Here is a 57,671-nt window from a genome sequence, read left to right on the forward strand (position 1 = left end):
AGCCGATGACCCGGGCCATCCATGCCCTGCGCAAACTGGTCACCGGGCGGGCGGTGACCACCGACGCCGTCACCACCAAGCAGGTCGAGCGGGAACGCTGGTCCGCCTCGCAGCTGGCCCACGAGGTGCCGCCGGGCCACGCGGTGCTGTCGCTGACCGGGGTGTCCGGCGAGCACGCGCCGCCGCTCCTGGTGGACCTGCGCGGCTGACGCGGCTCGTACGGTGAGGCAGAATCGACAGTGGCCGTTCATACGCGGCGGCCAAAAGGTCATGGGCGACGGCCCCTGGGCCGTCCCGCTCCCGCTCACCGGATCCCCGCAGACCTGAAGGTCGTCCCATGCCTCCCACGCTCGCCTCGCTCGTCCACCACTCCGCGCTCAAGCTGACCGTGCGCGCGGGCGGCGACGGCCTGGACGTGCCCGTCCGCTGGGCGCACGTCAGCGAGCTGGCCGACCCCGTGCCGTACATGGAGGGCGGCGAGCTGCTGCTGATCACCGCGCTCAAGCTGGACGCGGAGAACCCGGAGGCCATGCGCCGCTACGTGAAGCGGCTCGTGCAGGCGGGGGTGGTCGGGCTCGGCTTCGCCGTCGGTGTGAACTACGAGGAGGTCCCCGAGGCGCTCGTGACCGCCGCCGAGGAGGAGGGGCTGCCCCTGCTGGAGGTGCCCCGGCGCACGCCCTTCCTCGCGATCAGCAAGGCGGTCTCCGCGGCCATCGCCGCCGACCAGTACCGCGCGGTCACGGCGGGCTTCGCCGCCCAGCGCGAACTGACGCGGCAGGCGCTCGGCTCCGGGCCCGAGGGGCTGCTCACCGCGCTGGCCGCCCAGGTCGACGGCTGGGCGGCGCTCTACGACGCCTCGGGCGCCGTCGTCGCCGCCGCACCCGAGTGGGCGGTCCGCCGCGCCGCCCGGCTCACCGCCGACGTCGAACGGCTGCGCGACAGACCCGCGCCCGCCTCCGCCGTGGCCGGTGTGCCCGAGACCGAGGACCGCGTGGAACTGCACTCCCTGGGCACCGGCCGCCGCCCGCGCGCCGCCCTCGCCGTGGGCACCGCCGCCACCCTGGGCACCGCCGAGCGCTACGCCGTGCACTCCGCCATCGCTCTGCTGACCCTCACCACGGAACGCTCCCGCTCCCTGCACGCGGCCGAGCAGCGCGTCGGCGCGGCCGTGCTGCGGATGCTGCTCGCCGGGCAGCCCGACCACGCGCGGGCCGTCGCCGGTGACCTGTACGGCGACCTGCTGGACGCGCCGTTCCGGGCGATCGTCGCCGAGGCGGCGTCGGCGTCCGCAGCGCGGGCCCACGCCGACGCGCACGCGCGCGTGCAGGCCGCCAAGCCCGCCCCGGCCGCCGTGCCCGCCGCCGTGGGCACCGGCGGCGACCCGCTCGCGGCCCTCGCCGAGGTGGTGGAGGCCGCCGCCGCGCGCTCCGGCGAGGCGGTGCTCGTGGTGCCCGACGGGGAGCGGCTGGTGGTGCTGGCCGGTGACGGCGGCGCGGCCGTCACCGCCTGCGGGGAGTACGCGGGCGTGCTGGAGGCGGCTCGGGCCGCCGCCGTCCCCGAGCAGCCGGCCGGCGAGGCGACCGAACTGGTCGTGGGCCTGTCCGCCCCCGCCGGACCGATCGCCGCGGCCGCCGCCTTCAAACAGGCCGAGCAGGCCCTGTCCGTCGCGCGGCGGCGCGGCCGGGTCCTGGTCGAGCACGAGCAACTGGCCTCGGGTTCGGTGCTGCCGCTGCTCGCCGACGACGCCGTACGGGCGTTCGCGGACGGACTGCTGCGCGCGCTGTACGAGCACGACGCGACCGGCCGCGGCGACCTGGTGGCCAGCCTGCGCGCCTGGCTCTCCCGGCACGGCCAGTGGGACGCGGCCGCCGCCGACCTCGGCGTCCACCGGCACACCCTGCGCTATCGCATGCGCCGCGTCGAGGAGATCCTCGGCCGCTCCCTGGACGACCCGGACGTCCGCATGGAACTCTGGCTCGCCCTCAAGGCCACAGCCCCGGAATAGCCCCGCCCCGAACCCGCCACCTGCCCGGAGGCCACTGCTCCGGGACCTCGACGGCCCCCGAGCCGGACGCAGGCCCCTGAGCCCGCCGCTCCCCACGGCCCGGTGCGGGTCCTCGAAGACCCCGCCCCGGGACCGGCGCCGAGCCCCGGTCCGCCTTCCGGGCGGCCCGGCCGTATGTGCCTGGGCACGGCGCCTGCCCGTGGCGCGACGTCCGCCCCGAGGCCCCGTACCGGCCTCGGCGCGACCCCCGAGCCCGCATCCCGGCCGCCTCGTCGGTGCGGCGCGGTGCGCCTGCGCGCCCGCAGCGCCTGCCCGAGGCGCTTGCCCGCGGCGCGGCATCCGTCCGAGGACCCCGCCCCGGGCCCGAGCCCTCACCGACCCCTGAGCCCCGCCTGCGGCCCGGTGTCGGCCCGAAGACTCAGCTCAAGGCCCGGCGACAAGCCCCGGCCCGCCTGTCTGGGCGGGACGCGTGCGACTGGACGGGACGCGTGCCCCGGCGCGGTCTCCGCCCTGCACCCCGCCCCGGCACCCGCCCTGCCACGCCCGGGGCCAGGCACCCGGCCTGCCACGCCCGGCGCCCGCTCCTGAGCCCCGCGTCCCGCCCCGCCACCGCCCCGACCCCGCACCCGCCGTGCCTCACCGCCGCCCCGCCCTCACTCCACCCACACCCCGCCCCCACCTGCGCCAAACCGGCGTACACCCCCCGCGCACTGCTCCACCCCGGACAAGCGCCGCCGGGCCGGTGCCGCCCTACCGTTGTCGTCGCAAGCAGTCATCACCACTCACCTCCTACGCGGAAGGGCCGGGATTCGTTCAATGACATCCACCACCGCCTTCTGGCTCGCCGGCCGCCAGGCCACCGGCGAGGACACCTTCGACGTCACCTCCCCGTGGGACGGCCGGACCGTCGGGCAGGTCAGCGTGCCGACCGACGCCCAGGTCGAGGAGGCCGTGGCCGCCGCGCACGCCGTGCTGGAGGAGTTCGCCGGGACCCCGGCCCACGTACGCGCCGCCGCGCTCGACCACGTCGGCAAGCGGCTGACCGAGCGCACCGAGGAGATCGCGCAGCTGATCTCCGCCGAGAACGGCAAGCCGGTCAAGTGGGCGCGCGGCGAGGTCGGGCGCGCGGTGTCGGTGTTCCGGTTCGCCGCGGAGGAGGCCCGCCGGTTCAACGGCGGGGAGGCCCAGCGCCTGGACACCGACGGCGGCGGTCAGGGCCGCCTCGCGCTCACCCGCCGCTTCCCCAAGGGCGTCGTCCTCGGCATCGCGCCGTTCAACTTCCCGCTGAACCTGTGCGCCCACAAGGTCGCCCCCGCGATCGCTGCCGGTGTCCCGATCATCCTCAAGCCGGCCCCGGCCACCCCGCTGTCCGGTCTGATCCTCGGTGAGCTGCTGGCCGAGACCGAGCTGCCCGCCGGTTCCTGGTCCATCCTGCCGGTCTCCAACGACCGGATGCCCGCCCTGGTCCAGGACGAGCGGCTGCCGGTCATCTCCTTCACCGGCTCCGAGAAGGTCGGCTACGCGATCATGGACTCGGTGCCGCGCAAGCACTGCACCCTGGAGCTGGGCGGCAACGGCGCGGCCGTCGTCCTCGCCGACTGGGCGAGCGACGAGGACCTGGACCGGGCGGCGACCCGCATCGCCACCTTCTCCAACTACCAGGGCGGCCAGTCCTGCATCTCGGTGCAGCGCGTGATCGCCGACGCCGCCGTCTACGACCGGCTGCTGCCGCGGGTCGTCGCCGCCGTCGAGGCCCAGGTCACCGGCGACCCGTCCGACCCGAAGACGGACGTCGGCCCGCTGGTCAGCGAGGACGCCGCGCGCCGCGTGGAGTCCTGGGTGCGGGAGGCCGCCGACGCCGGCGCCACCGTGCTCACCGGCGGCAAGCGCGACGGCGCCTCCTACGCGCCGACCGTGCTCACCGACGTGCCCGCCGACACCACCCTCGCCCGCGAGGAGGTCTTCGGCCCGGTCCTGACCGTGCAGAAGGTGAACGGCGAGGCGGAGGCGTTCGCCGCGGTCAACGACTCCAAGTACGGCCTCCAGGCAGGTGTGTTCACGCACGACGTGCAGACCGCCTTCCGCGCCCACCGCGCCCTGGAGGTGGGCGGCGTGGTCGTCGGCGACGTGCCGTCCTACCGCGCCGACCAGATGCCCTACGGCGGCGCCAAGCAGTCCGGCGTCGGCCGCGAGGGCGTGCGCTACGCCATGGACGACTACACCTACGAGCGCGTCCTCGTCCTGACCGGCCTGGCCCTCTAGGACCTGTCAGGAGCGGTCGAACAGATCGAACCGGCCGGACCGGTCACACCGTCCGGGCCGGTCACCGGCGACGACGGCCGGAGCCCACTGTGCGGGGGCTCCGGCCGTCGTCGTCCTGTACCGGGACGCCCGGCACCCCGCCCGCCCCCGCGATCAGCCGCCCGCCCACCCACCCCCGCGAACAGCCGCACGAGGTGGTGGCCTCGCCCGCCATCGGGTAGATACGAACCAGGAGTACCGGTCGGTGGCGAACGCCCCCGAGATCCCTGTTCGCGAGGCCCGTCCTCGCGGTGAGGTGAGCCCCATGACCGCACCAGCGACCAGCAGCCCCACCGTGAGCGAGCGCGAGGCCCGGCAGGTGGCGGAGGCCGCCCGGGAGCAGCACTGGCGCAAGCCCAGCTTCGCCAAGGAACTCTTCCTCGGCCGCCTGCGGCTCGACCTCGTCCACCCGCACCCGCTCCCGGCCGACGACGACGTCCGGCGCGGCGAGGCGTTCCTGGCCCGGCTGCGCGACTTCTGCGAGACCCGGGTCGACTCCGCCCGTATCGAGCGCGAGGCGCGCATCCCCGACGAGGTCGTCACCGGGCTCAAGGAGCTGGGCGCCCTCGGCATGAAGATCGACACCAGGTACGGCGGCCTCGGTCTCACCCAGGTGTACTACAACCGGGCGCTCGCCCTGGCCGGTTCCGCCAGCCCCGCACTCGGCGCGCTGCTGTCCGCGCACCAGTCGATCGGCGTACCGCAGCCGCTGAAACTCTTCGGCACCCAGGAGCAGAAGGACGCCTTCCTGCCGCGCTGCGCCCGCACCGACATCTCCGCCTTCCTGCTCACCGAGCCGGACGTCGGCTCCGACCCGGCCCGGCTGGCGACCACGGCCGTGCCGGACGGGGACGGGTACGTGCTGGACGGCGTGAAACTGTGGACGACCAACGGGGTCGTCGCCGATCTCCTCGTCGTCATGGCGCGGGTGCCCAGGTCCGAGGGGCACCGGGGCGGTATCACCGCCTTCGTCGTCGAGGCCGCCGCCGAGGGCGTCACGGTCGAGCACCGCAACGCGTTCATGGGCCTGCGCGGCATCGAGAACGGCGTCACCCGCTTCCACCGGGTCCGCGTCCCGGCCGCGCACCGCATCGGTGAGGAGGGCCAGGGCCTGAAGATCGCCCTGACCACCCTCAACACCGGGCGGCTCTCCCTGCCCGCGATGTGCGCGGGCGCGGGCAAGTGGTGCCTGAAGATCGCCCGCGAGTGGTCGGGGGTCCGCGAGCAGTGGGGCAAGCCGGTCGCGCTGCACGAGGCGGTCGGCTCCAAGATCTCCTTCATCGCCGCCACCACCTTCGCCCTGGAGGCCGTCCTCGAACTGTCGTCCCAGATGGCCGACGAGGACCGCAACGACATCCGCATCGAGGCCGCCCTCGCCAAGCTCTACGGCTCCGAGATGGCCTGGCGGATGGCCGACGAACTGGTGCAGATCCGCGGCGGCCGCGGCTTCGAGACGGCCGACTCCCTCGCCGCCCGCGGCGAACGCGCCGTCCCCGCCGAGCAGATGCTGCGCGACCTGCGCATCAACCGCATCTTCGAGGGCTCCACCGAGATCATGCACCTGCTGATCGCACGCGAGGCCGTCGACGCGCACCTCGCGGTCGCCGGGGACCTCATCGACCCCGCCAAGTCCCTGCCGGACAAGGCGCGCGCGGGCGGGCGCGCCGGTGTCTTCTACGCCCGGTGGCTGCCGAAGCTCGTCGCGGGCCCCGGTCAACTCCCCGGCTCGTACGCCGAGTTCCACCCGCGCGGACACACCGACCTCTCCGGCCACCTGCGCTACGTCGAACGCCACGCCCGCAAGCTCGCCCGCGCCACCTTCTACGCCATGACCCGCTGGCAGGGCCGGATGGAGAGCAAGCAGGGCTTCCTCGGCCGGGTCGTCGACATCGGCGCCGAACTGTTCGCGATGAGCGCCGCCTGCGTACGCGCCGAACTCCTGCGCACCCGCGGCGAGCACGGCCGTGCGGCGTACCAGCTCGCCGACGCCTTCTGCCGCCAGTCCCGTGTCCGCGTCGGCGAACTCTTCGACCGGCTGTGGACCAACACCGACGACATCGACCGCACGGTCGTCAGGGGCGTCCTCGGCGGCGTCTACACATGGCTGGAGCAGGGCATCGTCGACCCCTCGGACGACGGCCCCTGGATCGCGGAGCCGGAACCCGGCCCCAGCGGACGGGAGAACGTCCACCGGCCGATCCACTAGCCCCACCGGCCGCCGCCCCCTGGCACCCCGCGTCCCCCGCCCACCGAGGCGCTCTCCCGCCCCGCCGGGGGCGTCTCCCCGCCACCCCCGGCCGTGTCCGGGACCGCGCTGTCCTGAGCTGGAGCCGTTGCGGCCACAATGGGGGGATGAGCGACAGTCCAGCCCCTCTCGCCGATCCGCATCTCGTCTTCGACCCCGCAGGCGGCGACGGACCCAGGGACGTGGTCGTCCTCGGGTCCACCGGATCCATCGGTACCCAGGCCATCGACCTCGTGCTGCGCCACCCGGACCGCTTCCGGGTCACCGCCCTGTCCGCCAACGGCGGCCGGGTCGGTCTCCTCGCCGAGCAGGCGTTCCGGCTGCGGGCGCGGACCGTGGCCGTGGCCCGCGAGGACGTCGTACCGGCCCTGCGCGAGGCGCTGGCCGCGCAGTACGGCGGCGGCGAACCGCTTCCCGAGATCCTCGCCGGGCCCGACGCGGCCACCCAGCTCGCCGCCTCCGACTGCCACACCGTCCTCAACGGCATCACCGGCTCCATCGGCCTCGCCCCGACCCTCGCCGCCCTGACGGCGGGCCGCACCCTCGCGCTCGCCAACAAGGAGTCGCTCATCGTCGGCGGCCCGCTGGTCAAGGCGCTCGCCGCACCGGGGCAGATCATCCCGGTGGACTCCGAGCACGCCGCCCTCTTCCAGGCCCTCGCGGCCGGCACCAGGGCCGAGGTGCGCAAGCTCGTGGTCACCGCGTCCGGCGGCCCCTTCCGCGGCCGCACCAAGGAGGACCTGGCCCACGTCACCGTCGAGGACGCCCTCGCCCACCCCACCTGGGCGATGGGCCCGGTGATCACGGTGAACTCCGCCACCCTCGTCAACAAGGGCCTGGAGGTCATCGAGGCCCATCTGCTGTACGACATCCCCTTCGAACACATCGAGGTCGTCGTGCACCCGCAGTCGTACGTCCACTCGATGGTCGAGTTCACCGACGGCTCCACGCTCGCCCAGGCGACGCCCCCCGACATGCGCGGGCCCATCGCCATCGGCCTCGGCTGGCCCGAACGGGTGCCCGACGCGGCGCCCGCCTTCGACTGGAGCAAGGCTTCCACCTGGGAGTTCTTCCCGCTCGACACCGAAGCCTTCCCCTCGGTCGGCCTCGCCCGGCACGTCGGCCGGCTCGCGGGCACCGCCCCGGCCGTGTTCAATGCGGCCAACGAGGAGTGCGTCGACGCGTTCCTGCGCGGCGCGCTGCCGTTCAACGGGATCATGGAGACCGTGACACAGGTGGTCGAGGAACACGGCACACCCGCCACGGGAACTACTCTGACCGTGCCGGACGTCCTCGAAGCGGAGACCTGGGCCCGCTCCCGCGCCCGGGAACTGACAGCGCAATCGGCGACCGCGGAGGCGCGTGCATGACGTCCCTGATGATGATCCTCGGCATAGTCGTCTTCGTGATCGGCCTGCTGGTCTCCATCGCATGGCACGAGCTGGGGCATCTGTCCACGGCCAAGCTCTTCGGCATCCGGGTGCCGCAGTACATGGTCGGCTTCGGACCGACGATCTTCTCGCGCAAGAAGGGCGAGACGGAGTACGGCATCAAGGCCATCCCGTTCGGCGGCTACATCCGCATGATCGGCATGTTCCCGCCGGGCGACGACGGCCGGGTCACCGCCCGCTCGACCTCGCCCTGGCGCGGCATGATCGAGGACGCCCGCTCGGCCGCCTTCGAGGAGCTGGAGCCCGGCGACGAGAAGCGCATGTTCTACACGCGCGCCCCGTGGAAGCGGGTCATCGTCATGTTCGCGGGCCCCTTCATGAACCTCGTCCTGGCGGTCGCGCTGTTCCTCGTCGTGCTGATGGGCTTCGGCATCTCGCAGCAGACCACCGCCGTCAGCTCGGTCTCGCAGTGCGTCATCGCGCAGAGCGAGAACCGCGACACCTGCACCAAGGCCGACGCCCCCTCCCCGGCCGCGGCGGCGGGCCTGCGGGCCGGTGACCGGATCGTCTCCTTCGACGGCGTGAAGACCGACGACTGGGACCGGCTCTCCGACCTGATCCGCGCCACCCCCGGCAAGGACGTGCCGATCGTCGTCCACCGCGACGGCCGGGACCTCACCCTGCACGCGAAGATCGCCAGCAACCAGGTCGCCGAGAAGGACGCGCACGGCCAGATCGTCCAGGGCAAGTACGTCACCGCGGGCTTCCTCGGCTTCAGCGCCGCCACCGGCATCGTCCGCCAGGACTTCGGCGAGTCCGTGAGCTGGATGGGCGACCGGCTCGGCGAGGCCGTCGACTCCATCGCGGGCCTGCCCGGCAAGATCCCCGCCCTGTGGGACGCCGCCTTCGACGGCGCGCCCCGCCAGCCCGACTCCCCGATGGGTGTGGTCGGCGCGGCCCGCGTCGGCGGCGACATCTTCACCCTGGACATCCCGCCCACCCAGCAGCTGGCCATGGCCATGATGCTGGTCGCCGGGTTCAACCTCTCCCTGTTCCTCTTCAACATGCTCCCGCTGCTCCCGCTGGACGGCGGCCATATCGCCGGTGCCCTGTGGGAGTCGCTGCGCCGCAACCTCGCCAGGGTGCTGCGCCGCCCGGATCCGGGCCCGTTCGACGTGGCGAAGCTGATGCCGGTCGCCTACGTGGTGGCCAGCGTCTTCATCTGCTTCACGATCCTGGTGCTGATCGCCGACGTCGTTAACCCCGTCAAAATCACCTAGCCACCGATTGTTCGAGGCGGCCGGACAGGCACCCTGTCCGGCCGCCTTCCATCGAGTGGGTTTGCCGGGTGGGATGTGCCGATGATCGGGGCGGTGCCGTAATCTCGAAGCCTGGAGCCCGCCGCTGAACGGGGCCGGACCTTGATCCACGACTTGGGGTTGCACAGCAGATGACTGCGATTTCTCTCGGCATGCCGTCCGTTCCGACCAAGCTCGCCGAGCGCCGCCGGAGCCGGCAGATCCAGGTCGGGTCCGTGGCGGTCGGCGGAGACGCGCCGGTGTCGGTGCAGTCGATGACGACGACGCGTACGTCGGACATCGGTGCGACGTTGCAGCAGATCGCGGAGTTGACGGCGTCGGGGTGCCAGATCGTGCGGGTGGCGTGTCCGACGCAGGATGACGCGGATGCGTTGGCGGTGATCGCGCGGAAGTCGCAGATCCCGGTGATCGCGGACATTCATTTCCAGCCGAAGTATGTGTTCGCCGCGATCGAGGCGGGGTGTGCGGCGGTACGGGTGAATCCGGGGAACATCAAGAAGTTCGACGATCAGGTGCGGGAGATCGCGCGGGCGGCGAAGGATCATGGCACGCCGATCCGGATCGGGGTGAACGCGGGGTCGCTGGACCGGCGGTTGTTGCAGAAGTACGGGAAGGCGACGCCGGAGGCGCTGGTGGAGTCGGCGCTGTGGGAGGCGTCGCTGTTCGAGGAGCATGGTTTCCGGGACATCAAGATCTCGGTGAAGCACAACGACCCGGTCGTGATGATCGAGGCGTACCGGCAGCTGGCGCAGCAGTGCGACTATCCGCTGCACCTCGGTGTGACGGAGGCGGGTCCGGCGTTCCAGGGGACGGTCAAGTCGGCGGTGGCGTTCGGTGCGCTGCTGTCGCAGGGGATCGGGGACACGATCCGGGTGTCGTTGTCGGCGCCTCCGGTGGAGGAGGTGAAGGTCGGTATCCAGATCCTGGAGTCGCTGAATCTGAGGCAGCGGGGTCTGGAGATCGTGTCGTGTCCGTCGTGCGGGCGGGCGCAGGTGGATGTGTACAAGCTGGCGGAGGAGGTCACGGCGGGTCTGACGGGTATGGAGGTGCCGTTGCGGGTCGCGGTGATGGGCTGTGTCGTCAATGGTCCGGGTGAGGCGCGTGAGGCTGATCTGGGTGTGGCGTCGGGCAATGGGAAGGGGCAGATCTTCGTGAAGGGCGAGGTGATCAAGACGGTGCCCGAGTCGAAGATCGTGGAGACCCTGATCGAGGAGGCCATGAAGCTGGCCGAGCAGATGGAGGCGGACGGCGTCGCCTCCGGCGAACCCGAGATCTCCGTCGCGGGCTGACCCGCCGCCGACGGCACCCGGCCCGGCACGCCGCCGGGCCGCACACCTCCCCGGATCCCACCCCTCCGGATCCCACCACCCCGGATCCCACGTCGCGCAGAGCCTCGCACCCCGCGGTGCCCCGCACCGCGTAGGGCCTCACAGCCCGCAGTGGCTCACTCTTCGCGCAGCCAGTCCGTCGGATCCGCCACCGGTGAGTCCTCCTGGACGGACCCGGGCGCGGCCCGGTTCGGCGCCGCCGGACTGCTGTACGGCGACTGCGGGGGAGGCGCCGGATCCCGGTCACCGGGGGCTCCCGCACCGCGCGGCGGCAGATGCAGCGCGAGCAGCGCGGCGTCGTCACCGCTGGGCCTGATCCGGTCCAGCAGCGCGTCGCAGAAGTCGTCCACCGTCTCCCCGGCCATCCTCCGGGCCAGGACCTGCGCGTGATGGCGGAGTCTGGCCATCCCCAGATCGATCGGCCGGTCCCTGCTCTCCACCAGACCGTCGGTGTAGAGCAGGAGCAGGGACTCGGGCGGCAGTTCCGCGTACGCGTCGGGCCAGTCCAGCCCCAGGTGCAGGACGGCGCTCATCCCGATCAGCGGGCCGTGCCCCGCCGTCAGGAACCGCGCCTCGCCGTCCCGGGTGATCAGCAGCGGCGGCGGATGCCCGGCGTTGACCCAGTTCAGCCGCCACGGCCCGCCCTCCGGCCCCTCGATCCGGGCGAAGATCAGCGTGGCCATCGGCGCGTCACTGGTGTGGGTGACCGCCTCGTCCAGCCGGCACATGATCAGACTGGGCGGCTTCTGATGGTCCCAGGCCAGCGCGCGCAGCATGTTGCGGACCTCGGCCATGTGCGCGGCGGCCTGGAGGTCGTGTCCGACCACGTCCCCGATCACCAGGGCCATCACCCCGTCGGCGAGCAGGAAGGCGTCGTACCAGTCGCCGCCGACCTCCATCGCGCTCTGCGCCGGGAGATAGCGCGCGGCCATCCGCAGATGGTCCACCTGGGGGAGCGGGGCCAGCAACTGGCGCTGCATGGTCTCCGAGACGCTGCGCTGCTCCTGGTAGAGCCGGGCGTTGTCCAGCACCAGCCCCAGCCGGCGGCCGATGTCGGCGAGCAGCCGCACCTCCGCGGCGGTGGGCGCGGGCGCGTCACCGGCGCGGCCCACCGTCAGCATCCCGTAGCGGTTGCGGCGCGCGGCCAGCGGCATCACCACGGCGGTGTGGCCGCCCAGCCGCTCGAAGAGCCGTCCGTGCGTCGCGGCCAGCGGGGCCAGCGGGGAGCCCGGGTCCCGCAGTTCGGCGGCGGTCAGCAGCACCGGCTCGTCGGCGCTCATCACCCGCTCCACCGCCGCCCGCGCGTCCACCGGCAGCGGCGGCAGCGCGCCCTCCAGCCGCCGCGCCCGCCGCGGATGCGCCGGGCACCGCACGGCGACCCGCTCCAGCAGCCCCGACCGCTCCGAGCACAGAGCGACCTCCGCCCAGTCGCCCAGTTCCGGCACCAGCAGGTGCAGCAGCCGCCGTATCCGCCCGGACGCCTCCAGGGCGGACATCAGCACCGAGGAGACGTCCGCCAGCAGGTTCAGCCGGGCGGTCAGCGCCTCCAGCGCGGCGGCGTGCGCGGCCATCCGCTCCTCGGCCGCCCGGTGCGCGCCGAAGTCGTCGAAGCACACCACAAGACCCGCGGGGCGGCCCGCCACCAGCAGTGACGTGGTGGTCCAGATGATCGGCAGGACCGACCCGTCGGCCCGCTGGAAGTACTCCTCACAGCCCTCACCGGCGGGCCGGGCGCCCGCCAGCGGCGTCTGCATCCGGCACTCGCCGCGCGGCATCTCGGTGCCGTCGGCGCGGCGGTGCAGCGCGTCGTGCGCGTCCCGGCCGAGCAGCTCCGCCTCCGAGCGGCCCAGCAGCCGCTCCGCCCACGGGTTGACCGATGTGATGCACCCCGCGGCGTCGATGGTGAAGACGCCGGTGCCCAGGTCGTGCAGGACCGCCCGTGTGAAGTCCGGTTCCAGGGCGATGTCCGCCGTGTTCATGGCCTCAGCCCCTCGCCCTCGCCGCTCCGGACCGTCGTCCGAGGTGGTGCCACCGTGATCACCGCTTTCCGAACCCGGCTCGACATGAGGGGTACCCATAACCGCCCACACTGCCACACACCGGACCACCCGGTGCCCGGCCCTTCCGGGAGGGCGGCGCCGCCAGGATTCGGCAGGTACAGTGCGGAGATCAGCGGAACCCCAGCGTGAGGCCCCGTACGTGTTGACCCAGACCACCTCACGGGTGCTCGAACCGAGCGACCTGGACGCGGCACTCGCCGTCCTCGACCGCGAGCCGGTCGCGAACGCCTTCGTGACCTCCCGGGTGCGGATCGCGGGCCTCGACCCGTGGCGGCTCGGCGGCGAGATGTGGGGCTGGTACGAGGACGGCATGCTCACGTCCCTGTGCTACGCGGGCGCCAACCTGGTCCCGATCTGCGCCACCCCGCGCGCCGTGCGCGCCTTCGCCGACCGCGCCCGGCGGGCCGGCCGCCGCTGCTCCTCCATCGTCGGTCCCAGCGAGCCCACCACCGAGCTGTGGCGGCTCCTCGAACCGAGCTGGGGCCCGGCCCGCGAGGTCCGCGCCCGCCAGCCCCTCATGATCACCGACCGGATGCCGGACGACACCGCCGCCGACCCCTACGTCCGCCGCGTCCGCAAGGACGAGATGGAGACGATCATGCCGGCCTGCGTGGCGATGTTCACCGAGGAGGTCGGCGTCTCCCCGCTGGCCGGTGACGGCGGCCTCCTCTACCAGGCCCGGGTCGCCGAACTCGTCGGCTCCGGCCGCTCCTTCGCCCGCCTCGACGAGCACGGCAAGGTCATGTTCAAGGCCGAGATCGGCGCCGCCACCGACCGGGCCTGCCAGATCCAGGGCGTCTGGGTCGCCCCCGAGTACCGCGGCCGCGGCCTGGCCGCCCCCGGCATGGCCGCGGTGCTGCGCTACGCGCTGGCGGACGTCGCCCCCGTGGTGAGCCTCTACGTCAACGACTTCAACGCCCCGGCCCGGCGCACCTACCGGCGCGTCGGCTTCCAGGAGGTCGGCGCGTTCACCAGCGTGCTCTTCTGAGCCCGCCCGGCCGTCCGCGCGGCTCCGGCGGCGGACGGCGGCCGGGTAGTCTCCCCGGCATGGCGCACTTTCCCGGTCACGGCCCCGGTCACGGCCCCGGCCCCGGCCGCCGAGACGACATCGTGGTCGGCCCCCTCGATCTGGCGGCCCGGGTCGACGAGGCGCTCGCCGTCCAGGCCGTCGCCTTCGGACTCGGCGCCGAGGAGGTCGCCGTACGCCGCCAGATCGTGCTGCGTCACATGACCTGCCCGGGAGCCCGCGCGCTTGGCGCCACCACCGCGGACGGCCGGCTCGCCGGATTCGTCTACGGCATGCCCAACGACCGCACCCACTGGTGGTCCACCGTCGTCGAACCGTATCTGCGCGCCCGCGGGCACGAGGACTGGCTGGACGGCTCCTTCGTCATCACCGAACTGCACGTCCACCCGGCCCACCAGAACCGGGGCGTCGGCCGCGCCCTGATCACCGCCGTCACCGACACCGCCGCCGAGCCCCGCTCCATCCTCTCCGCCATCGACACCGACAGCCCGGCCCGCGGCCTCTACCACTCCCTGGGCTACACCGACCTGGCCCGCCAGGTCCTCTTCCCCAGCGCGCCGCGGCCGTACGCCGTGATGGGCGCCCCGCTGCCGCTGCGCCGCCGCACCCCCCGGGTCCGCTGACCGATTTCCACCGCCGCCGTCCGCCCGGCTAACCTCCTAGCCATCACCGATATCCGGCAGGAGTACGAGAACGATGGCGAACGCACCGGTCCAGCGCATGTCCCAGTTGATGGCCAAGACGCTGCGCGACGACCCGGCCGACGCCGAGGTCCTCAGCCACAAGCTGCTGGTCCGCGCCGGTTACGTCCGCCGCACCGCCGCGGGCGTCTGGAGCTGGCTGCCGCTGGGCAAGAAGGTCCTCGCGAACGTCGAGCGGATCGTCCGTGAGGAGATGGACGCCATCGGCGCCCAGGAGGTGCTGCTGCCCGCGCTGCTGCCGAGGGAGCCGTACGAGGCGACCGGCCGCTGGGACGAGTACGGCGCCGAGCTGTTCCGCCTCCAGGACCGCCGGGGCGGCGACTATCTGCTCGGCCCCACCCACGAGGAGATCTTCACCCTGCTGGTGAAGGACCAGGCGTCCTCCTACAAGGACCTGCCGGTCATCCTCTACCAGATCCAGAGCAAGTACCGCGACGAGGCCCGGCCGCGCGCGGGCATCCTGCGCGGGCGCGAGTTCCTGATGAAGGACTCCTACTCCTTCGACACCGCCGACGAGGGCCTCGCCGAGTCCTACGCCCTGCACCGCCAGGCCTACCAGCGCATCTTCGAGCGCCTCGGCCTGGACTACCGCATCTGCGCGGCCACCGCGGGCGCCATGGGCGGCTCCCGGTCCGAGGAGTTCCTCGCCCCGGCCGAGGCCGGGGAGGACACCTTCGCCGACTGCCCGAACTGCGACTTCGCCGCCAACACCGAGGCGATCACGTACGAGCTGAAGCCGGTGGACGGCTCCGGTGTGCCCGCGCTGGAGGAGATCCCCACCCCGGACACCCCCACCATCGAGACGCTGGCCGCCTCCCTCGGCGTCCCCGCCTCCGCCACCCTGAAGAACCTGCTGGTCAAGGTGGACGGCGAGATCGTCGCCGTCGGCGTGCCCGGCGACCGCGAGGTCGACCTCGGCAAGGTCGAGGCGCACTTCGCCCCGGCCGCCGTCGAACTGGTCACCGCCGAGGACTTCACCGGTCGCCCCGACCTGGTGCGCGGCTATGTCGGTCCGCAGGGCCTGGGCGAGAAGACCACCTACATCGCCGACCCGCGCGTGGCCCCCGGCACCGCCTGGATCACCGGCGCCAACAAGGAGCACACGCACGCGAAGAACGTCGTCGCGGGCCGTGACTTCGAGGTCGACGCCTACGTCGACGTGGTCGTCGTGCAGGAGGGCGACCCCTGCCCCCGGTGCGGCACCGGCCTGAAGCTGGACCGCGCCATCGAGATCGGCCACATCTTCCAGCTCGGCCGCAAGTACACCGACGCCCTCAAGCTCGACGTCCTCGGCCAGAACGGCAAGCCGGTCCGCGTCACCATGGGCTCCTACGGCATCGGCGTCTCCCGCGCCGTCGCCGCCCTCGCCGAGCAGCACGCCGACGAGCACGGCCTGGTCTGGCCCGCCGAGGTGGCCCCGGCCGATGTGCACGTGGTCGCCGCGGGCAAGGCCCTCCAGATCGACCTGGCCCTCGACGTCTCCGCCAAGCTGGCCGCCGCCGGACTGCGCGTCCTCGTCGACGACCGCGCCGGGGTCTCCCCGGGCGTCAAGTTCACCGACGCGGAACTGATCGGCGTCCCCAAGATCCTCGTCGCCGGGCGCCGCTCCGCCGAGGGTGTCGTCGAGCTGAAGGACCGCCGCACCGGCGAACGCGAGGAACTGACCGTCGACGAGGCCCTCGCCCGCCTCACCGCCTGACCCGCGCACGGCCCCGCCCCTGCCCCGGGGCGGGGGCCGTGGACGTGGCGGCGGCGGCAGCCGCGCCCGAAGCGGTGTGCGGCAGGCGTCATCGGGCTGTCATCGGGCTGTCATTGGGCGGGCAGGCGTACGGAGTAGATGGACGGGGTGTCGAGCCGCCGGGAGACGAGCATCGCGCCGGTGACGGCGAAGAGCAGGGGGACCATCAGGGCGTCGACGGTACGGGTGAGTTCCAGCATCAGGACGACGGCGGCGATCGGCGCCTGCATGGCGGCGGCGAGGACCGCGGCCGCGCCGATGACCGCGAATCCGGCCGCCGGGGCGGGCCACGCGTGTGTCCAGCCCTGCCCCGCCAGAGAGCCGAGCAGCGCGCCGGTGGCGATGGTGGGGGTGAACAGCCCGCCGCTCGCACCACTGCCCAGGCTCCCGGCCGTGGCGAGCGGTTTGAGGAACAGCAGGGCCACCAGAAGAGGCGCGGCGACCTGCGCGGAGAGCGTGAGCTGGACGATGTCCTTGCCGTTGCCGAGCAGTTCGGGAAAGGGAACGGCAAGCAGCCCGACCACGGTGAAGACCAGGAGCGGCGCGATGAGCGGTCCCCACCCCGCGGGCCGGTGTTCGTGCCCGATCCGGATCATCCGCACCCAGCCGACCGCGACGAGTCCGGCGAGCGGCCCGATCAGCACGGCGAACACGGCCAGGGACGTGGACAGCCCCACCTCGGGCAACCGGTAGGTGGGCTCCTCGGGCAGCACCGTCCAGGAGACCGCGGTGGCGATGCAGCAGGTGGCCAGGGCGGGCAGGGCCAGGCGCAGCGACAGGACGCCGAGCATCACCTCCAGCGTCAGCAGCGCCCCGCCCAGCGGCACGTCGTACACACACGCCATACCGGCCCCGGCGCCGCAGGCGGCGAGCAGCCGCCGGTGCGCGGTGTCCAGCCGGGCCCAGTCGGACAGCCGGGAGGCCAGCGCCGCACCGGCCAGCCGCGGCGCCCCCTCGCGCCCCAGCGAGGCACCCATGCCGACGGTCACCACGGACAGGACCGCGGTGCCCAGACTCCGCCGCAGCGGCAGCCGCCCCTCGTCCCGCCACAGCGCCGTACTCACCTCCGAGCCGCCGGGGCCCGTCCACCACCGCAGGAGCCACCAGCCGAGCCCGGCCACCGCCCCCGCGGCGGCCAGCGCCACCACCCGACGGAGCGCACCGGCCTCCTCGACCGCGGCCAGGAAACTCCCCGAACGGTAGGAGTACGTGAGATGGGCCGCCGCATGCAGCACCACCATCAGCGCGGCACCCGCGAAGCCCGCGAGCACCCCCGTGGCCACCACCAGGACCCAGAACCGCGCGGACAGCGCGGGAACGTCCGAGGGCGCGACAAGGTTCGGCTGCCCCGCCGCCCCCGCGCCGCCGGACCTGTCCTGTCCCCGGCCACTGCCCCGTCCGCCGTCCATCGCACGCCCTTCCCGGGGAAACCGGCCGCTGCCGGACCCTCGCCGGGCATCGTCTCCCGTCCCGGCGGGCCGAAGGGCCGCCTGGCGCGTGTGTCGCGCCGCCCGCGCGAACCGGCCCCGGCACTCGGGCCGGGGCCCGTACCGCTCCCGGCTGCACCGGGCCGGTGTCGGCGGCGGAGCCGGGCCGTCGTCCCGCGACCGGGGACGGCCGCGGAGCCCGGGGATCAGAGCCAGCCGGCGAATTCCAGCAGGAGTTCGGCGTCCCGGGGGCGGCCGACACGGCGGGCGCGGACGCCGGACTCCACGGCGCGGAACAGGGTCCAGCCGGTGAGCCGTTCGCGGTCCACCTCCAGGGACTCCGCCAGGCGTTTGATCCGGCGCCGGGTGATGGCCGGTCCGGACGGGGAGGCGATCAGGTCCTCCACCCGGTCGCGGACGAGGCGCGCGAGGTCGAAGGCGGGCTCGCCGACCACCGGGTCGGGCCCCACGGCCAGCCACGGCACCCGGTCCCCGGCGAGCACCTTGCTCTGCCGGAACGTGCCGTGCAGCAGCCGCGGTCCGGGCGGCGCGGCCAGCAGCTCCGTACGGGCCGTGAGCGCGCTCTCGACCAGCGGCGCCACGTCCGGGTCGCGCTCCGCGCTCGCCCGCATCGCGTCCGCCTGCCGCCCGGTCCGCGCGGCGACCGTCTCGAAGGGATGCCCCCGCGGCGGCTCCACCCACAGCCGCCGCAGCGTGCCCGCCGCCTCCAGCAGCGCCCGCGCCTCCGGCAGCGACCGCACCGACACCTCCGGGTGCAGCCGTTCCAGCAGCAGCACACCGGCCTCCTCGTCCGCCCCGGCCGACTCCGGCTCCAGCAGCCGTACCGCGCCCCGGCCGTCCCAGTGCGCGAGCGCGGCCCGCTCGGCGCCGGGCCGGGCCCGGGGCGGGGCCAGCTTCAGCACGGCGGGCGTCCCGTCCGCCAGCCGCACCAGCACGACCAGGCTGCTGCGCCCGCCGGGCACCTGCACCCGCTCGACGGTCGACCCGCGTAGAGCGGCGGCCCGCTCGGCCAGTACGGGCAGCCGCTCCAGCCAGTCGTCACCGTCCGGCGACGTCTCGCCGAGCGCCCGGACCAGACGCCGAGGCGGTTCGAAAGCCATGCGCGAGTGTTCCCTTCCTGGAGACCTGGACGCCCGGGTGCCGGGGCCGGACGGGGTCGCCCCGCTCATGCACCGCGTGCACCTCGTGCACCGCGTACCCCGGGCGGACGCCGCCGTCCGCCGCTCGCCGCGCTACGGCGTCGCTGCCGGTGCCGGTGTCGCCGACGTACCGTCGGCACCGGCGCGTTCGGCGAGACCAGGGAAGGCTACGCTGCCCCCGCGCCAGCCCACCGCCCGGACCGCCGCCTCGCGCAGCGCCCCGGCGGCCTCCCGCCGCCGCTGCCCGGTGGCGGCCCGCACGGCATCGGCGTAGACCCCGGCCACCCGGTCCTCCAGCTCGGCCGCGAAACGCAGCGCGGTGGCCGCGTCGGGCACCGGGAACGGCAGCGCGTAGGCGGCCGCCGCGGCCACCGGCTGCCCGCCCAGGGAGCGAACCTCGCGCACCAGCGCGTCCCGGCGCGCCCGATGGGCGTCGTACGCCGCCCGCGCCGCCGCCCGCCGCTCCTTGCCGACCCGGCCGCCGACCACGCCGTACCCGTACACGGCGGCGTGCTCCGCGGCCAGCGCCGCCTGGAGCGCCCGCAGTTCCCGCTCGGTCGCCTCGCTCACTTGCCCCCCTCGGTCAGCAGATACGCGTGCGCGGCCCCGGCCGCCGCCACCGAGGCCAGCAGCCGGGCCAGCTCGCCGGGCACCTGGAGCAGCGCGTCCGTCCGGCGGTCGGCGAGCGAGCGCTCCGCCGCGGCGAGCGAGGCGAGCGCGTCCCCGGGCCGGGCCGGAACCCCCGCCGACGCGGAGGCCGCCGCACCACCGGAGGCCGCCGCACCGCCGGAACCGGAAGGCCCCGCCGTACCCGCCGCGCCGCCCCCGCCCACCGCTGCCCGGACCGCGTCCGTCGCGGCCGGTGACGCGGGCGGTGTTCCGCCGTCGCCGGAACCCGCCGTCGCCGTCGCGGAGGGGGAGGGGGCCGCCGCGGACGCTCCCGCGCCGCCGAACGCGGCGGCGTGGCGCGCCACTTCGGCCCGCAGCGGCGCCAGCCGCCCGGCCAGCGCCGGATGCGCGGCGAGCACGGCGTCGTAGCGCCGCGCCAGGTCCTCGCTGTCCCGGACCGCGCCCGCGCGCACCCGGTCGGCGAGCGACGGACCGCCGCCGCTGTCACCGGAGGAGTCGCCTCCGGCGGAGCAGCCCGCGAGCAGGGCGACCCCCGCCGCCGAGGCGAGCAGGCTCCTTCTGCGCGGGCCCGAGGGGGCCTGCGAGGGTGAGGGGAACGGCACGGCAGACGTCCTCGGGTGCGTACGTACGGAGCGGGAAGGGCGAACAGACGGACAGGCGGACGGACAGGCCCTGCCCGTGATCACCGTACCCGCGCGCGTCCCGGGCGCGGCTCAGCGCCACCACCCTCGCCCAGGTGGACGGCAACACCCCCTGGGACCGGATACCCTTTGACCAGACACGCGAACCGTCCCACAACAGCACACGCGGCCGAGGAGTCACCCGGATGAGCACCACCCAGAGCGAGAGGCTGCGGGAGCTGCTGGAACCGCTCGTCACCTCCCAGGGGCTGGACCTCGAAGAGATCGCCGTGGACTCCGTGGGACGCAAGCGGGTGCTGCGCGTCGTCGTCGACTCCGAGACCGGTGCCGATCTGGACGCGATCGCCGATGTGAGCCGCGCGCTCTCGGCGAAGCTCGACGAGAGCGACGCGATGGGCGAGGGGGAGTACACCCTTGAGGTCGGCACCCCCGGCGCGGAGCGCCTCCTCACCCAGCCTCGTCACTATGTGCGCGCCACGGGCCGGCTGGTGAAGTTCCAGCTGGCCGAGGGCGGCGAGCTGGTGGCCCGGATCGTCGCCGTCGACGACGAAGGACTCGACCTCGAGGTGCCCGGAGTCAAGGGCCGCAGGCCCACGGCCCGCCGGGTCGCCCTGGCGGACGTGGCCAGGGCCCGTGTGCAGGTCGAGTTCAACCGCAAGGACAGCACCGACAGCACGGGCAGTACGGACGACAGCAGGACCGAGAAGGACATGAAGGAAGAGGAGGAGGCGTAGCCGTGGACATCGACATGAGCGCCCTGCGGGGCTTGGTGCGGGAGAAGGAGATCTCCTTCGACCTGCTGGTCGAGGCGATCGAGTCGGCCCTCCTCATCGCCTACCACCGCACCGAGGGAAGCCGCCGCCACGCGCGCGTGGAGCTCAACCGGGAGACCGGGCATGTGACCGTGTGGGCGAAGGAGGACCCGGAGGACCTCGAAGAGGGCCAGCGGGCCCGCGAGTTCGACGACACCCCGTCCGGCTTCGGCCGGATCGCCGCCACCACCGCGAAGCAGGTCATCCTCCAGCGGCTGCGCGACGCCGAGGACGACGCGACGCTCGGTGAGTACGCCGGACGCGAGGGCGACATCGTCACCGGCGTCGTCCAGCAGGGCCGCGACCCGAAGAACGTGCTCGTGGACATCGGCAAGCTGGAGGCCATCCTGCCGGTGCAGGAGCAGGTCCCCGGCGAGACGTACCCGCACGGCATGCGGCTGCGCTCGTACGTCGTCCGGGTGGCCAAGGGGGTGCGCGGCCCGTCCGTCACCCTCTCGCGCACGCATCCCAATCTGGTGAAGAAGCTCTTCGCCCTGGAGGTGCCGGAGATCGCGGACGGCTCGGTCGAGATCTCGGCGATCGCCCGCGAGGCCGGCCACCGTACGAAGATCGCGGTGCGGTCCACCCGTTCGGGCCTGAACGCCAAGGGTGCCTGCATCGGCCCCATGGGCGGCCGGGTGCGCAATGTGATGGGCGAGCTGAACGGCGAGAAGATCGACATCGTCGACTGGTCGGACGACCCGGCCGAGATGGTGGCGAACGCGCTCTCCCCGGCCCGGGTCTCCAAGGTGGAGGTCGTCGACCTGGCGGCCCGCTCCGCCCGGGTGACCGTGCCGGACTACCAGCTGTCCCTGGCGATCGGCAAGGAGGGGCAGAACGCCCGGCTGGCCGCCCGCCTCACCGGCTGGCGCATCGACATCCGCCCGGACACCGAACAGGCCGGGGAATAGACCGGGAACAGATCGCCGGGGAACAGATCGCCGGGGAATGGATCCAGGCCGCACAGCGCTGGGATCACGACAACAACCGTTCGAATCCTCCCCCCGAGGGGTGAGGTGTGTGCGGGGAGGTAGACTTAGCGGTGTCTGGCCGGACGCAGGCCCGAGCATGCCCTGAACGCACCTGTGTGGGGTGCCGGGAGCGAGCGGCCAAGACGGATCTGCTGCGCATCGTGGCGATCGAGGACGAGTGCGTCCCCGATCCTCGCGGTACGCTGCCCGGCCGGGGTGCGTACGTACACCCCGCCCCGGTCTGTCTCGACCAGGCGGTACGCCGCCGGGCGTTCACGCGGGCGTTGCGTGCCCCGGGAGCGCTCGACACAAAGGCGTTGCGCCACCACGTCGAGCGGACAACAGTTGCCGAGCAGGCAACACGGTAGGAAGACGAGTCGCACGGAACCCGCCGTGCGGCCTGGTACCTCGCGAGTCGAAAGCAGGTCGAGATTGCGATGAGCACTCGATGAGTACGCGATGAGTACGCCCATGAACTAGCGACGGTCCGGCCGCAACCCGGACCTCAAAGGAGCGAAGTGGCTAAGGTCCGGGTATACGAACTCGCCAAGGAGTTCGGTGTGGAGAGCAAGGTCGTCATGGCCAAGCTCCAGGAACTCGGTGAATTCGTCCGATCGGCATCCTCGACGATCGAGGCGCCCGTAGTACGCAAACTGACCGACGCCTTCCAGCAGGGCAGCGGCGGCGGCAGGTCCGCCAAGCCGGGTGCCCCGAAGAAGGCCGCCCCCAGGCCCGCAGCGCCCTCGCCGGCGCCGGCAGGGGGCACCTCCCAGGGCGCCAGGCCCGCGGGAGAGCGCCCGGCCGCCCCCAGGCCGCCGGCCGCGCCCAAGCCCGCCGCGGCGCAGACGCCCGCGGCCCCCTCGGCTCCCGCGCCGGCCCCCGGCCCGCGTCCGGTGCCGGGTCCCAAGCCCGCCCCGCGTCCGGCCCCGGCCGCGCCCGCCGCTCCGGAGTTCACCGCTCCGCCGTCGGCTCCGGCGCCGTCCCCGGCCGCCGCGCAGGGCCCGCGCCCCGGTGGCGCGCGTCCCGGTGCTCCCAAGCCCGGTGGCGGCCGTCCTGGCGGTGCCGGCCAGGGCCAGGGTCAGGCCCGTCCGGGCCAGGGCGCCCCGCGCCCCGGTGGCCAGGGCGCACGCCCCGGTGCCCGTCCGGCCGGTCCGCGTCCGGGCAACAACCCCTTCACCTCCGGTGGCTCCACCGGCATGGCGCGCCCGCAGGCGCCCCGGCCGCAGGGCCAGCGTCCCGGCGGCCCCGGTGCTCCCGGCGGCGGCCCCCGTCCGCAGGCGCCCGGCGCCCAGGGCGGCGGTCCGCGTCCGCAGTCCCCGGGCGGTCCGCGTCCGACCCCGGGCGCGATGCCGCGTCCGCAGGGCGGTCCCGGCGGTCCCCGTCCCGGCGGCCCGCGTCCCAACCCCGGCATGATGCCGCAGCGTCCCGCTGCCGGCCCGCGTCCCGGCGGTGGCCCCGGCGGCCGCGGTCCGGGCGGTGCGGGTCGTCCCGGCGGCGCCGGCCGTCCCGGTGGCGGCGGCTTCGCCGGCCGTCCCGGCGGTGGCGGCGGCGGTCGTCCCGGTGGCGGCGGCGGCTTCGCCGGTCGTCCCGGTGGCGGTGGCCCCGGTGGTGGCGGCGGCTTCGGCGGCGGCGGTGGCCGTCCCGGCTTCGGTGGCCGTCCCGGCGGTCCCGGTGGCCGTGGTGGCACACAGGGCGCCTTCGGCCGTCCCGGCGGTCCGGCGCGTCGCGGTCGCAAGTCGAAGCGGCAGCGGCGCCAGGAGTACGAGGCCATGCAGGCCCCGTCGGTCGGCGGTGTGATGCTGCCTCGCGGCAACGGCGAGTCCATTCGCCTGTCGCGCGGTGCGTCGCTCACCGACTTCGCCGAGAAGATCAACGCCAACCCGGCGTCGCTCGTCGCGGTCATGATGAACCTGGGCGAGATGGTCACGGCCACGCAGTCCGTCTCGGACGAGACGCTGCAACTCCTCGCCGGCGAGATGAACTACACGGTTCAGATCGTCAGCCCCGAGGAGGAGGACCGCGAGCTGCTCGAGTCCTTCGACCTGGAGTTCGGCGAGGACGAGGGCACCGAGGAGGACCTGGTCGTCCGTCCGCCGGTCGTGACCGTCATGGGTCACGTCGACCACGGAAAGACCCGGCTGCTCGACGCCATCCGCAAGACGAACGTCATCGCGGGCGAGGCCGGCGGCATCACCCAGCACATCGGTGCCTACCAGGTCGCGACCGAGGTCAACGGCGAGGACCGCGCGATCACCTTCATCGACACCCCGGGTCACGAGGCGTTCACCGCCATGCGTGCCCGTGGTGCGAAGTCGACCGACATCGCGATCCTGGTCGTCGCGGCCAACGACGGCGTCATGCCGCAGACGGTCGAGGCGCTCAACCACGCCAAGGCGGCCGACGTCCCGATCGTCGTCGCGGTCAACAAGATCGACGTCGAGGGCGCGGACCCGACCAAGGTGCGCGGTCAGCTGACCGAGTACGGCCTGGTGGCCGAGGAGTACGGCGGCGACACCATGTTCGTCGACATCTCCGCCAAGCAGGGTCTGCACATCGACTCCCTGCTGGAAGCGGTCATCCTGACCGCCGACGCCTCGCTCGACCTGCGGGCCAACCCCGACCAGGACGCGCAGGGCATCTCGATCGAGTCCCGTCTCGACCGCGGCCGCGGTGCCGTGGCGACGGTCCTCGTCCAGCGAGGCACCCTGCGGGTCGGCGACACGATGGTGGTGGGCGACGCCTACGGCCGCGTGCGCGCCATGCTCGACGACAACGGCAACAACGTCGCCGAGGCCGGTCCCTCGACGCCGGTCCAGGTCCTCGGCCTGACCAACGTCCCGGGTGCGGGCGACAACTTCATCGTGGTCGAGGAGGACCGTACGGCCCGCCAGATCGCGGAGAAGCGCGCCGCCCGCGAGCGCAACGCCGCGTTCGCCAAGCGCACGCGCCGCGTGTCCCTGGAGGACCTGGACAAGGTGCTCAAGGCCGGCGAGGTCCAGCAGCTGAACCTGATCATCAAGGGCGACGCGTCCGGATCGGTCGAGGCCCTGGAGTCCTCCCTGCTCCAGCTGGACGTCGGCGAAGAGGTCGACATCCGCGTCCTGCACCGCGGCGTCGGTGCGGTCACGGAGTCCGACATCGACCTGGCGATGGGCTCCGACGCCATCGTGATCGGCTTCAACGTGCGCGCGGTCGGCCGTGCGCAGCAGATGGCCGAGCGCGAAGGCGTGGACGTCCGGTACTACTCGGTCATCTACCAGGCGATCGAGGAGATCGAGGCGGCCCTCAAGGGCATGCTCAAGCCGGAGTACGAAGAGGTCCAGCTGGGCACGGCGGAGATCCGCGAGGTCTTCCGCTCCTCCAAGCTGGGCAACATCGCGGGTGTCCTCATCCGCTCCGGCGAGGTCAAGCGCAACACCAAGGCCCGGCTCCTGCGCGACGGCAAGGTCATCGCGGAGAACCTCAACATCGAGGGCCTGCGCCGCTTCAAGGACGACGTCACCGAGATCCGCGAAGGCTTCGAGGGCGGTATCAACCTCGGAAACTTCAACGACATCAAGATCGACGACGTCATCGCGACGTACGAGATGCGCGAGAAGCCGCGGGTGTAACACCCCACGGCATCCCCGCACCGGCCGACGGGACCTGGTTCCCGCCGGCCGGTGCGGCGCGCCAGGGGCGTACCGCCGTCATGGTGGTGCGCCCCTGCTCCGTGCGGTCCCCGGACCGCGGCCCGGCGCGGCGGCGGACGGGGCGGACGGGAAACCCCGTCGAGCCACCGGCCGGATCGCGGTACCGTTCTTGATGTCCCTGCCCGTATCGAAGGCAGGACCATCGATCCCGTACCGGCGGGCAACCCGGACACACATGTACGTGGGGACTCTGTCCTTCGACCTCCTCCTCGGCGACGTCCACTCGCTGAAGGAGAAGCGCTCCGTCGTCCGCCCGATCGTCGCCGAGCTCCAGCGGAAGTTCGCGGTGAGCGCGGCCGAGGTGGACCACCTGAACCTCCACCGGCGGGCCGTCATCGGCCTCGCCGTGGTCTCGGGGGACGCGGCGCACCTGACCGACGTACTCGACCGGTGCGAGCGGCTGGTCGCCGGGCACCCCGAAGTGGAGCTGCTGTCCGCCAGACGGCGCTTCCACGGCGAGGATGACGACTAGAAGCCCGGTCCGGTCCGGACCTGACCGGCGGGCGGCGGCCCCGACCGCACCCACCGCACCACACCACGAAACGCAGCAGCAAGAAGCGACAAGAAGAACGGGAGACGGACCAGTGGCCGACAACGCGCGGGCGAAAAGGCTGGCGGACCTCATCCGAGAGGTGGTGGCCCAGAAGCTCCAGCGCGGGATCAAGGACCCGCGGCTCGGCTCGCACGTCACCATCACGGACACCAGGGTCACGGGCGACCTGCGGGAGGCGACGGTCTTCTACACGGTCTACGGGGACGACGAGGAGCGCAAGGCCGCGGCGGCCGGACTGGAGAGCGCCAAGGGCATCCTGCGCTCCGAGGTCGGCCGTGCCGCCGGGGTGAAGTTCACCCCGACCCTGGCCTTCGTCGCCGACGCCCTCCCGGACAACGCCCGGACCATCGAGAGCCTCCTCGACCGGGCCCGCCAGTCCGACGAGAAGGTGCGCGAGGCCTCCGCGGGCGCCGCCTACGCCGGTGAGGCGGACCCGTACCGCAAGCCCGGGGCCGAGGACGCGACCGACGAGACGGACGACAGCACCGAATGACCAGCAAGCCCACCCCGCCCGACGGCCTTGTCATCGTCGACAAGCCGTCGGGCTTCACGTCGCACGACGTCGTGGCCAAGATGCGCGGCATCGCCAGGACCCGCCGCGTCGGCCACGCCGGCACCCTCGACCCCATGGCGACCGGGGTCCTCGTCCTCGGGGTGGAGCGGGCCACCAAGCTCCTCGGCCACCTCGCGCTGACCGAGAAGGAGTACCTGGGCACGGTCCGGCTCGGCCAGAACACGGTCACCGACGACGCCGAGGGCGAGATCACCTCCTGCGCGGACGCCTCCCATGTCACCCGGGAGGCCGTCGACACCGCCGTCGCCAAGCTCACCGGCGAGATCATGCAGGTGCCGTCGAAGGTCAGCGCCATCAAGATCGACGGCGTGCGGTCCTACAAGCGGGCCCGCGACGGCGAGGAGTTCGAGATCCCCGCCCGGCCGGTGACCGTCTCCTCCTTCACGGTGTACGACGTCCGCGAGGCCGTCGCCGAGGACGGCACCCCGGTGCTCGACCTGGTGGTCTCGGTGGTCTGCTCCTCGGGCACCTACATCCGCGCCCTCGCCCGCGACCTGGGCGCCGATCTCGGGGTCGGCGGCCACCTCACCGCGCTGCGGCGCACCCGCGTCGGGCCGTACAAGCTGGACAGCGCCCGGACGCTCGACCAGCTCCAGCAGGAGCTGACCGTGATGCCGGTCGCCGACGCGGCCACCGCCGCCTTCCGGCGCTGGGACATCGACGCCCGGCGCGCCCGGCTGCTCGGCAACGGCGTGCGCCTGGAGATGCCCGAGGAGTACGCGGGCGGCGGGCCCGTCGCCGTCTTCGACCCCGAGGGGCGCTTCCTCGCGCTGGTCGAGGAGGAGCGCGGCAAGGCCAAGAGCCTGGCCGTCTTCGCCTGACCGGCCGCCCGCCTCCGCCCCCGTGGAGCGGCGGACACGGGGTGTCACCCCGGCCGCCGCTCCACGGGGGCGCTCGCTTCCCCCGCTCCCGGCCGGTATCCGGCGACCCCCGGATATTCACCCGACCGTGCAGGCGCTCGGAGTGAACCGCGGGGGCGCAGGGGGGCGCGTTCGCCTCACGATCTTTCCCGCTGATCGTTTCGCGCCTACCGTCGGGGACAGGGCGGAACCGGGACGAGATCGACATGTCGACGGGGACGCGACAGGCACTGGGCGCGGCTGCACGGCGGAACGGCGGCACGGGCGGGGAGGTCGGACCATGGCGGCAGCACGGGAGCCGCGGCCGGAGGCCGTGTCCGGCGCGCCCGGTGGCGTGCCCGGCGGACGACGCGGCGGCGGCAGGCACGCCCACCGGCCCGCACCGCGGCGCGGACCGGTGGCGGGGGCCGCTGCCGGGGCCGCTTCCGCCCTGACCGCCGCTCCGAAGCCCCCTCCCGGACCCTCGGCCGCCGCCGGGGCGCGCGACCGCGTCCTGGACGCCTCCCTGGTGTACGTCAGGGACCTGGCGGGACGCCCGCGCGGCACCGGTTTCGCCGCCGACCACCACGGCACCGTGATCACCAGCCACGAGACCGTGGCCGGTCTCAGCGCCCTCGTGCTGCACCCGCACGGCGCGGACGGCCGCTCCCGCGTCGTGGGGGCCGACGCGGTGACCGAGCTGCCCGGCCTGGACCTCGCGCTCGTGCGGACCGAGGGCCTGGACCTCGCGCCGCTGCCGGTGGCGGCGCCCGGCCGGGTGCGGGCCGGCGGCTATGTGCGGATCGCGGCCGGCGGCTGGCGCGAGGCCCGCGTCCTGGACACGGCCACCGCCACCTACCCCGCCGACGGCCGCTCCCACCACCTGGACGGCGTCCTGGAGCTCGCCATCGGCACCGCGGGCCGGGACGCCCTGCGGCCGGGCGGCGGAGCCGCCGGGGGACCGGTGCTGGACCCGGAGACCGGCGCCGTGGCCGCCGTGCTCGGCACGGCGCTCTGCTCCGGCCCCCGCGCCACCGGCTTCGCGGTACCGCTGCCGCCGGGCGACGGCCCGGAAGGCCCGGACGGCCCCCTGGCCGAACTGCTCGCCCGCAACGCGGCCACCGTCCCCGCCTACGGCCCCGATCTGAACCTGGCGGGTGTCCTGGAACTGACGGCCACCTCCGTCGCCCAGGAGGCCCCGCGAGGCGCCCTCCCGGACCCTCCGTACCATCCGCCCGCCCCGGCGACCGCCCCGTACGGGCCGCCGGTCGAGCGGCCCGCGGTGGCCCGCGCACTGGACGCGTTCGGGCGCGGACCGGGGGCCGCACCGGTGGCCGGACCAGTGGCCGCACCGGCGGTGCTCGGCCTGGTGGGGCCGCCCGGCAGCGGCCGTACGACCGAACTCGCGGCGCTGGCCGGGCGCCGCGCCCGCGGGGACGCCCCCGCGCCCACCCTGTGGCTGCGCGGCGCCGACCTGCACGGCGCCGACACCTCGGTGGCGGACGCGGCCGGACGGGCGCTGGAGCGGGCGGCCCGCATCGTCTCGGCCGCGCGGGCACCGCTGCCGGCCGGTCTCGCCGGTCTCACCCCGGAGCGGCTCGCCCACCTCGCCCGCGCCCAGGGGCGGCCGCTGCTGCTCCTCCTGGACGGCCCCGAGGAGATGCCGTCCGCCCTGGCGGACCGGCTCGCCGAGTGGACCGAGGGCACCACCCGCTGGCTGCGCGGCACGGGGGCGCGGCTGGTGGTCGCCTGCCGGGACGCGTACTGGGAGGCGGCGGGGGCCGACACGGCGGCGGGCGGCCCCGCGGATCCCTCCGCGGCCTGCCTGCGGCTCGGGGACCTGCGTCCCGAGGAGGCGCGTACGGCCCGTGCCCGGTACCGGATCCCGGACGGCGCCCTGGCCGACGCCGACGCCCGCCACCCCCTCACGCTCCGGCTGCTGGCCGAGGTGCGCGCGGCGCTGCCCGGCACCGGCGGCCACCCCCGCCTCGACCGTGCCGACGTCCTCGCGGCCCACCTGGACCTGATGTGCCTGCGCGTCGCCGTCCGGCTGGCCGCCGAGAACGACCTGCGCGGCACCGCCGTCCGCCGCCTCGCGGCCCGGGTCTCCGGCCAGGTGCACGAGGCCGCCCGGCGCAGCCTCGGCCCCGGGCAGGGGGAGCTGGACCGGGCCGCGTTCGAGGAGGTGTTCCCGTGGGGCCCCGCCCCCGCGCGCCTGGGCGGCGGTACCGGCTGGGCGTCGGCCGTCCTCACCGAGGGCCTGATCGTCCCGGCCGGTGACGGCTACCGCTTCGCCCACGAGGAGCTGGCCGACTGGATCCAGGGCGGCCACCTCGACCTGGACGAGGCCCTGCGCGTCCTGGTGCACCGGCGGCACATCCCCGGCGAGCCGCACCACCCGCTGCCCGTGCCGCACCACCGCATCGGCCCCATCGTCCAGGCGCTGCTCCTGCTCGCCCGCCAGCACGGCCCGCGCCGCCTCGCCGTCCGGCTGGAGGAGCTGATCTGCGCCCTGGACGGCGACCCGCACTCGTGGTGGGCGTCCCGGCTGCTCGCCGGTGTTCTCCGGCGCGTCACGGACGCCACGCCGTACGCCGGAGTGCTGCGGCTGCTCGCCGACCGGATCGGCGTCTGGCGGCAGTGCGGCCTCCCGGTGCCGAGGGGTTTCGGACCCGGCTTCTGGGCGGCGCTGCACCTGTCGGCCACCGACCGCTGCGACCTGCTCCGCCGCCTGCTCCTGGGCGACGGCCCGGCACCGGAGCCCGGCCCCGTCGCCGTCGCCGGTCCCGCGCGGGAGGTGCGTGAAGATCCCGCGCGGTGCCCGGACACCGGCGGCCGACCGGCGGACGCCACCACCGGCCCGGCGCGGACGCCCGCCACCGGCCACCCCGCGCAGGCGCCCGCCGCCCACCCGGCGGCACAGGCGTCCGCACCCGGCCCCGGGCAGGAGCCCGGCCCCGCGCATGCGTCCGGCTTCCCGCAGGCGTCCGGTTCCCCGCAGGGGACCGGCACCGGCGCCGCTGCGGACGGCCCGCGTCCGCTTCGCTATCTGGACGCCGTCGCCCGGCTCCTCGTCGCCGAACCGGCCACGGTGCGACCGCATCTGACCCGCTGGTTCGACGACGAGCGGCCCCTGCCCGCCGCGCCGCACGCCACCGTGGCCACGGCCGCCCAGGCGCTGCTGTACGCCCATCGCGACCCGGACCCGGACGCTCTCATCGAGACGCTCGCCGACTGCCCGCACCCGCGTGCCGCCGAACTGCTGGCCGCGCTCGCCGAGGAGGAACCGGCCCTCCTGTGCCGGGCCGTCGCCCGCTGGGCGGACGAGGAACGCCCGGACCGGCGCGCCACGGCGGTGGCGCAGGCACTGCGCACCGTGCCCCACGTCCGCGCCGACTCCGACCGCGCGCTGCTGCGCGGCGCCGCCCGCGCCGTGCTCGCCCGTCCCGCCGACACTGCCCTGCACGGCGGCGCGCTGGCCCTGCTCGTGGCCGACCCGGCGACCCGCGCCCGGCACCTCCCGCAGGCGCTGCGGCACTTCGCCGCCGGTGACGCCCATCTGCCGCCCGACGCGCTCACCCTCGCGCTGGCCACCCACCCCGAGGCGGTCCTCGCCGCCTTCGGCGAACGGCTGCGGCACGGCCCCGGCGCTGCCGAGGCGCTGCGCACCCTCGCCGACGCCACCACACCCGGGCTCGCCCGGCGCGTCGCCGCCGTGGTCCGGGACGCGGTGACACGGGCGCCGGACACCGCCGCCGCCGTCGCGGCGTACGTCGACCGGCGCCTCGACCAGGGGCCGGGCGCCCGCGCGATGCTGTTCCCGCTGCTCACCGCCCTCCTGGAGACCAGCGGCCCCGACTGCCCCGACAGCCCCGACTGCCTGGACAGCCCCGCGGGCGGCCCCGCCGCGCTGCGCTCGGCCCTGGGCGCGGTCCTCGCCACGCCCGGCTCCCCGGCGTCCCGCGTGCCGCGCCGGGAACTGCTCGATCTGCTGCTGACCCGCGAGACGGACCCGGATGTGCTGGACACGGTGCTGCGCGCCGCCGCGCCCGGCGCCGAGGAGGATCTGCGGCTCCTCGTCCACCGGGTCGGGCTGCTGCTCGTCCGCACCCCGCAGGGCGCGGCCGTCTTCGACCGGGCCCTCGCGGAGCTGGGCCGCGAGGTCCCCGGCTTCGCCGCGCGGCTGGCCGGCTGGCTCACCGGCGCGCCGTACGACTGGGCCGTCCTGGTGGGTCCCGGCGCCCGCAGGACCCGTGAGAAGCATCCGGCCGGGGCAGCGGCCCCCGTCCCGCCGCCGACGGCCGTCCCGCCGGTCCCCGTCTGACCGCCGCGTCTGACCGCCGCCGCGCAGGCCGCCGCGCACGCCCGCCGCTCACGTGCACCCGGTCACAGGGCCCATGCCGATGCGGGCGGCGCGGGCCGGGCATGGCACCCTTAGACCTGCGGACAAGGCGGCAGGGCGACCCGGATGACGGCAATCCGGGCGGCATCCGGCCAACAAGGACACGGGTTCGACGAGGAGCGGTCACAGTGCAGCGCTGGCGTGGCTTGGAGGACATCCCCCAGGACTGGGGGCGCAGCGTCGTCACCATCGGGTCCTACGACGGGGTCCACCGCGGCCATCAGCTCATCATCGAGCACGCCGTGAACCGCGCCCGCGAGCTGGGCGTGCCCTCCGTCGTCGTCACCTTCGACCCGCACCCCAGCGAGGTGGTGCGCCCCGGCAGCCACCCGCCGCTGCTCGCCCCCCACCACCGCCGCGCCGAGCTGATGGCGGAGCTGGGCGTGGACGCGGTGCTCGTCCTGCCGTTCACCACGGTGTTCTCGCAGCTGTCCCCGGCCGACTTCGTCGTCAAGGTGCTGGTCGACAGGCTGCACGCCAAGGCGGTCGTCGAGGGCCCCAACTTCCGCTTCGGCCACCGCGCCGCGGGCACCGTGGACTTCCTCGCCGAGCAGGGCAAGCTCCACGACTTCGAGGTCGAGGTCGTCGACCTGTACGTCACCGGCGCGGCGGGCGGCGGCGAGCCGTTCTCCTCCACCCTGACCCGGCGCCTGGTCGCCGAGGGGGACGTCGGCGGCGCCCGCGAGATCCTGGGCCGCCCGCACCGCGTGGAGGGCGTGGTCGTACGCGGCGCCCAGCGCGGCCGCGAGCTGGGCTTCCCCACGGCCAACGTGGAGACGCTCCCGCACACCGCGATCCCCGCCGACGGCGTCTACGCCGGTTATCTGCACGCCCAGGGCGAGGTGATGCCGGCCGCCGTCTCCGTCGGCACCAACCCGCAGTTCGACGGCACCGAGCGCACCGTCGAGGCGTACGCGATCGACCGCGTCGGCCTCGACCTGTACGGCCTGCACGTCGCCGTGGACTTCCTGGCCTTCGTGCGCGGCCAGGCCAAGTTCGACTCCCTGGACGCCCTCCTGGAGACGATGGCCGAGGACGTCAAGAAGTGCCGCGAGATCATCGCGGCGGACGACCGGCAGGTCTGAGCCGTCCCACGCACGGGCGGCAGGCGCCCGCGCGCCGGGCCCCTCACCCCGGGAGCCCGCGCGCCGGGGCCCTCACCCCGGCGCCCGCGCGCCGGGGCCCTCACCCGGGAGGCACGGCTGCCCCGGTCCCGGCCTCCGCCGCCGTCTCCTCCTGCGGCCGGGTCCTGGCCCAGTGGCAGGCGACCTGGTTCGTGCCGCCGCCGTGCAGGATCTCCAGGTCCTGGCCGCGGCAGGCGTCGGCGACCCCCGCGCGTTCGGCCTCGCCGCCCGCCAGGATCTGGCAGCGGGCGTGGAACCGGCAGCCCGCGGGGATCCGCGAGGGGTCGGGCGGCTCGCCGGTGAGGACGACCGGGGCGCCCGGCGCCTCCGGCAGGACGGACAGCAGCGCCTGGGTGTACGGATGCCGGGGCGCCGTCAGCACCTGCTCCACCGCGCCCGTCTCCACGATCCGGCCGAGGTACATCACCGCGACCCGGTCGGCGATGTTCCAGGCCAGCCCCAGATCGTGCGTCACCACCAGCGCGGAGAGCCCGAGTTCGGTGCGCAGCCGCAGCAGCAGCGCGAGGATCTCGCCGCGCACGGACGCGTCGAGGGAGGCCACCGGTTCGTCGGCGACGAGCAGTTCCGGCTCCAGGACCAGCGCGCCCGCGATGACGACCCGCTGGCGCTGCCCGCCGGACAGCTCGTGCGGATAGCGCAGGAAGAAGCGCTCGGGAGGGCGCAGCCCGGCGCGGGCCAGGGCCCCGGCGACCGCGGCCCGCTCGTCGCCCGGGTGCCCGTGGATGCGCAGGCCCTCGGCGACGGCGTCGTACACCGTGTGCCGCGGGTTGAGCGAGCCGCTCGGGTCCTGGAGGACGAGCTGCGCCCGCTTGCGGTATGCCTTCAGGGCGCGCGAGGAGTACGCCAGCGGCGCCCCGTCGAAGGTGACCCGGCCCGCGGTCGGCGGGACCAGCCCGAGCAGGGAGCGGGCCAGCGTCGTCTTGCCGCAGCCGGACTCGCCGACCAGCGCCACGATCTCGCCCCGCCGGATGTCGAGGTCCACCCCGTCCACGGCCCGCGCGGTCGGCGCGCCGTGCCGTCCGGGGAAGGCGACACGCAGCCCCTCGACGCTCAGCAGCGGGGATGTGGTGGTCGTCATGCGGTGCTGCTCCTCAGTCCCTCGTCCTGCGCGGCCGCCGCGCTCCCCACCGTCCCGGTGTCCGCCTCCGGCCCCACGTGCACACACGCCGCCCGCCGTCCCGCGCCCGCCTCCCGCAGCGCCTGGTCCTCGGCCGCGCAGCGGTCCAGGGCGACCGTGCAGCGCGGGCGGAACGCGCACCCGGGCGGCACGGCCGTCGGGTCGGGCGGATCGCCGGGCAGCCCGCGCGGCGCGAACCGCGAGGCCGGGTCGCCGATCCTCGGGAACGCCCCCGACAGCGCCTTGCCGTAGGGGTGCCGGGCGTCCTCGTAGACCTGGCGGGCCGGGCCCTCCTCGACGACCCGGCCCGCGTACATCACGGCGAGCCGGTCGCAGGTGTCGGCCAGTACCGCGAGATCGTGACTGATCATGATCAGGCCCACGTCCTGCTCGCTGACCAGCTCCTCGATCAGGCGCAGGATCTGGGCCTGGATCATCACGTCCAGCGCGGTGGTGGGCTCGTCGGCGATGATCAGCCGCGGGTCGCAGGCGAGCGCCATCGCGATCATGACGCGCTGGCGCTGCCCGCCGGACAGCTCGTGCGGATAGGCGGACGCCCGCGCCGCCGGAAGCCCCACCTGTTCCAGCAGCTCACCGGCCCGCTTGCGGGCACCGGCCGCGGTCGCCCCGCGGTGCAGCAGGATCGGTTCGGCGATCTGGTCGCCGACGCGGTGCACGGCGTTCAGGGAGTGCATCGCGCCCTGGAAGACGATCGACGCCCCCGCCCAGCGCACCGCCCGTACCCGGCCCCACTTCATGGCGAGGACGTCCTCGCCGTCCAGCAGGATCCGCCCGCCGGTGCGGGCCCCGGCCGGCAGCAGCCGCAGCAGGGCCAGCGCCAGCGTGGACTTGCCGCAGCCCGACTCGCCCGCGATGCCGAGCTTCTCGCCCGCGCCCAGGGTCAGATCGACCCCGCGCACGGCGGCGGCTCCGCCCGGGTACGTCACTTCCAGGTCCTGTACGTCGAGCAGGGTCAACGGGACACCCCCAGCCTGGGGTTGAGTACGGCCTCCACCGCGCGCCCGCACAGCGTGAACGCCAGCGCCACGACCGCGATCGCGATGCCCGGCGGCACCAGGTACCACCAGTCGCCGGAGCTGACGGCCCCCGCCTCCCGGGCGTCCTGGAGCAGCCCGCCCCAGGAGATGACCGTGGGGTCCCCGAGGCCGAGGAAGGCCAGGGTCGCCTCGGCGAGGATCGCGGAGGAGATGATCAGGGTGGTCTGCGCGAGCACCAGCGGCATGACGTTCGGCAGCACGTGCCGGGACATGATGTGCCAGTGGCCGCCGCCGAGCGCCTTCGCGCGTTCGATGTACGGCCGCGACTCCACCGCCAGTGTCTGCGCCCGCACGAGGCGGGCGGTGGTCGGCCAGGTGGTCACGCCGATCGCGAGCACGATCGTGCCGAGCGAGCGGGACAGCACCGTGGCGAGCGCGATGGCGAGGACCAGCGTCGGCATCACCAGGAACCAGTCGGTGACCCGCATCGCCACCGTGGCGTACCAGCCGCGGAAGTGCCCGGCGGTGACCCCGATGAGCGCCCCGATCGCCACGGAGAGCACGGCGGCCAGCAGTCCGACGAGCAGCGAGACCCGCGATCCCCAGATCACCAGGCCCAGCAGGTTCCGTCCGAACTGGTCGGTGCCCAGCGGGAAGTGGCCGCTGGGGCTCTCCAGCGGCCGGCCCGGCGCGTCGGTCACGCTCTCCACGTCCGAGCCGACGGTCAGCGGCGCGGTCAGCGCGACCAGCGCGAACAGCACCAGCGCGGCGAGCCCGACCACGCCCGCGCGATGCCTGCGGTACTCCTTCCAGAAGCGCGCTGCGGAGGCCCGGCGGCGCCGCCACGCCAGCGCGCGCGGCCCCGGCGCGGCCGGCTTCCCGCCGGTCGCGGCGTCCGGGGGAGTGCGGTCGTCCCCGGAAGCCTCCGGGGAGTCGGCGGCTTCGGTGGTCTCGGCGGTCATCGGCCCACCCTCGGATCGAGCAGCGGATACAGCAGGTCGGCGAGGGTGTTCATGACGATCACCGCCGCGGCGAAGACGAAGAACAGCCCCTGCACCAGCGGCAGGTCGGGCACGCTCAGCGCCTGGTAGAACAGCCCGCCGAGCCCCGGCCAGGAGAAGACCGTCTCGACCAGGATGACACCGGCCACGGTCCGCCCCAGATTGACGAAGATCAGCGTCACGGTCGGCAGCAGCGCGTTCGGCACGGCGTGGCGGCGGCGTACGAGGTCGTCCCGCAGGCCCTTGGCCCGCGCCGTCGTCAGATAGTCGCCGCCCATCTCGTCCAGCAGCGCCGACCGGGTGACCAGGAGCGTCTGTCCGTACTCGACGGCGACCAGCGTCACCACCGGCAGGACGAGGTGGTGGGCGACGTCGACGGCGTAGGCGAAGCCCTCCTTGCCGCCCGACTCCATGCCGCCGGTCGGGAACAGTCCCGGCACCGGGCCCACGCCGACCGACAGGACGATGATGAGCAGCAGGCCCAGCCAGAAGGACGGGATGGAGTAGAGGGTCAGCGCGAGCCCGGTGTTGAGCCGGTCGCCCAGCTTGCCGTGCCGCCACGCCGAGCGGGTGCCGAGGAAGACGCCCAGCGCGGTGTAGAGCACGAACGCCGTGCCGGTGAGCAGCAGGGTGTTCGGCAGCGCCTCGGTGATCTTGTCCACGACGGGCGCCCGGAACTGGTACGACGTCCCGAGGTCCCCGGTCAGCGCCTTGCCGCAGTAGTGCGTGAACTGCTGCCACAGCGGCAGGTCGAGCCCGAACTCGCGCCGGTAGACGGCGATCTGCTCGGCCGAGACCGGGCGGCCCCCGGTCATGAACTTCACCGGGTCGCCCGGGATCAGCCGGAAGAGGAAGAAACTGGTGACGAGGACGGCGAGCAGGGACACGGCGGCCCCGGCCAGCTTGCCCGCCACATACCGCGGATAGCCGCCGCCGGTGAGCCTCCGCACCGGCCCGGACGTCCGCCCCCCGTCCGCCGGCGCGGGCCCCGCCCGGCCGGGGACGGCGGCGCCCCCGGCCGGTGAGGATGTCGCTTCAGTGGTCATGAGCACCTGCACCTGTACACGTGGTCGCGGTCGTCGTCCTGTTCACGGCCGCACGGTCTGCTTCCGGCCGCACGCTCTGCTCCCGGTCCGCTCGCGCTGTTCCCGGTCGGCACAACGGTCTGTTCGTGGTGGGTCCGCGGTCGGCACAACGGTCTGTTCGCGGTGGGTCCGCGGTCGGCACAACGGTCGGTTCCCGGTCTATTCGCGGTCCTCCGCCGTCGCCCGGCGGCGCACCGCGAAGAGCACCGCCAGACCGGCGATGACGACGACACCCACGACGATGCCGATCACGACCCCGGTCGACGACGAGCCGTCCGAGGAGCCGTCGGAGTCCGCCGGGATGGCCGACCACCAGCTCCAGTAGCCGTCCTGCCCGTAGATGTTGCCCGCCGCCGACGGCATGGTGGTGATCGACTTGATCTGGTCCGTGCGGTAGGCCTCGACGGCGTTCGGATAGGCCATGACGTTCATGTATCCCAGGTCGTACAGCCGCGACTCCATCTGCCGGACCAGGTCCGCCCGTTTGGCGGGGTCGTACTCGGCGAGCTGGCGCGCGTACAGCTCGTCGTAGGTCTTGTCGCAGATGAAGTCGTCGGTGGCGCCGGTGTCCTTCGGGGTCTGCGGGCGGGCCGCGCAGGTGTGGATGGACATCACGAAGTCCGGGTCGGGGTTGACGGACCAGCCGTCGAAGGCGAGGTCGAACTTCCCGGCCAGCCACGGGTCGGTCACGTTGTCCAGGCAGTTCAGGGTGACCCCGATGCCGAGCTTGCCCCACCACTCCTGGAGGTACTTGCCGACCGCCTTGTCGTTGGGGTCGGTGGCGTGGCACAGCACGCGGTAGTTCAGCGGCCTGCCGTCCTTGCCGACGCGCTTGCCGTCCGCGTTCTTCTTGTAGCCCGCCTGGTCGAGGAGCTGTCCGGCCTTCGCCGGGTCGTACGCCAGTTCCTGCGCGGCGGTCGGCTTGTAGAAGTACTGCGAGAAGCGCGGCGGGATGTACCCCTGGCCCTCGACCGCGTGGCCCTGGAAGACCTTGTCGACGATGGCCTTGCGGTCCACCGCCATGAACAGCGCGTGCCGCACCCGCTCGTCCAGCAGGGACGGATCGCCGTCACCGATCTTCGTGCCGTCCTTCGCCTGCGCGCCCGGGTTGGTGGCGAGGGCGTAGAAGCGGCGGCCGGGGGCGTCGTTGACGTGGATGTCCTTGTCACCCTTGAGCGAGGCGGCCTGAGCGGGCGTCAGCGAGGGCGAACCGGCGACGAACGACACCTCGCCCTTGCGCAGCGCGGCGACGGCGGCGTCCTGGTCCTTGTAGTACCGGAACACCAGCTCGTCGAACTTGGGTGCGCTGCGCCAGAAGTCCTTGTTGGCCTTCAGCCGCACATAGCTGTCCGGCTTGTAGTCCGTGAGCACGAACGGCCCGTTGCCGACGATCGGGAAGGTCTTGTCGTTGTTGAACTTCGAGAGGTCGCCGACCTTCTCCCAGACGTGCTTGGGCACGATCGGCACATCGAGCGCGGTCATCGTGGCCTGCGGCTTCTTCAGCCGGATCACCAGCTGGGTGGGGCTGGGCGCGGTGACCTTCGCGAAGTTGGTGACGAAGCTGCCGTTGGCGGTGGCGGCGCCGTCGTCGGTCATCATCTTGTTGAACGTCCACGCCGCGTCCTCGGCGGTGGCCTGCTGCCCGTCCGACCACTTGGAGTCGGTACGGATCGTGTACGTCCAGGTCAGCTTGTCCGGCGAGGACTGCCACTTGGTGGCGAGGCCGGGGATGACGTGGTTGTCCTTCGGGTCATAGTTCGTCAGGTACTCGTACATCAGCCGGTGGATGCTCGTACTGAGCAGCCGGACGGCGAGGAACGGGCTGAGCGAGTCGACGCTCTGCGCCACGGCGACGGTGAGGACCTTGCCGCCTTGCTTGTCGTCCGAGCCCCCCGCGGCCCGCGCCGCGTCCCCGGTCTGCGCGGATGCCGCGGTACCAGTCTGCGCGGATGCCGCGGTACCGCTCTGCTGTGCGGCCGAGACGGCGGCGGGCGCGGCGAGCCCGGACGCGAGGAGGAGCGCGGCGGCGCCCGCGGTGGCCAGCAGCCGTGTTCTCGTCGGGCGGGCGCCGTGACGTCCGCTGCCGTGCTGATCGTGTGTGCTCATGGCTCGGTGACCTCGCGTCGTCGCACGCGCGGGACGCGGCGCGCGCCCCGCGCGAGGCGGGCTTGAACAGATGTGAACAGGCTGGAACGAGCTGTGCGGGCGCTGGAGCGCGCTTGATCGGGCTTGATCGAGAGTGATCGGATGAGGCCGGCGGAATGAAAAGTGTGTCTATCAGCGGCAGTCTGCGCGCGTCAACGGTATGTCAAACCCCATGTGGCCTGCGGAAACAACAAGTCGACCGCACGTTCACCCACATTGGTGGAGACCATTGACGCCTTGCTGGTGACAGGGTGGCGGCCGATTCCCGCCGGTTCTGCCTGCGAACGTGCGAAGACCCGCTCCGCCGGTGGGCGGAGCGGGTCTTCAGGAGGTTCGGGCGGTCACACCGCTACGGGTCCGCCTACTGCTGCGGCGCGGGGGGCGGCGGATTCTGGCCACCTCCGGGGTGCCCCGGCTGGGGATCTCCGGGCTGGGGCTGTTGGGGCTGCTGGGGTTGTTGGGGCGGGTAGGGGTGCCCGGGGTGCGGGGGCGGCTGCGGTGCGGAGAAGGGGCCGGGCTGAGCGGGCTGGCCGTACTGCTGTCCGGGGTGCTGGGGCGGCTGCTGCTGCGGCTGCGGCTGTGGGGGGTACGGGGCCGGGGGGGTGCCCGGGTGTCCGGGCTGTGCGGGGTAGGGCTGGCCCGGTTGACCGGCGTACGGCTGGCCCGGGAAGGGCGGCTGGCCGTACGCGGGCTGACCAGGTGCCTGCTGTCCGGGCATGGGCTGTCCGGGCATCGGCTGTCCGGGGTACGGCTGGTTCGGCATGGGCTGGCCCGGCATCGGCGGGGCCGCCACGGGGGGCGGGTTGCCGTCCGAGGTCCAGAGCCCGTGCGCCTGCTGGTGCCGGACGAAGTCCTCGGCGACCATGGCCGCGAGGTTGAAGTACGCCTCCCGCACCTTCGGCCGCATCATGTCGAGGTCGACCTCGGCACCGGCCGCCAGATGCTCGTCGAACGGCACCACGACGACCCCGCGGCAGCGCGTCTCGAAGTGGGAGACGATGTCCTCCACCTTGATCATCTTCCCGGTCTCGCGGACACCCGAGATCACGGTGAGCGAGCGCGCCACCAGATCCGCGTACCCGTGCGCCGACAGCCAGTCCAGCGTCGTACTGGCGCTGCTGGCGCCGTCGACGGACGGGGTGGAGATGATGATGAGCTGGTCGGCGAGGTCCAGCACCCCGCGCATGGCGCTGTAGAGCAGACCCGTGCCGGAGTCCGTCAGGATGACCGGATACTGGTTGCCCAGCACGTCGATCGCGCGCCGGTAGTCCTCGTCGTTGAACGTCGTGGACACCGCCGGGTCGACGTCGTTGGCGATGATCTCCAGACCGGAGGGTGCCTGCGAGGTGAACCGCCGGATGTCCATGTACGAGTTGAGGTACGGGATCGCCTGGACCAGGTCGCGGATGGTGGCCCCGGTCTCCCGCCGCACCCGGCGGCCGAGGGTGCCCGCGTCCGGGTTGGCGTCGATGGCGAGGATCTTGTCCTGGCGTTCCGTCGCGAGCGTGGAGCCCAGGGCGGTGGTGGTCGTCGTCTTGCCGACGCCGCCCTTGAGGCTGATGACCGCGATCCGGTAGCAGGAGAGCACCGGCGTACGGATCAGCTCCAGCTTCCGCTGCCGCTCGGCCTCCTCCTTCTTCGCGCCGAGCCGGAACCTGCCGCCGGCCGCCGTCGGCCGTCCGCTGCGCGCCTTCTGCCGCTTGTTGTTGAGCAGCCGGTCGGACGACAGCTCCACGGCCGCCGTGTAACCGAGCGGCGCGACACCGGGGTTGGTGGGCTGCCGCTGGTCGTGCTGTATGGGCTGCGGCCAGGCGGCGCCGGTGCGCGGGTCGACCGGGGGCTGCGGCTGCTGGAGCGCGAATCCGTCCGCCTGGGCACCACCCGGCTGCTGCGCACTGTCGGGCTGGGGCTGGGCCGGTGCCTGAGGCTGGCTCGGCTGGGGCTGGGGCTGTGCGGGCTGCTGGGGGAAGCCGTAGCCGCCGGGCTGGGCCGGTGCGGCGGGCGGCAGGGGGGCGCCCGGCTGGGCGGGCGGGAAGCCGTAGCCGTTCGGCTGGGGGTGGGCCTGGGCCTGGGGCTGGGACGGCGGTACGGGGCCGCCGGGAGCGCCCGCGGCCTCGGCGGCGGGGGAGTGCGGGAAGCCGTAGCCGGCCGGGGCGGGGGGCGCGGGCGGCGGCGGAGCCTGGCCGGGGACCTGCGGCTGCGGGACGTTCGGCGGGAAGCCGTATCCCTGCTGCGGCGCGGCGGTCGGCGCGGACTGTCCGGGCTGCTGCGGCTGCGCCGGGAACGGCGGTTGGGGCTGGGGTTGGGGCTGCGGCTGGGGCTGGGGCTGCGCGGGCCACTGGGCCGCCGGTGCGGGGGCGGCCGGCTGGTACGACGGCGGCAGCGGCGGTACGGGTCCCTGCGGCACGGGCGGAGGCGGCCAGGCTCCCGGCGCACTCGGCGCACCCGGAGCACCCGGAGCGGTGGGCCCGGCGGGCGGCGCCGCGGGCGGCATCGCGTCCTGGGGCGCCGGTGCGGGTGCGGCGGGGGGCGCCGCGGCGGGTGCGGCATCGGCGTCGGGCCGGTCGTCGGGCGCGGGGGAGGCGGAGCCCTCCGGGATGCGCGGTGCGTCGGGTGCGTTGGGCACGTCGGGTGTGCCGGGCGCGTCGGGTGTGTCGGCGCGCGGGTCGCTCGCTTCGCTGTCCTCCGCCTGGTCGGCGGCATCGGCGGCATCGGTGTCATCTGCGTCGTCGGTGCCGACGTTGTCGGACAGGCCCGTCTCGCCGACGGCGTCGGGTTCCGCCGACGCGGCGTCCTCCGGGTCGGCCGTCCCGGAGGCCCCGCCAGGGACGTCTTCCGGAGTTCCGGGGGAGGCGTCAGCGGAGACAGGCGCGGGCTCGCCCTCAGGAGCGTGACCGTCCTCGGCCGCACCCTCGTTCGGCGAGGCGTCCTGCTCCTCGATGTCCGGCTTCACGGAGATGGCGGAGAACCGCATGGTGGCACCGCTTTCGAGGTCACCACCGCCGGAACCCGCCCCCGCTTCCCGCGGTTCCTGCTGCGCGGGCTCATGGCGCGGCGCGAACCCGCCGTCCGCCGGCAGCCCGGGTACGACCACCGGCTCGCCCACCGGCGGCGGAGCCGTGAACGGAGCCGGGAAAGGCGCATCGGCTGCGTACGGAGACGGCGAGGGCGACGGCGACAAAGGCGGAGGCGGAGCCGGAGAAGCGGACGGAGACGGAGGCGGGGGCGGCGGAGGAGGAGCGAACGGCGCACCGGGCTGGGGCCCGGCCGGAGCGAAGGGCGCACCGGACGCGGCAGGAGCACCGGGTGTACCGGGAACACCGAATGCGCCGGGCGCACCCCCAACCGGCGTACCCGCACCGGGCGCGGGTGGCGGCGGAGGAGGCGGGAACGACACACCACCAGAACTCCCGGCCGCCCCGGGGGCCCCGGCCGCCCCACCGGTCTCGCGAGGATCACCGGCCGCTCCGCCGAAGGCCCCGGTCCCGGGGCCCGCGGAGCCGCCCGCGCCGCCACCGGCACCTCCCTCGGAGGCCCCCTGCGGCTGCTGCGCCTCCTGCGGCGGTGGAGCCTGCTGTTCCCCCGGGGTCCCGTACGCGTTCTGCGTGTACCAGGCGGGCGGTGCGTAGTCGATGGTGAACTCGCCGGTCGTCTCGATGGCCGACTCCGCGTCGGGCTGGTCATCGCCGGGTGTGGCCCAGCCCCCGCGGATCCCGTCCCGATCGCTGCTCACAGTTCCTCCTGGTGTGGTCGGGCACGCTCATGCTGCCGGGGCGACCATGTCGTGTGGTTCCGAGTCGTCCGTAGTGGTTCGAGGCAGTCCGATCGCGCCGGCTCCCCCTGGGCCGTCGACGCCTGCTCCACGGGTTGTGGCATCGCGTCCGGTACCAGCCTAATCACCGTGAGCCGGGTCCCGTCAGGCCCGGCCGCCCCCGGGCACGCGCGCACCAGGTCACACCACGCTCGCGGGAGACCGGAGTCGGCCCCGACCGCACGGTGCACCCGCTGAACAAAACGGCCACAGAAGGACAGTTCAGTCCATCCTGCGAGGCGTACCCAACAATCCGGTCTCGGCGTCGGTGGGCTGGGTCATCACGTACTGCCGGTCGCGGTCGCCGCACCAGAGGGTGACGCCGTCGGGCAGGGCGGGCAGCGACTCCCGCTCCGCCCGGGACAGCCCCATGACGCGCCCCAGCTCCGCCGCCTCGTCCGGCGAGACCCGCTGGACCCCCGCGAGCCGTGCCTGCCGCAGCAGCCGCGGGGCCACCGGACTGAGATAGGGCAGCAGCGTCAGCACCGACTGCCAGGGACCCGAGCCCACCCGCCCGCGCGGCGGCCGCATCCCGCAGTCCCGGACCACGAGCACCGGAGTGCCCGCCGACGTGCCCTGGGGCGGGACCCGCCCCACCTCGTACACGGACAGCCCGTTCTGCCCGCCGCCCATGGCGTGCACCATCTGCATCCAGGACTGCGGCCGGCCGGTCTCCACGGCGACCCGCGCCCCGGTGGCCGCGGTGCGCAGCGCGAGCACCTGCGCCGTCCACAGGCCGCCGATGAGCACGACGTCGTAGGGCGTGGGCCGGTTGATGCCGAGCACCGCCGGGTGCCCCTCGGTGTCCACACCGGCGACCACGCCGTCGTCCCCGATGGGCAGGGCGAGAGCGTCGAGCTGCCCGGCGGACAGGACATGCCGCCCGTGCCGGGGCCCGATCAGGCCGAGGCCGTGCCGCAGCCGCTCACCGGCCCGGCGGACGGCGGACGGCACGGCGCCGTCCGCGACCACCCCGGTGTCAGGACCCGGCGCAGCCGTGGTGCCGCGCGGAGCCGCCGGGCCGGGCAGAGCGGACGCGCCGTGCGGAGCAGCTGTGCTGTGCGGAACCGTCGCGCCGTGTGGAACCGTCGCGCCGGGCGGGACAGCCGGGCCTGGCGGGACGGTCATGGGTGCCGAAGGGGGGAACGTCACCGCGCACCTCCCAGCGGCAGCGTGGCCAGCATGCCCGGCAACTGCTCCCGGTCCAGTCTGCTCAGACCCGCGCCCGCCTGCCGCGCGGCGGTCTCCAACGCCTGTCGGGCCGCCACCAGTTCGTCGTCGCTGCGTCCGGTCACCCGCAGATGCCCACACAGCGCCACGTCGCCCCGCTCGCCGGGCGCGAGGGCCAGGCTGAAGGTGGTGGCGAGGGCGGGTATCGCGGTGATCCCGGCGAGCAACTGCGGCAGCGACGCGCCGCCGTCACCACCGAGCGGCGGCCAGCGCCGGATCCAGTACGTCGTATGTCTGCGGTTGTCGCACCGCCAGCTGCGGGCGGATTCCTGCGTCCGCCGCTCACGTGTCCCGGTCCGGCCCGCCTCGGCCGTCACCAGCGGATTGGCGCAGGCCGAGGTGGCGAGCGCGGCGATCAGCTCCTCCTCGTCGAGGACGGTCGCCCGGAAACCCGCCCCGGTCAGCCGGCTCGCCAGGTGGTCCGCGGCGCGCACGACGCACTTGCGCGCTCCGGCCAGCCCCCCGCCGCGCGCGGCGACGGCCTCGGGGCACAGCTCCGGGTCCAGCTTCAGCGCGATCCAGGTGATGCGCACCGCGGGGGCTCCCGTCAGCGCCTGGAGCGGCTGGTAGTTGGCCACCGCCACGGACTGCTGCGGCAGATGGAGCGCGGGCGCGGGCTGGGTGTGCTGCACGATCTGCGCCGACTCCAGCCGGATGCCGTCCACTTCGAGGGCGTCGCGCACCAGCGCCAGCGGCAGCGGCCGCCGGGTCCGCTCGGCGCGCAGCGCCGTCGCGTCGGCCTCCACCTGGAGCAGCGCCGTCACGAACGTGCCGTCCCCGACGATGCCGACCAGGCGCCGGTCCCGCGCCCCGTGCGCGTACGTCCGCAGGTTCGGCTCGCACTCCACGGCCGGGACCAGCGCCGGTTCCGTGCCCGCGGGGACCGGTGTGCCCGCGGCGCGCCGCTGCCGTACCTTCAACGCGCGTGCGGTGGCGGCCCATTCGGGCAGCGAGCGGCCTCTTCGGCGTGCCACGGCCGACACCACCAGCAGCGCCGCGACCACCACGGCGGCGGCCAGCGCCATCGGTCCGACCGCCCAGCCGACCACCAGGGCCGCCGCGGCCAGCTCCAGCAGCACCAGCCGTCGCAGCCGGAACGCGCCGCCCGGCCCCTGCCGGACGCGCGGCTGCGCCGCGCCCGCGTCCCGCGCCGCGGGAGGCGCCCCGGGCCCGGCACCGGCGGCCCCGGCACCGGTCGTCCCGGCGCCGTCGGCCCCTGCTCGGCCCAGCGGTCGCGACCGCGTACCGGATGCCCTCACCGCTTCTCCCCGTCGTGCTCACAACTCGCCGCTCGCGACGGTGCACTTGGGCCGTCGCGAGGCCCCGGTACCCTACCCGCTCCTCCAGTTCGCTCAGACACCATGCATAGTAGGGGGCCGGTCTGACATCGCCGGGCGGGACGGGTGGCCGCGGACGCGGGACGGGTGCCCGCGGGTGGGGACAACGGGGAGACACAGGCAGAGATGGCATCACGGCGGGACGAACTCAACGCCTACACCTTCGCGAAGAGGCGCACTCTCGCGGCCTTCCTCCAGCCGTCGCCGTCCGGGTCCGAGGAAGGCGCGCCCAAGCCGCTGCGCGCCGTCGTGCCGGGCCTGGTCGCGGGCGCGCTGGCCATGGCGGTCTTCGGCGCCTGGGGCATGTTCCAGCCCACCGCACCGGCCGGCTGGGACAAGCCCGGCACCCGCGTCATCGTCGGCAAGCAGTCTACGACCCGGTACGTCGTCCTCAGGACCGGCGGCACCACCCGGCTCCACCCGGTGCTGAACCTCGCCTCCGCGCGCCTGCTCATGAACGACGCCGACTACCAGGTCATCCAGGTCGGCGACAAGATCCTGGACTCCGGCGAGCCGCCGCGCGGCCCGATCCTCGGCATCCCCTACGCGCCCGACCGGCTGCCCGCGGCCGACGACGCCGGCCGGGCCAAGCGCTGGGCCGTGTGCGAACAGCCCGGCGGCAAGGGCGAGACGACCCAGCAGGCGGCGTTCGTCCTGGCCCCGCGCGACGAGAAGAGGACGGACGACTCCCACCGCCTCACCGCCGGGGACGTGCTCTACGTCAGGACCCGCACCGGCGAGCGCTACCTCGTCGACGCCCAGGGCACCTCGTACGCGATCACCGGGAGCGAGTCCGACGCGCTCACGACGGCGCTCGTCGGCTCCCGCAAGCCGCAGCTCGTCACCAAGGAGTGGCTGGCCACGCTCCACCCGGGCGACCCCCTCGGTTTCCCCCGGCTGCCCGACGGCGTCGGCTCGCCCGCCCATGTGCCCGGCCAGCTGTCGGAACGGGAGAACAAGGTCGGCACCGTCCTCAGGACGGAGACCGGCGAGGGCACCCGGTACTACGTCGTACTGCCCGGAAAGGCGCAGCCCGTCAGCGAGTTCACCGCCTGGCTGCTCGTCTCCTCCCCGCAGACGGCCCCGCTGGACATGGACGGCGCGGCGCGTACGGTCGGCCTCCAGGACTTCACCGCCGACCCCGGGACCTTCGCCGGACAGGCCGCCCACTGGCCGCTGCGGCGCGCCCGGCAGGTCAACGACGTCTCCACCGCGTCGGGCCGCGACACCGTGTGCAGCGTGCTGCGCGGCGTCGGCGGCGACAACACGACATCGCTCAGCACCTGGGCGGGCGCCGACTACCCGGCCGAGATCACCGCCGACGGCACCGGCACCTACGTCACCCCGGGCACCGGCCTGCTGTACACCCAGCTCCAGGGCACCGAGACGGGCGCCGGAGCCCTCTTCCTGGTCACCGACACCGGCCTGCGGTACGCCGTCCAGGCCAACGGCGACAGCGACAGCCGCAAGTCGGGCATCGGCGCCGACGGCGGCAAGTCCCGGGACGGCGCCCCCGAGCCCAGCGAGGCCCAGGTCAAACTCGGCTACCAGAACGTACGGCCCGCCAAGGTGCCGGCCGTCTGGTCGGAGTTCCTGGCGAAGGGCCCCCGCCTGGACACCAACAGCGCCCGCCGCCCCCAGGGTTCGTGACCCGCGCTGCCCCGAAGAGCCCGTGGAAGGCTCCCGGGACGCAGGTGGAGCCCGTGGATCGCGGAGAGCCCGCAGACGAATCCCGCAGAAGAACGAATTCCACAGAAGCACAAACCCCGCAGAAGAACGAATCCCAGAGAAGAACACATCCCGCAGAAGAACGAGGAGTGTGCCGAGCACGTGCTGCCGACGAAGGCGATCCCGCTGACCGCGGCCGTCCTGCTGACCGGCTCCGGCGCCGCGGCCCCCATGGCGCCCGCGCCCCCCTTGGTCCCCGCGCCCCCCGCGTCCGCCCTCCGCCTGGACGGCAGCGGCGCGTGCACCTTCCCCGCCGAGCAGGTCGCGGGCACCCCCTGGTCGCTCCAGCGGGTGCTGCTCGACGAGCTGTGGCAGGGCACCGACAAGGGCAAGGGGGTGCGGGTGGCGGTCATCGACACCGGTGTGGACACCAAGAACCCCCAGCTCGCCCCCGCCGTCGACAAGAAGGCGGGGCGCGACTTCCTGACGAAGGGCAAGGGCGGCGACCCCACGGACGACCAGGTCGGCCACGGCACGAAGGTGGCCGGCATCATCGCGGCCCGCCCCCGCAAGGGCACCGGCTTCGTCGGCCTGGCCCCCAACGCCACCGTCATCCCCGTCCGCCAGAACGACGCCGAGAACAGCGGCGACTCGGACACCATGGCCGCGGCGATCACCTACGCCGTCGACCGCGGCGCCCAGGTCATCAACATCTCCCAGGACACCACCAAGCCCCTGTCCGCCACCTCCGCCCTCGCCCGCGCCGTGCGCGAGGCCATCGGCCACGGTGTCGTCGTGGTCGCCTCCGCGGGCAACGACGGCCTGGACGGCACCGCCAGGAACACCTACCCCGCCGCCTTCGACGGCGTCCTCGCGGTGGCCTCCTCCGACCGCAACAACGAACGGGCCTCGTTCTCGCAGTCCGGCTCCTTCGTGGGCGTCGCGGCCCCCGGGGTCGACATCGTCTCCACCGTGCCCGGCGGCGGCCAGTGCACCGACAACGGCACCAGCTTCTCCGCCCCCTTCGTCGCGGGAGTGGCCGTCCTCCTCAAGGAGAAGCACCCCCACTGGACGAGCGCCCAGATCGTCACCCAGATCGAGCAGACCGCCGAACGCTCCGTCAACGGCCACGACGACTTCGTCGGCTGGGGCATCGTCGACCCCGTCCGCGCCGTCCAGGAGTCCGACCTCGCCCACCCGCCCTCGGCCCCCACCCCCGACCCGGGCCCCGCCAGGGCCCCCCTGCCCGACGTACCCCCCTTCTCCCTCGCCGAGACCCCGCACGAACGCGACCGCCGCTACGCCACCTACACCCTCGGCACAGCGGCGATCCTGGTCGCCGCCATCACCGGCACCGCGATCGTCCTCCGCGACCTGCGCCGCCGCCGCGGCGGGAACGCGCCGTCCTGAAGCGGGACCGGCATCCACCACCGGTCAGCACCCGACCCGACGAACGCCGAAAGGACCGCATCTCATGAGCTTCGGGCCTCCGCCGTCCGCCTACACCGCCTCTGCGCTGGGCGCGGAGCGCCGGGCCAGGCGCCGCAGGGCGGGTGCTGTCGCCGCCGCAGCCGTCTTGCTCCTGGCACTGTGCGGCGCGGGCATGTGGGTGTTCTCGACCGGATCCGACGACACGGCGGCCGGCGAGCACCGTGGGACGCCGGCGCTCTCGGCGGACGACATCAGGCAGACGGTGGAGAGAACACCGGACACACCGGACGGTCAGCTGCTGGTCGCGCACAGCGAGAAGGGCCTTGCCGGGACCACGGAAAGCAACCCGCGCCTGGCTCCCGGCACATGGGCCACCGGCAAGATCCTGGCCAAGGCAGTCGCCGACAGGATCGTGGGCTACCGGCTGCTGCCCGACTCGGACCAGGAGGCATGGACGCTGGCACTGGACGGCGACATCTGCGCCACGACCGCGCGCATCACACAGGACGGCCGCACCGCGGTAGCCGTCCAGAAGGGCGGGAAGCACGTCGGCCCCGCCGACGGGACCCGGTGCGACGAGATCGTCGTCTTCGATGTGGACACCGGCGAGAAGCTCTGGCAACAGCCGCTTCCCGCCGAGGGGGCGGCCGACATCTCTAATACGAACCTCACCTTGACCAAGGGAGTCGTCGCCGCTGCCTGGGGGCGCGGTTCGGTCGCCTACGCCATGCGGGACGGCAGCCGCCTCTGGGCGCACGAGGACAGCGCCGAGTGCCGTGAACGAGGCTTCGCGGGCGGGCGCGCCCTGCTGGCGCTCGTAGCCTGCGGAGACTCGGGCGATCCCGCCTACGAGGTGCGAGGGATCGAGCCGCGCACGGGCAGGAGCACCTGGACCTACAAGGTGACCCACGGTGTCAGGACGGTGTACCTGCCCTCGGCCGACCCGCCGGTGCTCGCGGTGGCCGCCGGAGACGCGACGGTGACGCATCTCATCACCCTCGACGGCCGGGGCGCCTACCAGGCCACCGTCCCGCTGGACAGCGGCCTCTACGCCCCTGGGTGCGGCCGTAATTACGCGGGCAGCACGTACTTCGGCACCACGGAGGTGTGCGACGGCATGGCTGTGGGACGGGACCGGATCTTCCTCGCCACCGCGTTCGACGCGAACGCCACCGAGAAGGTGTCCAATTGGATCGTCGCGTTCGATGTGAGGACAGGCAGAACCGCCGGAAAGTTCGAGGGCCACACGGCGCAGCCCGTCATCCCGCTGCGGACGAGCGGGGACGAGCTGCTCCTCTACCGGCGGAGCCTCACCGGGGTCGAGCCCGCGGCCGTGCTGAGCTGGAATCCGCGCACCGACACGGCGAAGCCCTTTCTCTTCTTCCACCTTCCCGACCGAGCGGAGGAGGAACTCAGCGACCCGGGCCGGTCGGACATTCTCGTCGAACAAGGCAGGGTCTTCTTCGCGAAGCGTCGACTGGTCGCCGAGCACGCGCACCCCGCGGATCCGGTCCCCGCCGTCGTCGGAGTGGGAGGCGCGGGGCTGGGACACTGACGTGGGGCCCGTTTGGCCGTCGCGCCAACTTCACTGCTCACGCTTTGCAGTTGGAAGCGTCTCGTGGAGTGATTAGAGTGACGTCCGGTACCACGCGAGTGGTACGTCACGGGGGCGGCGCGGTGTGAGCGTCCTGCGTCGCGCACGCGGGAGGAGCTGACACCTCTTGCCCACGGGCGGAAGCCTCAGATGCCCATCTGCAGCTCCCGCCCGGTGGCTGTCGCCACATTCAGGACAAGAGGAGGGCAAGAGGCGATGGAGAAGCAGCAGCTCGACTACAGCCATGACGATGTCACGCAACTGGCGCGTCACATCGATGAGTTCAACATCGAGCTGAGCAAGCGCATCGGTTCGCTGAACCAGGTCGTCGACATGGTCCAGGCGGGCTGGCAGGGTGCGGCGGGCAAGGAGTTCGACTCGCTCCAGCGAGGGATCAACCAGAACCTGAGGAAGATCCAGGACAACCTCTCCGACCTTGAGGAGATCGTCCGTATGAGCGCCGGCAAGTTCGACGCGCACGAGCAGGAGCGGATCGCCCAGATCCGGAAGGTCGACAACTCCGGAGAGGTCCAGAGCAGGATCCTCGGCCAGGTCGGCGTCAACTACCGCTAACACCGCTGGAAAGGACGAAACGTTGAACATGTCGAGCAGCTTCGACCGGACAGCGGTCAACTACGACACCGTCACCCAGGCCGCCGCCGATGTGCGCACCACGGTCAAGAACCTCAACGAGCACCTTGAGGCGCTGATGCGTGCCGTCAGGCAGCGGTCCGCGGAGTGGCAGGGCGAGGCCAAGACGGCCTTCGAGGCGATCCAGCAGAGCAACAGCCAGGAGATGGCCGCGATGACCGAGAAGCTCGGCCGCGTCGCCATGCTCCTGGACGAGTCGGTCATCGGCTACCAGGACACCGACAAGGGCAACGCGGCCCGCTTCCGGATGCTGATGGGCGGCTGAGCAGCCCTTCCGCTCCTCAACAGGGAGGCAACGCCGGGCGTTGCCTCCCTTTCCGTATCCCGTTCTCCCGGCTCACTTTGTGCATTCGAATCGCTTGGTCACCTGGGGTACGAAATCATCGAGGAACCGCTGGAGCTTCTTGTAGCCGGTGGTTGTATTCTCGACACGGTCGCCATACAGATACACTGCGAACGACATGTAAGCGGAGCGTTTGGTGCAGAGCGCCTCGATCACGGCACGGTCGCTGCCGATGACCGCCGTTCCAGGGAAAGAAACATCCCGCTCGGCGGCGTACCTGTACGTGTCCGCCACTTTCTTCCAGTCCCTCGGTCCGGGTTTCCCGTCCGAGCGCAGAGCATTGACGGACAGCACGAGATGGCCGTCCACCTTGAGGGTGCAAGCGGATCCCGCTCGGGGGGATTCGAAATCCTCGTGCGTCTGCTTGACCTCTCCGCTTCCCGGCAGAAGCGGAGACAGGGCAGAATGATCCACCGAGGTCTGGCAGAAATCATCCGGTACGGCAAGCTTGGTGTCGCTGCAGCCCGCTGCTGCTCCCAGCAGCCCCGCGCACACGACGGCCGCTGCTGTAGGATGCAATTTCTTCACTACTGGTCTCCCGCAATACCGTCTGCCATCTTGTTTCCCTGATTGGCGGCCGCAGCGATCTGCTTGTAGATCCCGTCGTCCTGTGAGTACCCGGTGTGATCATGGGCCCAGCCCGAGTTGGTCGCGTACCACTGTTCGGCGATGGCGTTGAGCTGGTGACGGCGGAGTTCGTACGTCGCTTGATTGTCGCTCGTCAGTTTCGCCGCCTGGTCCTGCTGCTCGTCCATGATCCATGCACTGGTGACCACGTCGGCACCGCGCTGTGCGAGATCGCCGTAGATCGGAATGAAGTTGAGCAGAGCGCCGGAGCCGTGATAGCTCCACGCCTTGTCCCAGGTGTAGTCGTGCTGGTCGCCCTTGAGGGCGTTGTACCGGGCTTCCTCCATGAAGCCGACCGCGTAGCCGGCCGAATTGAGCGTGTCTTCCGGTTCGCGTGAACTGTTGTGGATGTCATCCATGATGGCGTGGTTCATTCCTTCATGGAGCAGACCGTAGGAGCCTTGGCTGCGAGACACCTGCTTCGTGATTTCCATGATCTGGCTGTTGTCGAGGCGGGGCCCGTGATCCGGATCGCGCTTTCCGCTGGGATCGCTCATCGCGACGTACACCTCATGACCGTGATTGGTCAGGACCTTCGCCATGTCGTCGCGCAATGACGGCGGCATGTCATCGCCCTGGGCGGACAGGACGTCCAGGGCGTGGACGAAGATCCGGTCGTTGGCCGCCGTGTGCTGTGTCGGTCCCTGTGCACCGGCCGGAGAGGAGGGATCGACGCCGGTGGCAGCCGCCGCCAGCGCGTTGCCCAATCCCTTGCGGGTGTCGGTGTCCGCTGTATCAGGACCGGCCGTCTCGACCTTTGGATTGTCGAAGTTCGTGGTGTCGACCACATTCCAGTCGCGGCTGCCATGGCCGTTTCCGAGGAGGTAGTCGAAACGATCCTTGCCCGCGGCGGAATCCGGGTCCAGGTAACCCGCGGCTCCTGCGGGATCGCGTGACATCACGTCGAGCGCGCCGTCGACGGGATCGTTGGCGAACCAGCCGTCGCCACCCTTCTTGCTGAAGTCTCCGTGCAGGTCCCAGATGTCGGGGTCCTTCTTCTCCATGGCGATCATGTCATCGGTGACGTCCGCGACGAACTGGGGCGAGTAGCCGTGCCCCTGCTGCATCAGGGTGGCCAGACTCTGATAGCCGCGGATCTGCTGGCCGTGGCCACGGCCTACATCGATCTTGTCGTGCGCCGCCTGGAGATCGTATGCGTCGTCGCCGCGCTCACGCAGTTCCTGGCGCCATCTGTTGTAGAACTGCGCGTCGCCCGTCTTCGTCCAGGAGTCGAAGGCGTCGCTGTACGCCTTCGTCCCGAACTGCAGGGGCTTGCCGTGGGCATCCTTGAAGTCGGGAACGCGAGTAGCTGTGGCGAGTGCGTCGGAGACACCACCATTGAGCTGCAGGTAGGCCTTCTTGTTCTGGGTGTCGCCGAAGTAGGCCAGATCGTCGGTCTTGTTGGAGAGCTTGAGGGTGTTGTCGGGTCCGAGCGAGTCGAGGAAGGTCTGACTGAAGACCTTGTCGCCGGAGTTGTCGCGCAGCAGACGCTGATACTCCCTCAGGCCCTCATCGTCCAGTTTGTCGCCGTCCAGAATCCGATCCGCGTACGCTTTGGCTTCGCGAGCTTCGTAGATCTCGATGTCACCGACCGCGGAGCCGTTGAAGGAGTCTTCCGCACCGCCGGCCCGGCCGATGGCGCGCTCGAACCAGCTCTTGACGCCCGCCGCCCTGTGGAGCGCCAGCTTGACCCCCTGGTCGGCGTCGTCGACGGCCCGCACGGCGTCCTTGATGGCCTTGGTGTAACTCGCCTCGGCCGCCTTGGCCTTGGACACGTACGTGGAGTAGTCCGGATCGTGCCGCATCGGGGTCAGCTTGCCGAAGTCATAGGCAGCCACCCCCTTGCTGTCGACGGACATGTCGTTCTTCCTGGCTTCTTCGACCAAGTTCTTGACCTGGCCGCACAGCTCCGAGAACTGCTGGTGGGCGTCGCGCAGGAGTGAGGCGATGGCACGGGCCTCGGTCTGCGCGTCTGCGAACTGCTTGCGGGTCGACGCGAACTGTCCCCCCGCGGCCGCGGCGCTGAGTCCCACCCACTCACCGTCGGTGGCGACGGACTCCACCTGCGCCGCATACAGCCTCTCCAACTCTTCGAATCCACCGGCCATCTGATCCCAGTCGGTGGCCGCTGTGGTGAGCGTGCCGAGGTTGATGGTGACTACGTCCTGATAGCTGAGCATGCCCGCTCCCCGTCCCCGCACTTTCTTCGTTCAGCTGCGCACTAGGCTTCTCGCCGCGGGTCGGGACCTGTGCCCAGACCCGCTATCCGGCTCCTGATGCCGTGATCGAGGTACTGGAAGTCCCGATGCGTGTCCTCCAGGTCCGACTGGTCCTTCTCCAGCCGCGCCTGAAGGCTCTTGACCTGCCGCTCCCATTCCGCGTGCGCGTCTTTGAGCCCGGCACCGGTCTCCCACCCGCCGAACGCCTTGACCGCTGCGGACGACGACTCGTCAGCGTGGACACCGGCCTTCGTCGTTCCCGGTCGGATGTCGTTCTGGAGCGAATGAACAGCGACCTTCTTCCCCGGCTTGTTCAGCCTGAGGTCCGGTCCTGCCCCGGCGCCGCCGGGAGCGACACCGTTGATCTGCGTGGAGCTCTTGGCGACGGCCTCTGAGCGGGCCGCCGACCATGCGTCGTCGAAGGACATGTGCCTCTCATCTCCGGTGGATGGCGGTCGATACGGTCCCGCTCGTTCATGGGTGGTGCCCTGGTCGCGGCGCCCCGTCGGGCGGCATCGGGGCGGCATGGCCGGGCGGTGGACCGTGGGGCGGGTACTGCCGGGGCTGCGCGTACGGCTGGTGGTACGTGGGTGGGGCCGGAGGCGGTACCGGAGTCCGCCGACGGCGGCGTGAACGCAGGACCGCGACGGTGGCGACGCCCCCGAGCAGCACGACGACCGCGATGCCGACACCGATCCGGACGGGGGTGCTGCCGCTCTCTTCCGGCTCGGCCGGGGCGGCCGGGGGAGACACGTGAGCCTGGCCGGTGCCCGACGCGTTCCGTGACTCGGCCGGCTTCGGGGAAGGGGAGTGCGATGCCGCGGCGGCCAGGTCGGGGAGCGGGTACTCGTCAGGGGGCCCCGGGTCACCGGGGTTCTGGAGGGCGGCGCGCGGCCGGACAATGCCGTAGCCGAAGTCGTCGTTACGGGTCCAGCTCTTCTCGTTGCCCTTCATCGTGTTGATGAGGACCCGCAGCACCTGGTTGTTCGTCCAGTCGGGGTGCTTGGCCCAGATCAGGGCGGCGGACGCCGAGGCGATGGCGGTGGCGTCGCTGGTGCCGTCACTTTCACAGATCTTGGTCTTTCCGACGCAGGCGTGGAGCATGTTCGCGCCGGGGGCGGTGACATCGACTTCCGCGCCGTGCTGTGAGAATGGGGCTCGCTTGATCTTCTGTGTGATGGCTCCAACCCCTACGACACCAGGGGTGGAAGCGGGATAGGCAGGAAGATTCGATGTATCGCCGCTGTTGCCGACACCCGCGAAGATCAATTTCCCCTTGCTGATGGCGTACCGGACAGCGGCTGCCAATTCCGGCGTGCTGACGTTCTTCCTTCCCGAGGTGTTACTCGCTGCCATGGAGATGTTGATGATCTGGGCCTTGGAATCTGCCACGTAGTGGATGGCCTCGGACATCGTGCGGGCATACTCGGCACCCGCGTCCACTTGACCGAACTGCTCAGTCGCGTAGCGCATGCGTACCGGAAGGATCTTGACGCCGGGGGCCAGGCCGTACGAGCCGTTCAGTGGACCGCGCCCGCCTGTGGCGGCGATGAGCGAGGCCACCCCTGTGCCGTGATTGGCGAGATCGGTGTGCTCGTCGCCTTGTTGAGTCGAGTAGTCCTTGCCGTCGAGAACCTGCCCTCTGAGGTCGGCCACAGAGTCGTCGACTCCTGAGTCGACGACGGCGACGGTGATGCCGCGGCCTGTGCTGGTCCTCCACATCTCGTCCGCGTGCATGGCATCGAGATGCCACTGGCGTGCCCGGATGGAGTCGGCGCAGGCCGGGGCGGCCGCCAGACTCACCAGCAGCAGGCTGAGAAGGGCCGATGTGGCGGGCAGGAACCGCAACGCCCGCTTCTCTCTCGTACGCATATGCCTTCCTGGCTGTTTCTGGCGGCTCAGTCGACCACGGGAGGAAGTGCTCGGCGGCTCTCGCGTGTCCAGGTCTCTTCGTCCTCGGTGAGGTAATCCGGCCGCTGACCCTTTTCCCGGTCCTTGCGCGAGTCGGTGGAGCGGCCGGCTGAGCCGGTGAACCCGGCCCTCGACCCCTTGTCGGACGCGCCCGGAGCGGTCGCAGGTCGGACGAGTCCCGAGCCACCGGCGGTGAAGGGTCGGCCGCCGACGCGGCTCGGTTGTCCGGTACGCCCGCCGACGACGCCACCGGTCTCGGTTCCGAGGCGGCGTCCGCCGGTCATGCCGGTTCCGGCGGGGCTGCCCGGCCCAGTCTGGGCGCCTGGTGGCATGACACGGCCCATGGGGGTGCGGCCCTGCGTGCTTCCGTCGCCGATGACGGTGCCGCGAGGGACGCTGCTCGACGAGCGCGCGGGACTGGCGATCGGGCGACCGCCGACGATCCCTGGCTCACGAGGGAGACGGGGAGTGCCCGGGACGGTCCTTCCCGGCGGGGCCACCTGCGGAGCACGACCAGAGGCAGGGCCGCGCCTTGGAGGGACCTGACCGAACTCACGTCCACCGCTGCTGGGCACGGACGGGGGACGAGGAAGAGGGTTCGGCTGTGGCACTCCCCGGTGCGGTGGGTCCACCGTGGCCGGAGCGGAGGGGGCAGAGGGCGTGGTCGTGCGCGGCAGTGCGTCGACGGAGTCGATGTTCACCGAGACGGGCTGCGATACCGGAGTGTGGTGACTTGCCGTACGAAAGGATCCTTGACTCTGAATCGGAGCCGGAGTGGTGGAGTGCGGCACGCTGCTGCTGCGCGTCGTGCCGACCGCGTGCCCGGTACTCTGCCCACCACTTGAAGGGGCGCTGACCGGGCTGACGTCACGTCCCTGCCCGACCCACCAGTTGCCGGCCCCCGTCTTCCCCGCCGGCGGCGGAAACGTAGGCGGTTGCACGCCGTTCACCTGTTGGGCCGAGTACTCGTATGTCTGCGCCAGTTTCCGCAGCTGCTGGACGGCCTCGTGGCGTACCGCGTCGATGCGGTGCTGGGCGGCCGTGGCGTCTGTGTGGGCGGTGCGGGCGGCCTGCTGGGCGTCTGGGTCGTTGTGGACGCCGGGCTGCTGGAGTGCCGTGATGGTCTTGTGGGCGTCGGCGAGGTCCGTCTTGGCGCGTGCCGTCTCCGAGGTGTCGGGCATGGCGGCCTTGGCCTCGGCGATGGCCTGGGACACGGTGTCCATCCAGCGGGACGCCACCTCCGCGTACTGGCCCAGACGGAGCGTGGAACTCGCCGTCTGACCGCCCCAGTCGCGGAACGCGTCGCCCCCTTCTCCTTGCCACTCCAGGGACTTCACGTGGTCCATGAGATCGGAGCCGATCCTGGAGATCGTCGAGGCCGCCTTGGAGAGCCTGGCGGCCAGATGGGACGCCCCGGCCGTGTGCGCGGAGTCCAGCAAGGCGGCGAGCTGCTCGTGCGTCATGGACTCGAAGTCGGTGCGGGCCGGTGTCGGCTCCCGCCGCTCGGGTCGTCCGGTCATCACAGGCCCTCCTCGTCACCGC

Annotated in this window: 42 protein-coding genes (2 of these 42 cut by a window edge); 24 read left to right on the forward strand and 18 right to left on the reverse strand. The window is 73.1% G+C overall.

Annotation, left to right across the window (positions count from 1 at the left end; all coding sequences use genetic code 11):
* The 7 genes from ACWDYF_RS24595 to ispG form a co-directional block, all read left to right on the forward strand.
* A protein-coding gene (locus tag ACWDYF_RS24595) for an ATP/GTP-binding protein (RefSeq protein ID WP_389473285.1) crosses the window boundary here: on the forward strand, positions 1-209 show its 3' portion. It extends 2,341 nt beyond the left edge of the window; only the last 209 of its 2,550 coding nucleotides appear in the window; its start codon lies beyond the left edge, outside the window; it ends in the stop codon at positions 207-209.
* Positions 210-337: 128 nt separating this feature from the next.
* Complete coding sequence (locus tag ACWDYF_RS24600; RefSeq protein ID WP_381741290.1) at positions 338-2,005, forward strand: PucR family transcriptional regulator; 1,668 nt, start codon at positions 338-340, stop codon at positions 2,003-2,005.
* 816 nt (positions 2,006-2,821) lie between these two features.
* Positions 2,822-4,267, forward strand: coding sequence for an aldehyde dehydrogenase family protein (locus tag ACWDYF_RS24605; protein ID WP_389473287.1), 1,446 nt, complete (start codon positions 2,822-2,824; stop codon positions 4,265-4,267).
* 304 nt (positions 4,268-4,571) lie between these two features.
* Positions 4,572-6,512: an acyl-CoA dehydrogenase family protein gene (locus tag ACWDYF_RS24610; RefSeq protein ID WP_389473289.1), complete on the forward strand. Its 1,941-nt coding sequence runs from the start codon at positions 4,572-4,574 to the stop codon at positions 6,510-6,512.
* A gap of 146 nt (positions 6,513-6,658) precedes the next feature.
* Positions 6,659-7,921, forward strand: coding sequence for a 1-deoxy-D-xylulose-5-phosphate reductoisomerase (gene dxr, locus ACWDYF_RS24615; protein WP_026252567.1), 1,263 nt, complete (start codon positions 6,659-6,661; stop codon positions 7,919-7,921).
* Between the two features lie 8 nt (positions 7,922-7,929).
* On the forward strand, positions 7,930-9,222 hold the full coding sequence (locus tag ACWDYF_RS24620) for a M50 family metallopeptidase (RefSeq protein WP_381741353.1): 1,293 nt from the start codon (positions 7,930-7,932) through the stop codon (positions 9,220-9,222).
* Between the two features lie 170 nt (positions 9,223-9,392).
* Positions 9,393-10,550 (forward strand): flavodoxin-dependent (E)-4-hydroxy-3-methylbut-2-enyl-diphosphate synthase, encoded by a 1,158-nt coding sequence (gene ispG / locus ACWDYF_RS24625; RefSeq protein ID WP_381741296.1) that lies wholly within the window; start codon positions 9,393-9,395, stop codon positions 10,548-10,550.
* A gap of 155 nt (positions 10,551-10,705) precedes the next feature.
* Here the strand turns inward: ispG and ACWDYF_RS24630 are convergent, their stop codons facing one another.
* Positions 10,706-12,568 (reverse strand): SpoIIE family protein phosphatase, encoded by a 1,863-nt coding sequence (locus ACWDYF_RS24630; RefSeq protein WP_389473295.1) that lies wholly within the window; start codon positions 12,566-12,568, stop codon positions 10,706-10,708.
* A 220-nt stretch (positions 12,569-12,788) separates the two neighbouring features.
* Here ACWDYF_RS24630 and ACWDYF_RS24635 point away from each other — a divergent pair, with 220 nt between their 5' ends.
* From ACWDYF_RS24635 to ACWDYF_RS24645, 3 genes are all read left to right on the forward strand, one after another.
* Positions 12,789-13,637, forward strand: coding sequence for a GNAT family N-acetyltransferase (locus tag ACWDYF_RS24635; RefSeq protein WP_026252779.1), 849 nt, complete (start codon positions 12,789-12,791; stop codon positions 13,635-13,637).
* Positions 13,638-13,696: 59 nt separating this feature from the next.
* Positions 13,697-14,299 carry a GNAT family N-acetyltransferase gene (locus ACWDYF_RS24640; protein WP_381741299.1) on the forward strand — a complete coding sequence of 201 codons (603 nt, stop codon included), beginning with the start codon at positions 13,697-13,699 and terminating at the stop codon, positions 14,297-14,299.
* Between the two features lie 73 nt (positions 14,300-14,372).
* Positions 14,373-16,076, forward strand: coding sequence for a proline--tRNA ligase (locus tag ACWDYF_RS24645; protein WP_064535537.1), 1,704 nt, complete (start codon positions 14,373-14,375; stop codon positions 16,074-16,076).
* Positions 16,077-16,186: 110 nt separating this feature from the next.
* Here ACWDYF_RS24645 and ACWDYF_RS24650 read toward each other — a convergent pair whose 3' ends face one another.
* The 4 genes from ACWDYF_RS24650 to ACWDYF_RS24665 all read right to left on the reverse strand — a co-directional run bounded on the left by ACWDYF_RS24650 (position 16,187) and on the right by ACWDYF_RS24665 (position 19,934).
* Positions 16,187-17,524 carry a chloride channel protein gene (locus ACWDYF_RS24650; RefSeq protein ID WP_389473299.1) on the reverse strand — a complete coding sequence of 446 codons (1,338 nt, stop codon included), beginning with the start codon at positions 17,522-17,524 and terminating at the stop codon, positions 16,187-16,189.
* A 224-nt stretch (positions 17,525-17,748) separates the two neighbouring features.
* Positions 17,749-18,663 (reverse strand): aminoglycoside phosphotransferase family protein, encoded by a 915-nt coding sequence (locus tag ACWDYF_RS24655; protein WP_389473301.1) that lies wholly within the window; start codon positions 18,661-18,663, stop codon positions 17,749-17,751.
* A 132-nt stretch (positions 18,664-18,795) separates the two neighbouring features.
* The gene (locus ACWDYF_RS24660) at positions 18,796-19,272 is read right to left on the reverse strand and encodes a DUF4439 domain-containing protein (RefSeq protein ID WP_389473303.1); all 477 of its coding nucleotides are present in this window, start codon (positions 19,270-19,272) and stop codon (positions 18,796-18,798) included.
* Positions 19,269-19,934 (reverse strand): hypothetical protein, encoded by a 666-nt coding sequence (locus tag ACWDYF_RS24665; protein ID WP_389473305.1) that lies wholly within the window; start codon positions 19,932-19,934, stop codon positions 19,269-19,271. The genes ACWDYF_RS24660 and ACWDYF_RS24665 overlap by 4 nt, the downstream gene beginning before the upstream one ends.
* 224 nt (positions 19,935-20,158) lie before the next feature.
* Between ACWDYF_RS24665 and rimP the strand changes: the two genes are divergently transcribed.
* The 9 genes from rimP (at position 20,159) to ACWDYF_RS24710 (ending at position 32,901) form a co-directional block, all read left to right on the forward strand.
* Positions 20,159-20,707, forward strand: coding sequence for a ribosome maturation factor RimP (rimP, locus tag ACWDYF_RS24670; protein WP_389473307.1), 549 nt, complete (start codon positions 20,159-20,161; stop codon positions 20,705-20,707).
* 2 nt (positions 20,708-20,709) lie between these two features.
* Positions 20,710-21,696, forward strand: coding sequence for a transcription termination factor NusA (gene nusA, locus ACWDYF_RS24675; protein WP_018569390.1), 987 nt, complete (start codon positions 20,710-20,712; stop codon positions 21,694-21,696).
* 131 nt (positions 21,697-21,827) lie between these two features.
* A complete protein-coding gene (locus tag ACWDYF_RS24680) occupies positions 21,828-22,124 on the forward strand; it encodes a YlxR family protein (RefSeq protein ID WP_078509704.1) in 297 nt (98 codons plus the stop codon).
* Positions 22,125-22,274: 150 nt separating this feature from the next.
* Positions 22,275-25,367, forward strand: coding sequence for a translation initiation factor IF-2 (gene infB, locus ACWDYF_RS24685; protein WP_381741314.1), 3,093 nt, complete (start codon positions 22,275-22,277; stop codon positions 25,365-25,367).
* 256 nt (positions 25,368-25,623) lie between these two features.
* On the forward strand, positions 25,624-25,920 hold the full coding sequence (locus ACWDYF_RS24690; protein WP_018569388.1) for a DUF503 domain-containing protein: 297 nt from the start codon (positions 25,624-25,626) through the stop codon (positions 25,918-25,920).
* 112 nt (positions 25,921-26,032) lie between these two features.
* On the forward strand, positions 26,033-26,494 hold the full coding sequence (gene rbfA / locus ACWDYF_RS24695; protein ID WP_381741316.1) for a 30S ribosome-binding factor RbfA: 462 nt from the start codon (positions 26,033-26,035) through the stop codon (positions 26,492-26,494).
* Entirely contained in the window at positions 26,491-27,396 is a 906-nt protein-coding gene (gene truB / locus ACWDYF_RS24700; protein WP_381741318.1) for a tRNA pseudouridine(55) synthase TruB, read from the forward strand. The genes rbfA and truB overlap by 4 nt, the downstream gene beginning before the upstream one ends.
* A gap of 319 nt (positions 27,397-27,715) precedes the next feature.
* Positions 27,716-31,738 (forward strand): trypsin-like peptidase domain-containing protein, encoded by a 4,023-nt coding sequence (locus ACWDYF_RS24705; protein WP_389473312.1) that lies wholly within the window; start codon positions 27,716-27,718, stop codon positions 31,736-31,738.
* A 206-nt stretch (positions 31,739-31,944) separates the two neighbouring features.
* Positions 31,945-32,901, forward strand: coding sequence for a bifunctional riboflavin kinase/FAD synthetase (locus ACWDYF_RS24710; RefSeq protein WP_381741322.1), 957 nt, complete (start codon positions 31,945-31,947; stop codon positions 32,899-32,901).
* Between the two features lie 100 nt (positions 32,902-33,001).
* Here ACWDYF_RS24710 and ACWDYF_RS24715 read toward each other — a convergent pair whose 3' ends face one another.
* The 8 genes from ACWDYF_RS24715 to eccE all read right to left on the reverse strand — a co-directional run bounded on the left by ACWDYF_RS24715 (position 33,002) and on the right by eccE (position 45,607).
* Positions 33,002-34,039 carry an ABC transporter ATP-binding protein gene (locus ACWDYF_RS24715; RefSeq protein ID WP_389473314.1) on the reverse strand — a complete coding sequence of 346 codons (1,038 nt, stop codon included), beginning with the start codon at positions 34,037-34,039 and terminating at the stop codon, positions 33,002-33,004.
* Entirely contained in the window at positions 34,036-35,055 is a 1,020-nt protein-coding gene (locus tag ACWDYF_RS24720; RefSeq protein ID WP_389473316.1) for an ABC transporter ATP-binding protein, read from the reverse strand. The genes ACWDYF_RS24715 and ACWDYF_RS24720 overlap by 4 nt, the downstream gene beginning before the upstream one ends.
* Entirely contained in the window at positions 35,052-36,038 is a 987-nt protein-coding gene (locus ACWDYF_RS24725) for an ABC transporter permease (protein ID WP_381741326.1), read from the reverse strand. The genes ACWDYF_RS24720 and ACWDYF_RS24725 overlap by 4 nt, the downstream gene beginning before the upstream one ends.
* Positions 36,035-37,123: an ABC transporter permease gene (locus tag ACWDYF_RS24730; RefSeq protein WP_389473319.1), complete on the reverse strand. Its 1,089-nt coding sequence runs from the start codon at positions 37,121-37,123 to the stop codon at positions 36,035-36,037. The genes ACWDYF_RS24725 and ACWDYF_RS24730 overlap by 4 nt, the downstream gene beginning before the upstream one ends.
* A 198-nt stretch (positions 37,124-37,321) precedes the next feature.
* Complete coding sequence (locus ACWDYF_RS24735; RefSeq protein WP_389473321.1) at positions 37,322-39,268, reverse strand: ABC transporter substrate-binding protein; 1,947 nt, start codon at positions 39,266-39,268, stop codon at positions 37,322-37,324.
* A gap of 400 nt (positions 39,269-39,668) precedes the next feature.
* On the reverse strand, positions 39,669-43,040 hold the full coding sequence (locus ACWDYF_RS24740) for an SCO5717 family growth-regulating ATPase (RefSeq protein WP_389473323.1): 3,372 nt from the start codon (positions 43,038-43,040) through the stop codon (positions 39,669-39,671).
* 300 nt (positions 43,041-43,340) lie between these two features.
* On the reverse strand, positions 43,341-44,090 hold the full coding sequence (locus ACWDYF_RS24745) for a hypothetical protein (protein ID WP_389473325.1): 750 nt from the start codon (positions 44,088-44,090) through the stop codon (positions 43,341-43,343).
* A gap of 176 nt (positions 44,091-44,266) precedes the next feature.
* Positions 44,267-45,607 (reverse strand): type VII secretion protein EccE, encoded by a 1,341-nt coding sequence (gene eccE, locus ACWDYF_RS24750; RefSeq protein ID WP_389473327.1) that lies wholly within the window; start codon positions 45,605-45,607, stop codon positions 44,267-44,269.
* Positions 45,608-45,811: 204 nt separating this feature from the next.
* Between eccE and eccB the strand changes: the two genes are divergently transcribed.
* From eccB to ACWDYF_RS24775, 5 genes are all read left to right on the forward strand, one after another.
* Positions 45,812-47,335 carry a type VII secretion protein EccB gene (gene eccB, locus ACWDYF_RS24755; RefSeq protein WP_389473329.1) on the forward strand — a complete coding sequence of 508 codons (1,524 nt, stop codon included), beginning with the start codon at positions 45,812-45,814 and terminating at the stop codon, positions 47,333-47,335.
* 180 nt (positions 47,336-47,515) lie between these two features.
* On the forward strand, positions 47,516-48,763 hold the full coding sequence (gene mycP / locus ACWDYF_RS24760) for a type VII secretion-associated serine protease mycosin (RefSeq protein ID WP_389473331.1): 1,248 nt from the start codon (positions 47,516-47,518) through the stop codon (positions 48,761-48,763).
* 64 nt (positions 48,764-48,827) lie between these two features.
* Complete coding sequence (locus tag ACWDYF_RS24765; protein WP_389473333.1) at positions 48,828-50,339, forward strand: outer membrane protein assembly factor BamB family protein; 1,512 nt, start codon at positions 48,828-48,830, stop codon at positions 50,337-50,339.
* Positions 50,340-50,594: 255 nt separating this feature from the next.
* Positions 50,595-50,951, forward strand: coding sequence for a WXG100 family type VII secretion target (locus tag ACWDYF_RS24770; protein WP_064535559.1), 357 nt, complete (start codon positions 50,595-50,597; stop codon positions 50,949-50,951).
* 28 nt (positions 50,952-50,979) lie between these two features.
* Positions 50,980-51,294: a WXG100 family type VII secretion target gene (locus ACWDYF_RS24775; protein ID WP_064535560.1), complete on the forward strand. Its 315-nt coding sequence runs from the start codon at positions 50,980-50,982 to the stop codon at positions 51,292-51,294.
* Positions 51,295-51,366: 72 nt separating this feature from the next.
* On the opposite strand, the gene ACWDYF_RS24780 is transcribed toward ACWDYF_RS24775, so the two are convergent.
* The 5 genes from ACWDYF_RS24780 to ACWDYF_RS24800 all read right to left on the reverse strand — a co-directional run.
* On the reverse strand, positions 51,367-51,900 hold the full coding sequence (locus ACWDYF_RS24780) for a hypothetical protein (RefSeq protein ID WP_389473336.1): 534 nt from the start codon (positions 51,898-51,900) through the stop codon (positions 51,367-51,369).
* Positions 51,900-54,179: a WXG100 family type VII secretion target gene (locus ACWDYF_RS24785; RefSeq protein WP_389473338.1), complete on the reverse strand. Its 2,280-nt coding sequence runs from the start codon at positions 54,177-54,179 to the stop codon at positions 51,900-51,902. Before ACWDYF_RS24785 ends, ACWDYF_RS24780 begins: the two co-directional genes overlap by 1 nt.
* A 41-nt stretch (positions 54,180-54,220) precedes the next feature.
* Positions 54,221-54,646: a hypothetical protein gene (locus ACWDYF_RS24790; protein WP_389473340.1), complete on the reverse strand. Its 426-nt coding sequence runs from the start codon at positions 54,644-54,646 to the stop codon at positions 54,221-54,223.
* A 46-nt stretch (positions 54,647-54,692) separates the two neighbouring features.
* The gene (gene mycP, locus ACWDYF_RS24795) at positions 54,693-56,090 is read right to left on the reverse strand and encodes a type VII secretion-associated serine protease mycosin (RefSeq protein WP_389473342.1); all 1,398 of its coding nucleotides are present in this window, start codon (positions 56,088-56,090) and stop codon (positions 54,693-54,695) included.
* Between the two features lie 1,558 nt (positions 56,091-57,648).
* A protein-coding gene (locus tag ACWDYF_RS24800; RefSeq protein WP_389473344.1) for a hypothetical protein crosses the window boundary here: on the reverse strand, positions 57,649-57,671 show its end. Its footprint extends 418 nt past the window's final position; 23 of the gene's 441 nt are visible here — the last part of the coding sequence; the start codon falls outside the window, past its right edge; its stop codon occupies positions 57,649-57,651.

Source organism: Streptomyces sp. NPDC003284 (assembly GCF_053589675.1).

Excerpts from the sequence above, each read along its gene's own strand:
- mycP (WP_389473342.1), bottom strand. The coding sequence starts at position 56,090 with ATGCGTACGAGAGAGAAGCGGGCGTTGCGGTTCCTGCCCGCCACATCG.
- ACWDYF_RS24620 (WP_381741353.1), top strand. The coding sequence starts at position 7,930 with ATGATGATCCTCGGCATAGTCGTCTTCGTGATCGGCCTGCTGGTCTCC.
- ACWDYF_RS24715 (WP_389473314.1), bottom strand. The coding sequence starts at position 34,039 with ATGACGACCACCACATCCCCGCTGCTGAGCGTCGAGGGGCTGCGTGTC.
- ACWDYF_RS24650 (WP_389473299.1), bottom strand. The coding sequence starts at position 17,524 with ATGGACGGCGGACGGGGCAGTGGCCGGGGACAGGACAGGTCCGGCGGC.
- dxr (WP_026252567.1), top strand. The coding sequence starts at position 6,659 with ATGAGCGACAGTCCAGCCCCTCTCGCCGATCCGCATCTCGTCTTCGAC.
- ACWDYF_RS24765 (WP_389473333.1), top strand. The coding sequence starts at position 48,828 with ATGAGCTTCGGGCCTCCGCCGTCCGCCTACACCGCCTCTGCGCTGGGC.
- ACWDYF_RS24725 (WP_381741326.1), bottom strand. The coding sequence starts at position 36,038 with ATGACCGCCGAGACCACCGAAGCCGCCGACTCCCCGGAGGCTTCCGGG.
- ACWDYF_RS24645 (WP_064535537.1), top strand. The coding sequence starts at position 14,373 with ATGGCGAACGCACCGGTCCAGCGCATGTCCCAGTTGATGGCCAAGACG.
- ispG (WP_381741296.1), top strand. The coding sequence starts at position 9,393 with ATGACTGCGATTTCTCTCGGCATGCCGTCCGTTCCGACCAAGCTCGCC.
- ACWDYF_RS24600 (WP_381741290.1), top strand. The coding sequence starts at position 338 with ATGCCTCCCACGCTCGCCTCGCTCGTCCACCACTCCGCGCTCAAGCTG.
- truB (WP_381741318.1), top strand. The coding sequence starts at position 26,491 with ATGACCAGCAAGCCCACCCCGCCCGACGGCCTTGTCATCGTCGACAAG.
- ACWDYF_RS24785 (WP_389473338.1), bottom strand. The coding sequence starts at position 54,179 with ATGCTCAGCTATCAGGACGTAGTCACCATCAACCTCGGCACGCTCACC.
- ACWDYF_RS24790 (WP_389473340.1), bottom strand. The coding sequence starts at position 54,646 with ATGTCCTTCGACGACGCATGGTCGGCGGCCCGCTCAGAGGCCGTCGCC.
- ACWDYF_RS24770 (WP_064535559.1), top strand. The coding sequence starts at position 50,595 with ATGGAGAAGCAGCAGCTCGACTACAGCCATGACGATGTCACGCAACTG.
- ACWDYF_RS24690 (WP_018569388.1), top strand. The coding sequence starts at position 25,624 with ATGTACGTGGGGACTCTGTCCTTCGACCTCCTCCTCGGCGACGTCCAC.
- rimP (WP_389473307.1), top strand. The coding sequence starts at position 20,159 with ATGAGCACCACCCAGAGCGAGAGGCTGCGGGAGCTGCTGGAACCGCTC.
- ACWDYF_RS24610 (WP_389473289.1), top strand. The coding sequence starts at position 4,572 with ATGACCGCACCAGCGACCAGCAGCCCCACCGTGAGCGAGCGCGAGGCC.
- ACWDYF_RS24735 (WP_389473321.1), bottom strand. The coding sequence starts at position 39,268 with ATGAGCACACACGATCAGCACGGCAGCGGACGTCACGGCGCCCGCCCG.
- ACWDYF_RS24605 (WP_389473287.1), top strand. The coding sequence starts at position 2,822 with ATGACATCCACCACCGCCTTCTGGCTCGCCGGCCGCCAGGCCACCGGC.
- ACWDYF_RS24730 (WP_389473319.1), bottom strand. The coding sequence starts at position 37,123 with ATGACCACTGAAGCGACATCCTCACCGGCCGGGGGCGCCGCCGTCCCC.
- ACWDYF_RS24655 (WP_389473301.1), bottom strand. The coding sequence starts at position 18,663 with ATGGCTTTCGAACCGCCTCGGCGTCTGGTCCGGGCGCTCGGCGAGACG.
- eccB (WP_389473329.1), top strand. The coding sequence starts at position 45,812 with ATGGCATCACGGCGGGACGAACTCAACGCCTACACCTTCGCGAAGAGG.
- ACWDYF_RS24775 (WP_064535560.1), top strand. The coding sequence starts at position 50,980 with ATGTCGAGCAGCTTCGACCGGACAGCGGTCAACTACGACACCGTCACC.
- ACWDYF_RS24640 (WP_381741299.1), top strand. The coding sequence starts at position 13,697 with ATGGCGCACTTTCCCGGTCACGGCCCCGGTCACGGCCCCGGCCCCGGC.
- ACWDYF_RS24705 (WP_389473312.1), top strand. The coding sequence starts at position 27,716 with ATGGCGGCAGCACGGGAGCCGCGGCCGGAGGCCGTGTCCGGCGCGCCC.
- ACWDYF_RS24630 (WP_389473295.1), bottom strand. The coding sequence starts at position 12,568 with ATGAACACGGCGGACATCGCCCTGGAACCGGACTTCACACGGGCGGTC.